The organism is Marinobacter subterrani (genome assembly GCF_001045555.1).
Lineage (GTDB): Bacteria > Pseudomonadota > Gammaproteobacteria > Pseudomonadales > Oleiphilaceae > Marinobacter > Marinobacter subterrani.
Genome location: NZ_LFBU01000001.1, coordinates 3,155,721 through 3,212,886 on the forward strand (window position 1 = coordinate 3,155,721; position 57,166 = coordinate 3,212,886).

57 protein-coding genes (2 of these 57 only partly in view) are annotated in these 57,166 nt (G+C 60.2%); 29 read left to right on the plus strand and 28 right to left on the minus strand.

The window, feature by feature from the left end; all coding sequences use genetic code 11:
- The 4 genes from tssF to tssB form a co-directional block, all read right to left on the minus strand.
- Positions 1-1,429, minus strand: partial view of a type VI secretion system baseplate subunit TssF gene (gene tssF / locus msub_RS14650; RefSeq protein WP_048496695.1) — the 5' portion only. Its footprint begins 344 nt before the window's first position; 1,429 of the gene's 1,773 nt are visible here — the first part of the coding sequence; it begins with the start codon at positions 1,427-1,429; its stop codon lies off the left edge, out of view.
- 371 nt (positions 1,430-1,800) lie between these two features.
- Positions 1,801-2,241, minus strand: a complete 441-nt coding sequence (gene tssE, locus msub_RS14655) for a type VI secretion system baseplate subunit TssE (RefSeq protein ID WP_048496696.1) — start codon at positions 2,239-2,241, stop codon at positions 1,801-1,803.
- A 3-nt stretch (positions 2,242-2,244) separates the two neighbouring features.
- Entirely contained in the window at positions 2,245-3,726 is a 1,482-nt protein-coding gene (gene tssC / locus msub_RS14660) for a type VI secretion system contractile sheath large subunit (RefSeq protein WP_048496697.1), read from the minus strand.
- Positions 3,727-3,782: 56 nt separating this feature from the next.
- Positions 3,783-4,280: a type VI secretion system contractile sheath small subunit gene (tssB, locus tag msub_RS14665; RefSeq protein ID WP_048496698.1), complete on the minus strand. Its 498-nt coding sequence runs from the start codon at positions 4,278-4,280 to the stop codon at positions 3,783-3,785.
- A gap of 266 nt (positions 4,281-4,546) precedes the next feature.
- Here tssB and msub_RS14670 point away from each other — a divergent pair, with 266 nt between their 5' ends.
- Together msub_RS14670 and msub_RS14675 are read left to right on the plus strand one after the other, a co-directional pair.
- A complete protein-coding gene (locus tag msub_RS14670) occupies positions 4,547-4,807 on the plus strand; it encodes an acyl-CoA-binding protein (protein ID WP_048496699.1) in 261 nt (86 codons plus the stop codon).
- Between the two features lie 133 nt (positions 4,808-4,940).
- A complete protein-coding gene (locus msub_RS14675) occupies positions 4,941-5,258 on the plus strand; it encodes a site-specific integrase (RefSeq protein ID WP_048496700.1) in 318 nt (105 codons plus the stop codon).
- 8 nt (positions 5,259-5,266) lie between these two features.
- Here the strand turns inward: msub_RS14675 and msub_RS14680 are convergent, their stop codons facing one another.
- Together msub_RS14680 and greB are read right to left on the minus strand one after the other, a co-directional pair.
- The gene (locus msub_RS14680) at positions 5,267-5,743 is read right to left on the minus strand and encodes a hypothetical protein (protein WP_227506742.1); all 477 of its coding nucleotides are present in this window, start codon (positions 5,741-5,743) and stop codon (positions 5,267-5,269) included.
- A 113-nt stretch (positions 5,744-5,856) separates the two neighbouring features.
- Positions 5,857-6,372 carry a transcription elongation factor GreB gene (gene greB, locus msub_RS14685; RefSeq protein WP_048496701.1) on the minus strand — a complete coding sequence of 172 codons (516 nt, stop codon included), beginning with the start codon at positions 6,370-6,372 and terminating at the stop codon, positions 5,857-5,859.
- Between the two features lie 295 nt (positions 6,373-6,667).
- On the opposite strand from greB, the gene msub_RS14690 reads away from it, so the two are divergent.
- Positions 6,668-6,949, plus strand: coding sequence for a hypothetical protein (locus msub_RS14690; protein ID WP_048496702.1), 282 nt, complete (start codon positions 6,668-6,670; stop codon positions 6,947-6,949).
- On the opposite strand, the gene msub_RS14695 is transcribed toward msub_RS14690, so the two are convergent.
- From msub_RS14695 to ftsY, 8 genes are all read right to left on the minus strand, one after another.
- Entirely contained in the window at positions 6,943-8,433 is a 1,491-nt protein-coding gene (locus tag msub_RS14695) for a HAMP domain-containing sensor histidine kinase (protein ID WP_048496703.1), read from the minus strand. The two genes, msub_RS14690 and msub_RS14695, sit on opposite strands and share 7 nt — an antisense overlap.
- Entirely contained in the window at positions 8,420-9,100 is a 681-nt protein-coding gene (locus tag msub_RS14700; protein ID WP_012137876.1) for a winged helix-turn-helix domain-containing protein, read from the minus strand. The genes msub_RS14695 and msub_RS14700 overlap by 14 nt, the downstream gene beginning before the upstream one ends.
- Positions 9,101-9,203: 103 nt before the next feature.
- Positions 9,204-9,983: a hydroxypyruvate isomerase gene (gene hyi, locus msub_RS14705; protein ID WP_048497143.1), complete on the minus strand. Its 780-nt coding sequence runs from the start codon at positions 9,981-9,983 to the stop codon at positions 9,204-9,206.
- A gap of 7 nt (positions 9,984-9,990) precedes the next feature.
- Positions 9,991-10,902 carry an NAD(P)-dependent oxidoreductase gene (locus tag msub_RS14710; protein WP_048496704.1) on the minus strand — a complete coding sequence of 304 codons (912 nt, stop codon included), beginning with the start codon at positions 10,900-10,902 and terminating at the stop codon, positions 9,991-9,993.
- Positions 10,903-11,132: 230 nt separating this feature from the next.
- Positions 11,133-11,993, minus strand: a complete 861-nt coding sequence (rpoH, locus tag msub_RS14715) for an RNA polymerase sigma factor RpoH (RefSeq protein ID WP_048496705.1) — start codon at positions 11,991-11,993, stop codon at positions 11,133-11,135.
- A 194-nt stretch (positions 11,994-12,187) separates the two neighbouring features.
- Complete coding sequence (gene ftsX / locus msub_RS14720) at positions 12,188-13,192, minus strand: permease-like cell division protein FtsX (RefSeq protein WP_048496706.1); 1,005 nt, start codon at positions 13,190-13,192, stop codon at positions 12,188-12,190.
- Positions 13,182-13,871, minus strand: coding sequence for a cell division ATP-binding protein FtsE (ftsE, locus tag msub_RS14725; protein ID WP_048496707.1), 690 nt, complete (start codon positions 13,869-13,871; stop codon positions 13,182-13,184). The genes ftsX and ftsE overlap by 11 nt, the downstream gene beginning before the upstream one ends.
- 29 nt (positions 13,872-13,900) lie before the next feature.
- Complete coding sequence (gene ftsY, locus msub_RS14730) at positions 13,901-15,046, minus strand: signal recognition particle-docking protein FtsY (RefSeq protein WP_048496708.1); 1,146 nt, start codon at positions 15,044-15,046, stop codon at positions 13,901-13,903.
- A 160-nt stretch (positions 15,047-15,206) separates the two neighbouring features.
- Between ftsY and rsmD the strand changes: the two genes are divergently transcribed.
- Positions 15,207-15,842 (plus strand): 16S rRNA (guanine(966)-N(2))-methyltransferase RsmD, encoded by a 636-nt coding sequence (gene rsmD, locus msub_RS14735; protein ID WP_048496709.1) that lies wholly within the window; start codon positions 15,207-15,209, stop codon positions 15,840-15,842.
- Positions 15,843-15,904: 62 nt separating this feature from the next.
- Here the strand turns inward: rsmD and msub_RS14740 are convergent, their stop codons facing one another.
- Positions 15,905-17,083 carry a DesA family fatty acid desaturase gene (locus msub_RS14740; protein WP_048496710.1) on the minus strand — a complete coding sequence of 393 codons (1,179 nt, stop codon included), beginning with the start codon at positions 17,081-17,083 and terminating at the stop codon, positions 15,905-15,907.
- A gap of 139 nt (positions 17,084-17,222) precedes the next feature.
- Between msub_RS14740 and mutM the strand changes: the two genes are divergently transcribed.
- From mutM to msub_RS14770, 6 genes are all read left to right on the plus strand, one after another.
- The gene (gene mutM / locus msub_RS14745; protein ID WP_048496711.1) at positions 17,223-18,035 is read left to right on the plus strand and encodes a bifunctional DNA-formamidopyrimidine glycosylase/DNA-(apurinic or apyrimidinic site) lyase; all 813 of its coding nucleotides are present in this window, start codon (positions 17,223-17,225) and stop codon (positions 18,033-18,035) included.
- 184 nt (positions 18,036-18,219) lie between these two features.
- Complete coding sequence (locus msub_RS14750) at positions 18,220-18,552, plus strand: hypothetical protein (RefSeq protein WP_048496712.1); 333 nt, start codon at positions 18,220-18,222, stop codon at positions 18,550-18,552.
- Between the two features lie 109 nt (positions 18,553-18,661).
- Positions 18,662-19,351 carry a GMP/IMP nucleotidase gene (gene yrfG, locus msub_RS14755; RefSeq protein WP_048496713.1) on the plus strand — a complete coding sequence of 230 codons (690 nt, stop codon included), beginning with the start codon at positions 18,662-18,664 and terminating at the stop codon, positions 19,349-19,351.
- A 41-nt stretch (positions 19,352-19,392) separates the two neighbouring features.
- Positions 19,393-19,800, plus strand: coding sequence for a ribosome-associated heat shock protein Hsp15 (gene hslR / locus msub_RS14760; RefSeq protein ID WP_048496714.1), 408 nt, complete (start codon positions 19,393-19,395; stop codon positions 19,798-19,800).
- A 76-nt stretch (positions 19,801-19,876) separates the two neighbouring features.
- Positions 19,877-20,731 (plus strand): Hsp33 family molecular chaperone HslO, encoded by an 855-nt coding sequence (gene hslO, locus msub_RS14765; protein WP_048496715.1) that lies wholly within the window; start codon positions 19,877-19,879, stop codon positions 20,729-20,731.
- Positions 20,732-20,903: 172 nt separating this feature from the next.
- Entirely contained in the window at positions 20,904-22,439 is a 1,536-nt protein-coding gene (locus tag msub_RS14770) for a phosphoenolpyruvate carboxykinase (protein WP_048496716.1), read from the plus strand.
- Between the two features lie 131 nt (positions 22,440-22,570).
- Here the strand turns inward: msub_RS14770 and msub_RS14775 are convergent, their stop codons facing one another.
- Both msub_RS14775 and msub_RS14780 read right to left on the minus strand, forming a co-directional pair.
- Positions 22,571-24,631: a TRAP transporter large permease subunit gene (locus tag msub_RS14775; protein WP_048496717.1), complete on the minus strand. Its 2,061-nt coding sequence runs from the start codon at positions 24,629-24,631 to the stop codon at positions 22,571-22,573.
- Between the two features lie 26 nt (positions 24,632-24,657).
- The gene (locus msub_RS14780) at positions 24,658-25,722 is read right to left on the minus strand and encodes a hypothetical protein (RefSeq protein ID WP_048496718.1); all 1,065 of its coding nucleotides are present in this window, start codon (positions 25,720-25,722) and stop codon (positions 24,658-24,660) included.
- Between the two features lie 302 nt (positions 25,723-26,024).
- Here msub_RS14780 and msub_RS14785 point away from each other — a divergent pair, with 302 nt between their 5' ends.
- Positions 26,025-26,297, plus strand: coding sequence for an HU family DNA-binding protein (locus msub_RS14785; RefSeq protein WP_048496719.1), 273 nt, complete (start codon positions 26,025-26,027; stop codon positions 26,295-26,297).
- 48 nt (positions 26,298-26,345) lie between these two features.
- Here msub_RS14785 and msub_RS14790 read toward each other — a convergent pair whose 3' ends face one another.
- The 8 genes from msub_RS14790 to gshB form a co-directional block, all read right to left on the minus strand.
- Positions 26,346-27,350: a putative solute-binding protein gene (locus tag msub_RS14790; protein ID WP_156182822.1), complete on the minus strand. Its 1,005-nt coding sequence runs from the start codon at positions 27,348-27,350 to the stop codon at positions 26,346-26,348.
- 246 nt (positions 27,351-27,596) lie between these two features.
- On the minus strand, positions 27,597-28,901 hold the full coding sequence (locus tag msub_RS14795; protein WP_048496721.1) for a dihydroorotase: 1,305 nt from the start codon (positions 28,899-28,901) through the stop codon (positions 27,597-27,599).
- Positions 28,898-29,911, minus strand: a complete 1,014-nt coding sequence (locus tag msub_RS14800) for an aspartate carbamoyltransferase catalytic subunit (protein ID WP_048496722.1) — start codon at positions 29,909-29,911, stop codon at positions 28,898-28,900. Before msub_RS14800 ends, msub_RS14795 begins: the two co-directional genes overlap by 4 nt.
- Before the next feature lie 27 nt (positions 29,912-29,938).
- Complete coding sequence (pyrR, locus tag msub_RS14805; protein ID WP_048496723.1) at positions 29,939-30,448, minus strand: bifunctional pyr operon transcriptional regulator/uracil phosphoribosyltransferase PyrR; 510 nt, start codon at positions 30,446-30,448, stop codon at positions 29,939-29,941.
- A gap of 33 nt (positions 30,449-30,481) precedes the next feature.
- Complete coding sequence (ruvX, locus tag msub_RS14810) at positions 30,482-30,925, minus strand: Holliday junction resolvase RuvX (RefSeq protein WP_048496724.1); 444 nt, start codon at positions 30,923-30,925, stop codon at positions 30,482-30,484.
- Entirely contained in the window at positions 30,918-31,484 is a 567-nt protein-coding gene (locus msub_RS14815) for a YqgE/AlgH family protein (RefSeq protein WP_048496725.1), read from the minus strand. The genes ruvX and msub_RS14815 overlap by 8 nt, the downstream gene beginning before the upstream one ends.
- Entirely contained in the window at positions 31,481-32,347 is an 867-nt protein-coding gene (locus msub_RS14820; RefSeq protein ID WP_048496726.1) for an energy transducer TonB, read from the minus strand. Before msub_RS14820 ends, msub_RS14815 begins: the two co-directional genes overlap by 4 nt.
- Before the next feature lie 47 nt (positions 32,348-32,394).
- Positions 32,395-33,348, minus strand: a complete 954-nt coding sequence (gene gshB, locus msub_RS14825) for a glutathione synthase (RefSeq protein WP_082146505.1) — start codon at positions 33,346-33,348, stop codon at positions 32,395-32,397.
- A gap of 295 nt (positions 33,349-33,643) precedes the next feature.
- Here gshB and pilG point away from each other — a divergent pair, with 295 nt between their 5' ends.
- From pilG to msub_RS14885, 12 genes are all read left to right on the plus strand, one after another.
- Complete coding sequence (gene pilG / locus msub_RS14830; RefSeq protein WP_008175635.1) at positions 33,644-34,036, plus strand: twitching motility response regulator PilG; 393 nt, start codon at positions 33,644-33,646, stop codon at positions 34,034-34,036.
- Between the two features lie 33 nt (positions 34,037-34,069).
- Positions 34,070-34,432, plus strand: coding sequence for a twitching motility response regulator PilH (gene pilH / locus msub_RS14835; RefSeq protein ID WP_008939836.1), 363 nt, complete (start codon positions 34,070-34,072; stop codon positions 34,430-34,432).
- Positions 34,433-34,452: 20 nt separating this feature from the next.
- Positions 34,453-34,998, plus strand: coding sequence for a chemotaxis protein CheW (locus msub_RS14840; RefSeq protein ID WP_048496727.1), 546 nt, complete (start codon positions 34,453-34,455; stop codon positions 34,996-34,998).
- Positions 34,999-35,089: 91 nt separating this feature from the next.
- The gene (locus tag msub_RS14845) at positions 35,090-37,165 is read left to right on the plus strand and encodes a methyl-accepting chemotaxis protein (protein WP_048496728.1); all 2,076 of its coding nucleotides are present in this window, start codon (positions 35,090-35,092) and stop codon (positions 37,163-37,165) included.
- Positions 37,166-37,192: 27 nt separating this feature from the next.
- Complete coding sequence (locus tag msub_RS14850) at positions 37,193-38,092, plus strand: CheR family methyltransferase (RefSeq protein WP_048496729.1); 900 nt, start codon at positions 37,193-37,195, stop codon at positions 38,090-38,092.
- An 11-nt stretch (positions 38,093-38,103) separates the two neighbouring features.
- Positions 38,104-45,552: an Hpt domain-containing protein gene (locus msub_RS14855; RefSeq protein ID WP_048496730.1), complete on the plus strand. Its 7,449-nt coding sequence runs from the start codon at positions 38,104-38,106 to the stop codon at positions 45,550-45,552.
- Positions 45,552-46,604, plus strand: a complete 1,053-nt coding sequence (locus tag msub_RS14860; RefSeq protein WP_048496731.1) for a chemotaxis protein CheB — start codon at positions 45,552-45,554, stop codon at positions 46,602-46,604. Before msub_RS14855 ends, msub_RS14860 begins: the two co-directional genes overlap by 1 nt.
- Positions 46,605-46,615: 11 nt before the next feature.
- Positions 46,616-47,077: a chemotaxis protein CheW gene (locus msub_RS14865; RefSeq protein ID WP_048496732.1), complete on the plus strand. Its 462-nt coding sequence runs from the start codon at positions 46,616-46,618 to the stop codon at positions 47,075-47,077.
- A gap of 83 nt (positions 47,078-47,160) precedes the next feature.
- A complete protein-coding gene (locus tag msub_RS14870; RefSeq protein ID WP_048496733.1) occupies positions 47,161-47,652 on the plus strand; it encodes a Fur family transcriptional regulator in 492 nt (163 codons plus the stop codon).
- The gene (gene znuC / locus msub_RS14875; protein WP_048496734.1) at positions 47,645-48,433 is read left to right on the plus strand and encodes a zinc ABC transporter ATP-binding protein ZnuC; all 789 of its coding nucleotides are present in this window, start codon (positions 47,645-47,647) and stop codon (positions 48,431-48,433) included. Before msub_RS14870 ends, znuC begins: the two co-directional genes overlap by 8 nt.
- Positions 48,420-49,232 (plus strand): iron chelate uptake ABC transporter family permease subunit, encoded by an 813-nt coding sequence (locus msub_RS14880; protein ID WP_048497145.1) that lies wholly within the window; start codon positions 48,420-48,422, stop codon positions 49,230-49,232. The genes znuC and msub_RS14880 overlap by 14 nt, the downstream gene beginning before the upstream one ends.
- A 93-nt stretch (positions 49,233-49,325) precedes the next feature.
- Positions 49,326-50,315 (plus strand): PAS domain-containing protein, encoded by a 990-nt coding sequence (locus tag msub_RS14885; protein WP_048496735.1) that lies wholly within the window; start codon positions 49,326-49,328, stop codon positions 50,313-50,315.
- Between the two features lie 16 nt (positions 50,316-50,331).
- On the opposite strand, the gene msub_RS14890 is transcribed toward msub_RS14885, so the two are convergent.
- Together msub_RS14890 and msub_RS14895 are read right to left on the minus strand one after the other, a co-directional pair.
- Positions 50,332-50,583: a CDGSH iron-sulfur domain-containing protein gene (locus tag msub_RS14890; protein WP_048496736.1), complete on the minus strand. Its 252-nt coding sequence runs from the start codon at positions 50,581-50,583 to the stop codon at positions 50,332-50,334.
- A gap of 68 nt (positions 50,584-50,651) precedes the next feature.
- On the minus strand, positions 50,652-51,734 hold the full coding sequence (locus tag msub_RS14895) for a patatin-like phospholipase family protein (RefSeq protein WP_048496737.1): 1,083 nt from the start codon (positions 51,732-51,734) through the stop codon (positions 50,652-50,654).
- A gap of 194 nt (positions 51,735-51,928) precedes the next feature.
- On the opposite strand from msub_RS14895, the gene msub_RS14900 reads away from it, so the two are divergent.
- The gene (locus tag msub_RS14900; protein WP_048496738.1) at positions 51,929-52,996 is read left to right on the plus strand and encodes a GGDEF domain-containing protein; all 1,068 of its coding nucleotides are present in this window, start codon (positions 51,929-51,931) and stop codon (positions 52,994-52,996) included.
- Between the two features lie 31 nt (positions 52,997-53,027).
- On the opposite strand, the gene msub_RS14905 is transcribed toward msub_RS14900, so the two are convergent.
- Positions 53,028-53,948: an alpha/beta fold hydrolase gene (locus msub_RS14905; protein ID WP_048496739.1), complete on the minus strand. Its 921-nt coding sequence runs from the start codon at positions 53,946-53,948 to the stop codon at positions 53,028-53,030.
- Between the two features lie 196 nt (positions 53,949-54,144).
- Here msub_RS14905 and folE point away from each other — a divergent pair, with 196 nt between their 5' ends.
- The 5 genes from folE to msub_RS14930 all read left to right on the plus strand — a co-directional run.
- A complete protein-coding gene (folE, locus tag msub_RS14910; protein WP_048496740.1) occupies positions 54,145-54,714 on the plus strand; it encodes a GTP cyclohydrolase I FolE in 570 nt (189 codons plus the stop codon).
- A 25-nt stretch (positions 54,715-54,739) separates the two neighbouring features.
- Positions 54,740-55,114, plus strand: a complete 375-nt coding sequence (folX, locus tag msub_RS14915) for a dihydroneopterin triphosphate 2'-epimerase (RefSeq protein WP_048496741.1) — start codon at positions 54,740-54,742, stop codon at positions 55,112-55,114.
- A gap of 23 nt (positions 55,115-55,137) precedes the next feature.
- Entirely contained in the window at positions 55,138-55,575 is a 438-nt protein-coding gene (locus tag msub_RS14920) for a CoA-binding protein (protein ID WP_048496742.1), read from the plus strand.
- 106 nt (positions 55,576-55,681) lie between these two features.
- Positions 55,682-56,998: an HD-GYP domain-containing protein gene (locus msub_RS14925; protein ID WP_048496743.1), complete on the plus strand. Its 1,317-nt coding sequence runs from the start codon at positions 55,682-55,684 to the stop codon at positions 56,996-56,998.
- A gap of 118 nt (positions 56,999-57,116) precedes the next feature.
- Positions 57,117-57,166, plus strand: partial view of a putative bifunctional diguanylate cyclase/phosphodiesterase gene (locus msub_RS14930; RefSeq protein ID WP_227506744.1) — the beginning only. 2,155 nt of this gene lie beyond the right edge of the window; the window shows 50 of its 2,205 coding nt (coding positions 1-50); the start codon lies at positions 57,117-57,119; its stop codon lies beyond the right edge, outside the window.

A 57,166-nucleotide genomic window follows, 5' to 3' on the forward strand; every position in this document is an offset into this window, starting at 1 on the left:
CCACGTCCAGCATCGACAGGTAGTTGAGGGACAGATTCGAGATCAGTGTCCACAGCAGGCTGCCGTCCAGTGTCGGCCGCAGGGTCGCGGTCGGCCGGGTAATATTGCTGAAGGTAGCGAAGGCTGGTGTGCTCTCGGTGGCCATGCAGATTTCGCCCACCGCCAGTTGGCTTGGCAACTGCCGGTTAGTGCAGGTCAGTGTCAGGGAAATCGCTTCCTGCCGGCTCAGGCACTCGGATTCGTCACCCCGGACAAACGACATGTAATGATCAAATCCGTCACCGCGCACGCTGTCCCGCGCCCGAACCCGGTAGTACAGGGCGGTGCGCCCGCGGTCCCGTTCCACCTCATGCTGAAAACTCTCGAAGGCGGTGTAGATGCGGGGCTCTCCGCGGCCGGACCGACCCTCCAGCCAACCTTCCACCTGCTCGATGCTGAATACCTCGTAGTGGTCCGGCGAGCGGCTGGATGGTGAAATCCGGTACTCGGTCTGGCGGCCGTTCAGGTCCACCGGCTCGCCTTCGTGGGTAAACAGGTTCACCGCCGGGGTGCAGTAGAGTTGGAAATTGTCTTCCCGCACTTTCGCATCCGGCGGCAATATCCGGCTGAAATGAAAACGCAGGCTGATTTCGTCCGCCTGCACCGCCGGCAGTCGCCGCGCCAGGCCGTGGATGTCCACGAAACGAAAGGCCTCGGGGAAGCTGAGATACTCCTGCAGGATGCGATACCCCGGATAAGCATTCTTGGGGTACGGCAGCAGCGCTTCGTCATTGCCGAAGCCTACCGGCTGCAACAGTGAGGCTGGCAGGCGGTATACGGATTCGCCAACCACTAGTTCAACCCGTTCCAGGTAATGGTTTAACCACAGGAACAGGGTTTCGGAAACATGACTCTCGCCTCCGAGGTAAAACCGCAGACTATCCATACCCAAAGTCGACAAGGGCTGATCGGTATGCAGCGCAAGGTCCACGGTGACAGACGATACTTCGCGTGAGTGTTCGGCATGGGCCGCCGCAACGCTGACCGGAAACACGTCGACCGCCCGACAGGTCCGGAACCGGCATTGGGTCTGGCGCGTGGCGTCACCCAATGGCCGGCTTTTGATTTCAGTGTGCCGCTCTACCCGCTGGCCTTCACTGATGGCGTGCACCTGCGGATCAAAGCGCATGATGGTGCAACTGGGCACCGGGCGCAGGTAATTGGGCCACAGCATGTTCAGCAGCGAGTGGGTAATCTCCGGAAACTCGTCTTCGACCTTTTCGCGGAGCTTGCCGGTCAGGAAGGCAAAGCCTTCCAGTAGCCGCTCCACGTCCGGATCGGTGCTCTGCTCGGAGAGGAACCGGGTCAACTGTGGATGGGCATCGGCGAATTCCCGGCCCTGGAGCCTGAGAAAGCTAAGCTCGTCCCTGTAAAATCGATTTAACTTCATCGTTACTGCACCTTGTCTGGCTCCGAGCAGGGGCGTGGTTGGTCTTTCCAAAAGACGCTTCGAGCCCCCGCAAGCGGGTCCGGCCAGCAATCGCAGATTGCTGTCGTTCGGCTGTCGCATGAAGCGTTGCTTCATACCGCTCGGCCTCACCCATGGGACGCTTGGGCTCTGCCATCCATGGCTCCGCCCACTTTTGGAAAGACCAACCACACCCCCGCTCTCATCCTTGCCTTCAAAACAATCCGGAGCAAATACCACTCAGGTTTGCCGGAGGGGGTGGGGATGCTTTTCTGGCGGGAAAAAGATGTCTGAGCGAAGCGAGCTGTTTTTCCCAGAAGAAAAGTGTCGCCACCCCCTCCTATCCCTGCTGTCTAAATCACGCGGTAATACCGCTTGTCATCCAGTACCAAATCTATGGTTGTTTTATCGTCTTTGTCACTGACGTTCAGATAGACCGTCACCTGAAACCGCAACTGCAGCGGGTCGGGTCCCTGGGGCAGATTAACCACATCCACCCGCTTCACCCTGGGCTCGAACTTCTCGATGCACTGCCGTATCGCGCCGCGGATCTGAACACTCAGGTCGTGGGTGCCGAGCGTGGCGTCGTTGAAATCCAGCAGGCCCAAGTCCGGTACGCTGGCACTGTTGCCCGGATGGGCATTCAGCAGGCGGACCAGGTGGCGCTTGATGGATTCAACAACGTGGCTAACCTCTCCCATGCTGTCGCCAGCCGGCGCGGCTGCCTGTTCCAGGCGTTCGAACAGGCTGCCGGTGCCGGCCTGCAATCCGTCGCTGGCCGGGTGATGGAACACGGATTAATCCTTGTCCAGCCGGCCAACCAGTGACAGTTCGAAGTTGGCGCCCATGTACTTGAAGTGCGGACGCACGGCCAGGGAGACCTGGTACCAGCCCGGATCGCCTTCCACGTCGGACACGGTCACCTGCGCGGCACGCAGGGGGCGACGGCTGCGGACATCGGCGGGCGGGTTTTCCTGGTCGGCCACGTACTGGCGAATCCAGGTGTTGAGTTCCCGCTCCAGGTCCTGACGTTCCTTCCAGGAGCCGATCTGTTCCCGCTGCAGTACCTTGATGTAGTGAGCCAGACGGTTGACGATCATCATATAGGGCAGTTGCGTACCCAGCTTGTAGTTGGTTTCCGCTTCCTTGCCTTCCTTGGTGTTCGGGAACTGCCTGGGTTTCTGCACCGAGTTGGCGGAGAAGAACGCGGCATTGTCACTGCCCTTGCGCATGGTCAGGGCGATGAAGCCTTCGTCGGCCATTTCGTATTCACGACGGTCGGTGATCAGTACTTCGGTCGGGATCTTGGCTTCAAGCTGGCCAAAGGATTCGAACATGTGCACCGGCAGGTCTTCGACCGCACCGCCGCTTTGCGGACCGATGATGTTCGGGCACCAGCGGTACTTGGCGAAACTCTCGGTCAGCCGGGTAGCCAGCAGGTAGGCGGTGTTGCCCCACAGGTAATGCTCGTGGTCGGCAGACACCTCTTCCTTGTAGTTGAAACTGCGCACCGGATTTTCGGTGGGGTCGTAAGGCACCCGCAGCAGGAAGCGTGGCGACGTCAGGCCAAGATAGCGGGCGTCTTCGGACTCTCGCAGGGACCGCCACTTGGCGTATTTCGGGCCTTCGAAAACGGCTTTCAGCTCCTTGATGGCCGGCAGTTCCTGGTAGCTGTCGACGCCGAAGAACGACGGCGCCACAGAGGACAGGAAGGGAGCGTGGGCCATGGCGCCGACGGAAGTGACATACTGGAGCAGCTTCATGTCTGGCGTGGACGGGGTAAACGCGTAGTTACCAACCACCGCACCCACCGGCTCGCCGCCGAACTGGCCGTATTCAGTGGAGTAAATGTGCTTGTAGAAGCCGGCCTGGGTAACGTCCGGGGCAAACTCGAAATCTTCCAACAGCTCGGTCTTGGTGGCGTGGAGGATATTGACCTTGATGTTCTCGCGGAAGTCCGTCCGGTCGACCATCAGTTTCAGACCGCGCCAGGAGGATTCCAGCTCCTGCAGCTTGGGCGCGTGCAGGATTTCGTCCATCTGGGCGCTGATCTTGCGGTCCAGCTCAACCACCATCTGGTCCACCAGCGCCTTGTTGACCGGCTGGCCTTTCTCATCACTCTTCAGCAGGTTGGCTATAAACGTTGCCACGCCCCTGCGGGCGACATCGTAACCCTCATCCGCCGGCGCCATGCGGCTGTTGGCCATAACCTGGTCCAGGAGCGAACCTTCGGCAACGGATTCGGAGGCAGCAGATTGCTGCACAGCAGTATCAGACATACCACATCCCTTCAGTACGTTTTGAATTAAGTCGGAGATTGTCAGCGAGTGTTCGCTTACTCGGCGCTGTCGGTGGCCAGTTCCAGTTCGGCCAGGAGCCTGTCCCGGGCGTCATCGTTGTCCAGCAGTTCCTGCAGCTTGGACCGGAACGACGGCACGTTACCCAGTGGGCCTTTCAGGGCCACCAGGGCTTCCCGCAGCTCAATCAGCTTGTTCAGTTCCGGGACCTGACGGGCAACGCTGTCCGGGGAGAAATCATCCAGAGTCTGGAATTCAAGGTTTACCGGCAGTTCGTCGGCGCCCTCATCCAGTTTGTTGCTCACCGTCGTGGAAAGGGTCAGGCCGGCTTCCTTCATGACCGAACGAAAGTTGTTCTTGTCGACGGAAATGGCCTTACGGTCTTCGATGGGGGTTTCTTCGGCGTGTCCCTTGAAATCGCCAACCACGAACATTTTCAGCGGCAGCTCGGTTTCAGCCTGCTGATCTCCGGTAGCGGGGACGTACTTGATATTGATGCGCTCTTTCGGCGCGACGGAACCGTCTTTAGAAGACATGCGCTTGCTCCCTGTGCAAATCATTTGCAATTGTTCAATCCCTTGTACGCACCGTCCTGGCGCGTAACGGTCGAAACTCTACACATGTCAGTCGCCTTCCTCAAGCAAAAACTGGCCAGAATTGTTCCGGAATGTGCGCTCGGGCAAGCTTTTGCCAGAACCCTCGGGCTTTCCGTTTCGCCGCGGATGCACGGAAATTCAGCCAATGACGGCGTGCAACCGTGCGACTATACTCGCCCAATTGCCCTGCCCATAAGGAGATTGACATGAGTGACCTGAAAACCCGCTTTGACGAGGCCGTAAACTACATCCAGACCGCTGAAGGTGACTTCAAGCCATCGAACGAGGTCAAGCTGGAGTTCTACGCCCTCTATAAGCAGGCCACCGAAGGCGATGTGTCCGGCAAGCGCCCGGGCATGATGGATTTTGTCGGCCGGGCCAAGTTTGATGCCTGGGAGAAGCTCAAAGGTATGTCCAGCGACGACGCCATGCAGAAGTACGTCGACAAGCTCGAGGCCCTCAAGTAAGTGGCATCCCGCATTGGCTGCCGGTCAGGCCGCTGGCCGGCAGCCCTTCCCGGGTAAAACTTTTGCGACGGTCAAACGATTGTCATAAGATGCGCCCAATATAACAACAACAATCCATCGGGAAGAGTTATTCATGGACATCACCGAGGCGCTGGAACATTCCCAGCCTGGCCTTGTGGGTCGGGTCAGGGACGCCATCCGCAAACATCAGCTTAATCAACGTTCCGAACAGACCTACCTGCACTGGATCACGCGATTCGTCCTGTTCCATGATCTGAAGGACCCGGAGACCCTGGCCAATGAAGACCGCCAGCTGTTTCTGGATTACCTGAGCGCGCGCATGCGGGTGTCCCGGGCAAGGTTCAACCAGGCCAGTCAGGCTCTGGCATTCTTTTACGAGGATGTGCTTGGCAAGACTTCGGTAACCAATACCGGCTGCGCCGCTGCCTGAGGCATGGCTCAGCGCTCACTCATATTGATGTTCAGGGTGTCGTAAGTCCGATTCTGGGGCGGCCGGATCACATAATTGTTGCTGTGGGTCTGCCCGGGAATGGACTTGGGGTTGCTGAACCGGAACTCCACAGGGATTTCAGACCGGCCAAGGTCGGTTCGGCTATCGCCGGGCTGGAGTGCCAGCGGATCCAGGTAATAGTCGTCTCCCGTGCGCGGCCTAACTGGCACCCCCGCGGCCGGCGCGGCAAGACCGCCTTCAATCACGGTATTTGCCAGGGCTTCCTCCTCAATGGAGCGAAGCGGAATGGTGTCAATGGTTGACCGCTCTTCAAACTGAAACACACTGTCAGCATCATCCGGGAGCGATGCGTCCTCTGCCAGGGCGAAAACCGGGAAAATGAGCCCAGCCGCCAACCCGGCAAAAACCCGTGACTTCCGGGCCTTCCTCCCTGGTGTTTTCTGGCATTCCGAACGCATACCCATGATGACCATCCTGGCTGACAGACCCTTGCCTGCAGAAGCGAGTGACACTATTTGATCAGTCTATCGCCAAACTACACGGAACGCCCGGTCAGTCGACGATTCTGTGACGCTTTTCACTTGTCATCGGCGGGCGCCTGATAGCGGATGCCTGCCACAAACAGGGTTTTCCAGCCTTCGGGCGTCCGGACATTCACTTCATCGTCCAGCCGTTTACCGATCAGCGCGCGGGCCAGCGGTGAATTGATGCTCAGATAGCCTTTGGTCAGATCAAACTCATCCGCCCCCACCAGGCGATAGGTCTGCTCCGCGCCCTCCTCATCTTCAACCGTCACCCAGGCCCCGAAGAACACCTTGTTACGATCATCCGGTAACCGGTCCACCACCGTCAGCTCGTCCAGTCGCTTGCTCAGAAAACGAACCCGACGGTCGATTTCCCGCAACTGCTTCTTGCCATAGATATATTCCGCATTCTCGGAACGGTCCCCCAGGGCAGCGGCCTCCCGCACCGCCTGGGTGACTTCCGGTCGTTTCACCTTCCACAGATACTGCAATTCGTCACGCAGTGCCCGCTCCCCGTCCGGGGTAATATATCGGGGGCGCACGCCAGCATTACCGGGAGCCTTGCTCATTGGTTCACAACATCCTCTGCCACTGGAAATACAGAATCGGGAGATATAAAAAAACCCCGTAAAAACGGGGTAAGGCTAGCGCTGTGCTGGAGGGAGAAGCAAGCAACTTGTGCCGGCTTCCAAAGCTACAGTTTCCATTATGCAGATCGGGCATTACACCGGCGTGGCCGCGGAATTACCTTTTGGTCAGGCAGATTGCCGGCCCGGTCGCGCCGGAATTAGGTTGCACACTCTAGGGGCAGGGCATAGATTCGCAGCACCATGTCTTACAGCTTCCCGTTACGGAGAAATCAACATGAACACTCAAGCACTGCTGAACATCGCGCTGAACGGGGTCGACACCCTGGGTTACCGGCTTGATCAGTTCGGCATCACCGGCAAGGTGAACCGGCATAATATCGCGGCTTTTCTGATGGCCGAGCAGAAGCATCTGGAGGGTGAGTGGGACAGTATTCAGGTACGGGTGAATCGTCGCCGGGCGCAGGTCGAAAAGATCACCCACCAGATTGAGTCCCGCACGGAGGCGCTGGTGAGCCCGCTGCTGTCCCGGCTTAATCGCTTCCGCGCCAGTCAGTGAGTTTCTGCTCCGGTGGTTTCGCTCGGGGCCCGGGTTTCGCCGGCCGCTGAGCCAGCTTGCTGCTCAGCCTGCGCTGCCCGGATCCGTTTCCGGGCCTCGGTGTAGGCAGGCATACGTACGGTGACGGTCAGCCCCGGAGGAGTGTCACCGGGCCTGGTATCGCTCAGAACAATCCGGCCCTGGTGGATTTCGGCAACGGCACTCACCAGGCTCAGTCCAAGCCCGTTACCGGGCAATGAGCGGCTTTTGCCAACCCGATAGAAACGCTGGAAAACCTGATCCTTCTCGGTGTCGGGAATACCGATGCCACTGTCGCGCACTTCAAAGACCGATTCGGCCCCCTCCTTGCGGACGGCAACACCGATCACACCATGTTCCGGCGTGTATTTGATGGCGTTATCAATCAGGTTACTCACCATCTGGAACAGCAGGTCCCGGTCCCCCTCAATCATCACCCCAGCTTGCAGCGACTGCTCAAAGCGCTGGTCCTTGTCTTCTGCCAATGCCTCATAGAGTTCGCAGGCATCGGTTACCAGCGCATCCAGCGATACCGGCTTCATATCCGCGGCATTACCGCGGGTCTCGAGCCGCGCAATCCGCAACAGAGCATTGAATGTCGCCAGCAACTGGTCGGCCTCGGCCACGGCACGGCCGGCCTGCTCCCGTGCCTCGTCGTTATCGACAGACATCAGCGTGGTCTCAAGCTGGTTCCGGAGGCGGGTCAGGGGGGTGCGAAGATCATGGGCGATGCTGTCGGAGACGTGCCGGATCCCCTCCATGAGATAGACAATTCGGTCGAGCATCTGGTTGAGGTTTTCAGCCAGTTGGTCAAAATCGTCTTCGGTTCCCCGGGTCGGAATTCTCAGGGACAAATGGCCATTCATGATTCGCCGGGAGGTGTTGTTGATAACCTCAATCCGCCGCGTCGTGCTCCGGCTCATCAAAAAACCACCGAGCAGCGCAAGCGCGAGGGTGATCCCCATTCCCCAGTTAATGGCGGTTTCGATCACTCGCTTCAGGTTGGTGAGCTCATCCACATCCCGACCCACCAGCAAACGAAGCCCGCCCTGCACTTCAAAGATACGGGCACGGGCCAGGCGCTCGGGGCCGGTCCAGCCGACAGATTCATCCAGCGTGAAATTGATCCAGCCGCTCTCAGACCGACTGCCTTCAGGCCAGGTCTCGATGTTGCCGGCCAGCTTTACGAAGTCGTCGGTTGTCAGCAGGTAAATGGATTTGGCGTTGGGGTCGCGGGCGACGCGCTCACGAATAATGGTAATCAGGCCGTTAATGCCACGGCTTCGATACTGTTCCGCCAGACCGGCGATTTCCGCCTCAATGGTTTCGTCGGTCTGGGCGGTCATGAAGCCCGCTGTTCGCCAGTAGATGAAGGCAAGCAGCAAGAACACCGAGGTGGCAAACACCACCATATACAACAGGGCTAGCTGAAAAGACGAAGTCCGGAGCTGACTAAGCAGTTTCACGTAACATGTACCCTGCTCCCCGGATGGTTTGCAGCAAGGGAGTCTCGAATTCCTTATCGATCTTGGCACGCAGACGACTGATGTGCACGTCGATGACGTTGGTCTGGGGGTCGAAATGGTAGTCCCAGACTTTCTCCAGCAACATGGTCCGGGTAACCACCTGGCCCGCGTTACGCATCAGGTACTCCAGTAGCCGGAATTCACGGGGCTGCACATCAATGTTCTGACCCGCCCGCTTGACAGTCCGGGCCAGCAGATCCATTTCCAGATCCGCTACCCGCAACACCGTTTCGGTTTCCGCCGACTGCCGGTTACGCCGGACCAGTGATTCGATCCGGGCCAGCAACTCGGTAAAGGAAAACGGCTTGGTGAGGTAATCGTCACCACCACCCCGCAAGCCTTCAACCCGGTCGTCCACATCGCCCAGGGCGCTCAGGATCAGAACAGGCACCTGGTTTCCGGTGGCGCGGACAGTCTTGATGATGGACAGCCCGTCCATTCCCGGCAGCATGCGGTCGACAATCATGATGTCGTAGTCTTCACTGGCCGCCATCATCATGCCTTCCTTGCCGTCGGCCGCATGGTCTACTACGAAGTCGGATTCCTTCAGCCCTTTGACAAGATAATTTGCTACATCCTGATCGTCTTCGATTACCAGCGCTTTCACCGACTCTCCTCCCGATAGCGGATTACATTAACGACAAGGGTACGAAGAACTTGGTAAGCCGGCCAGTTACGATCTTGTAAGAGGGTGTCGCCTATGGCGACGGTCACCCCTGCCCAGAAAACCAGCCCAGGCTTGCCCCCGTGGCGCCTGTGGGCCGGTACTCGGCACCAACCCAGCCTTCATACCCCATCCGATCAATGGCTGCAAAAACATTCGAAAAGTTAATCTCCCCGGTGCCCGGCTCATGGCGCCCGGGATTATCCGCGAACTGAATATGGCCAATCCAAGGCAACAGGCACTCCATTGAGCGCACGAGATCCCCTTCCATGATCTGCATGTGGTAAAGATCATACTGCAGCCGAACGTTGTCTGCGTCCACTGCTTCAATCAGGGCAAGCACCTTGCCAGACGTATCCAGCAAGAAACCTGGCATGTCCACCCGTGAATTAATCGCCTCCAGACACAGGGTTATGTCCTGTTCTGCCAGCTTACCGGCTGCCCAGGTAACGTTGTCCTCCAGCGTCTGCCACGCAATGTCCTCGGAAAGAGTCGCCGGCTTCAGCCCGGCCAGACAGTTCACCGTCCGGCAGCCCAGCGCGCCGGCATAATCAATCGCCTGATCGACTCCGGCCCGGAACTCCTCAACCCGGTCCGGCAGGCAGGCTATGCCCCGCTCACCGGCACCCCAGTCGCCCGGCGGCAGGTTGAACAGCACCTGGGTCAACTGATTGTCGCTCAGCATCTGGCCAAGCAGGTCTTTCGGATAGGCATAGGGAAACAGGTACTCCACCCCCACAAACCCAGCGGCCCGAGCCATGGCAAAGCGCTCGGTAAAATCGACCTCGGTGAACAGCATGGACAGATTGGCAGCAAAACGGGGCATGGTGTCGTTACTCTTTCGGGCCGCGGCCAAGCGAACCAAGCAAGGCACCATTCAGATGCTCCAGCTCCAGCAGCAGGCCGCTGTGGTCAACATCGCTGTGGCCATTGGCCACCAGCGACAGATATTCATTGTGGGTCTGCTGGGCCAGCGGCAGAGTCAAACCTTCAGCGCGGGCCTCATCCAGAATCATCCGCATGTCCTTGAGCTGAATCCGGGCCGGCGCACCGGGCGCAAAGTCCCGGTCAATCATCCGCTGGCCGTGCAGTTCCAGAATCCGGCTACCGGCAAAACCGCCCATCAAAGCTTTCCGAACCGCCGCCGGATCGGCCCCACCCCTGGCCGCCAGCAACAGCGCCTCGGACACAGCCCCGATGGTAATCCCGACAATCGCCTGGTTGGCCAGCTTGGCCAGCTGGCCGGACCCAACCGGCCCGATCCTCGTGCATTTGCCCAGCACCTCAAACACCGGCCTGGCCCGATCAACATCCGCCTCTGTCCCCCCGGCCATGATGCTCAAACGCGCCTCAGACGCACCCACAGTGCCTCCGGAGACCGGCGCGTCGACATACCCGGCACCCTGCTCCACCGCCAGTGACGCATGGCGACGAGCCACGGAGGGCTGAACCGAGCTCATGTCAATTACCAGTGCACCCGGCTTCAGAGCCTCAATCGCACCCTGGGCCACCAGCACCTGCTCCACCACATCGCTGCTTTCCAGCATGGTGATCACCATGTCGGCATTGGCAACCGCTGCTGCCGGCGATTTTGCGATGGTTGCCTCGGAGGAAAACGGTTCACACTTGCTGGTGGTCCGGTTCCACAAAATCATCGGGAAACCTGCATCGAGAAGATTGCGGGTCATCGGCGCGCCCATAAGGCCAATACCAAGAAAGGCGATGTGTGGATAATTCGAGGTCATTTTTATTCGGCCCTTGCATCAAATGTTCAGGACGGGATGGGGTGGGGCCTTCCAAAACTGTGCGGAGCCCAAGCGCCACATGGATGTGCCGCAAGGAGCGTGTTTTGGAAGGCCCCACCCCATCCCGTCTTCCACGGAGTCCAACTAACGATTATACAAACAAAAACGCCACCAACCGGAACCGGTGGTGGCGTTTTGAACAACGTGGCCATCTAAGGCCAGCCGATAAGTCAGGCCGCCTCAGACATCTGCACACGAATCTTCTTCATCGCATTTTTCTCAAGCTGACGAATCCGCTCCGCAGATACGCCATACTTGTCAGCCAACTCATGCAGGGTCGACTTGCTCTCGGACAACCAGCGCTCGCGCAGAATATCCTGGCTGCGCTCATCCAGCTGCTCGAGAGCCTGCATCAGGCGACCATTGGAATCCTCCGACCAGTCGGAATTCTCCAACTGGGTGGCCGGATTGCTGCGAGCATCTTCAAGGTAATACGCCGGCGCCTGATAGGCACTGTCCTCGTCATCGTCCATCGGGCCATCAAACGCGGTGTCATGGGAGGCCAGCCGGCCTTCCATTTCCCGGACCACCTTGGGCGCGACACCCAGATCTTCCGCCACCGCATTCAGCTCATCGTGGCTGAGCCAGGCCAGCTTCTTCTTCTGGCTGCGCAGATTGAAGAACAGCTTGCGCTGGGCCTTGGTGGTGGCCACTTTCACAATCCGCCAGTTGCGCAGAATGAACTCATGAATCTCGGCCTTGATCCAGTGCACGGCAAACGACACCAGCCGAACCCCGTACTCCGGATTGAAGCGCTTGACCGCTTTCATCAGGCCGACATTGCCTTCCTGAATCAGGTCTGCCTGGGCCAGACCATAACCCGAGTAGCTGCGGGCAATATGGATCACGAAGCGCAGGTGTGACATAACCAGATAGCGGGCTGCGTCCACGTCGCCCTCATAGTGAAGCCGTTCGGCCAGCTCCCGCTCTTCGTCCGCTGTGAGCACCGGAATGCGACTCGCAGCCTGAATATACGACTCGAGATTTGCCCCCGGAACCAGTCTGTCAACCAGCTGTAAACTCGTACCCATGTTTAACCTCCGAACCCGACGGGCCTTGAATGTACCAACAATTCTTTAGACCGCCAAGAACTTTGAAAGTTCCCGAATTTCCCAGTAAACCTTTGTTAATCAAATACCTGGGAAATCCACCTTCCCTTTAGCAACTTTCACCCTAGCTCAGTTGAAGTTGCTTTAACAATACGCTTTTCCCGCAATCCGGATCATTACCCTCCGGCAATGTCGCCGGGCTCAATGTCATCCAGATGGCGTTTGACCGCGACCCAGGCGCCCAGCCAGCCTAGCAGCATTGCGACAATAATCAACGCCAGGGCACCATCAAAACTCAACCCGTTGAGCGAGAAGTCACTCCGGTACAGCCCGGCCAGCCGCTCTATGGGCCCACTGAGCCACCAAAGCGACAGTTGCAGCAGTATCAGCGCAACGACCCCGCCCCCCAGACCAAACCAGGCACCGGTATAGAGAAAGGGCCTGCGCACGAAGCCATCGGTGCCGCCCACCAGCTTGGCAACGAGAATCTCATCCCGCCGGCTCTCGATCGACAGCCGCACGGTATTCCCGATGACCAGTACCACGGCAGCCGAGAGCAGGAAAGCCAGGGCCCAGACAGCTCTGGCCAGCAGCTCAGTCATGGCATTGAGGCGCTGCAACCAGCCCAGATCCACCTGAACCTGCTCAAATTCCTCCATGCCCTCCAGAAAGCGAACCAGCGCTTCCACACCGCTGGCCGAACGGGCGCTTTCCTCGGGTGTCACCAGCAGCGTGTGCGGCAAGGGGTTTTCCCCCAGGTAATCCAGGGCATCTTCAAGACCGGAAGACGCCCGGAACTCTTTCAGGGCCTGTTCGCGGTCGACCAGCTCGACACTGGCGATCCGGCCATCTCTGGCAATTTCATCACGCAGCTGCCGGGCCTGTTCCAGGGGTACGCCCAGGTCGAAATAGGCCGTCACCCGTGCACTGCTCTCCCAGCCTGCACTGACACCCTGCAGGCTGGTCAGCAGCAACAGCAGTGCGACCGGCAGCGCCAGCGCCACCCCCATCACCGTCCAGGTCATCAGGCTGGCAACCGGGGTATGCCACAGGCGCTGCCCACTGTCCCGGGCAACCTTGCGGTGGTGGTTCAGGTAACTTTCCGCCTGCTCGCGCCATGCCGAGCGGGCGCGGTTGGCCCCGCGGGCCTGCTCCGGCTTCCGGCGTGGGTCAGTGGCCACTGATACCTCCCGCCACCGGCGCACCATCCGCGGTCAGGCGCCCGTGGTCAAGGGCCAGTGTCCGCCGCCCCATCTCATTGATCAGGACAATGTCGTGGCTGGCAATCAACACGGTAACGCCCACCTGGCTGAACTGGCCAAACAGATTCATGATGTCGGCAGACAGCTCCGGATCAAGGTTACCGGTGGGCTCATCCGCCAGCAGGACCGGGGGCTTGTTGACCACCGCCCGGGCAATACCCACCCGCTGCTGCTCCCCCCCCGAGAGCTGCATCGGGTTCATCTTTTCCTTGCTCAGCAACCCCACTTTATCGAGCGCGGCACGAACCCGGCGCCCGGTATCCCGGGGGGAAGCTCCCATGACCTCCAGCGGCATGGCCACGTTGTCAAAAACCGTACGGTCAAACAGCAACTGGTGGTTCTGGAACACCACGCCGATATGGCGGCGGACGTAGGGAATCTGGCGGCGCGGCAACCGGTTCAGCACCTGGCCCCCAACGATCACTTCGCCAGCAGTGGGGCGCTCCATCACCATGATCAGTTTCAGCAGGGTACTTTTACCGGCACCCGAATGACCGGTGAGAAACACCATCTCACCTCGCCCCAGCTCAAAATTCACCTGGCGCAGGGCGGTGTGATCACTGTCGTATCGCTTGGTGACCTGACGAAACTCAATCATGGGTGGCTACCGCTGGGCTCGATTCCGGGCTATTCGTCAAACAGTGCATCCACGAAGGTTTCAGCATCAAAACTGCGCAGGTCATCCACCTGCTCACCAACACCAATAAAACGGATGGGCAACTGCAACTGACGGGCAATGGCAAACACGATACCGCCTTTGGCGGTGCCGTCCAGTTTCGTCAGGGTAATGCCGCTGACACCCACGGCCTGCTGGAACACCTGGGCCTGGCTCAGGGCATTTTGGCCGGTACCGGCATCCAGAACCAGCATCACTTCATGGGGCGCAGTGTCATCCAGTTTTTTCATCACCCGGACCACCTTCTCCAGCTCGCTCATCAGGTTGTCCTTGTTCTGCAGGCGACCGGCGGTATCGGCGATCACCACGTCCACGCCCCGGGACTTGGCGGACTGAATGGCATCGAAGATCACCGAGGCGCTGTCAGCGCCGGTATGTTGCGCCACCACCGGTACGTTATTGCGCTCACCCCATACCTGAAGCTGCTCGACGGCGGCCGCCCGGAAGGTGTCCCCTGCCGCCAGCATCACCGACTTGCCCTCACCCAGGAATTTTTTGGTGAGCTTGCCAATCGTTGTGGTTTTGCCCACACCGTTCACACCGACCATCAGGATGACATAGGGGGCCTTGGCGGGGTCGATCTCAAGCGGCTTCGTGACATCCCGGAGCAGACCGTGCAGTTCATCCCTCAAAGCCTTGCGCAGCGCTTCACCGTCCTTGAGCTGATTGCGCTCAAGCTTGTCCGTCAGCGAGTCGATAATCTCGGACGTGGCGGTAACGCCAACGTCGGCCATCAGAAGCGTGGTTTCGATTTCCTCCAGCAGGTCCTCGTCAATTTTCTTGCTCAGCGAGAAGAGATCGGACAAGCCGCCGCTCAGGTTCGCCCGCGTTTTTCCCAGACCCTGCCGGATACGCTCAAACACGCTGACTTGCGGCTCAGGTTCCAGCGTTTTCTCCGGTTCGGGAGCCGGCGCGACGGCAGCCGGCGCCTCGTTCCCGGATGCCTCTGGCTCGGGGGCCGGTCCTTTCGCGACCTCCGGCTTGCGTTGCGGAACCGGCCGGGGCCGTGGTACGCGGCTTCGGTTACCGGCAATATCCAGAACAAATACGAGCACAAGAAGGGCCAGGAGGCCGATTGAAATCCACTCTGCCGTCATAAAGTCATACCATCAATCTGAATGGGCGGGACGAAGAAAGCCGACATTCTAGCAGACTGTCCCGGGGAAGTGAGGACTGGCCGGATTATCACGCCAGTGCCGGTTTCCGTTAAGATGCCGGCAGACATTCCGAATCAGACCCGCCTCTGGAGCTGCAAACATGGCGCGCCGAAGACCCGCACGGAGCCCGTCACCAACTTCAAAACCACCAACGGGACGGATCGCAACAGGCAGTGTTGAGCTGCGCATTATCGGTGGCGACTGGCGCAGCCGGAAACTGCGTTTCCCGGATGCCGGCGGCGTTCGCCCGACACCGGCCCGCACCCGGGAAACCCTCTTCAACTGGCTCAGCTTCCATCTTGCCGGCAGCGACTGCCTGGATCTCTTCTCCGGCTCCGGAGCCCTGGGCCTGGAAGCTCTCTCCCGGGGCGCCGGTAAGGCAACCCTGGTGGACCACACACCGGCGCTGGCCAGCGCCCTTCGGGACAATCTCAGGCTGCTGAAATCCAACCGGGGCGAGGTTGTCTGCGCCGGTGTTGAACGCTACCTGGAACACCGGAACCGGCCACCGTTTGACATTGTGTTCATGGACCCACCCTTTCGCCAGGGCTGGCTGGAAAAGCTGTTTCCACTGCTGGAGAAGCAGGCCTGGATAAAACCCGGCGGTTGGGTCTACGTGGAACACGAAAGTGAGATACCGACCCCCGCGGTACCGCCCACCTGGCAACTGCATCGCCAGAAAACTGCCGGGCAGGTGACTTATTCACTGTTTCGGGTCATCAGTCGGGAGCAATGACCCATAAAAAAGGGGTCAGATGAAAGCGTTCATCTGACCCCTCCTTCAGCTTCACCGGAGGCTCAGGCCGAGGGCCGCAACGAATACGCCCGCAGATGCTCGGCGAACTCCTCAAGATACCGGATACCACTGGCTTCTGCTTCCCGGCACCAGTCCATCAAGGCATTGAGTTTGTCCTGGGGCTTGAGCCCGCGCTGACGCCAGAGCGCCTGCAGCTCATGACTCTTCTCGTAGATCTGGCGCAGCACCGGATTGCGCTCAAGCACGGATTCCAGGGTTTCCTTTTCCTTTGGCTGAATCAGAGTAATTTCACGGGACAACAATTGCCTGAGCTTGCGGTAACGGGGACGGATCTCGTCGTCCATCAGCGCCTTCTGCTGGCGCAACACCGGCTCCATCACCCGCTTGCGGTATTGGCGCATGATATCGAACCGGTTATTGGCGATGGCCTGCACGGTCTCCACATCCACATCGAGCTTGCCGGGCACATGGTGGGCAATCGGCCGGTAGCCCTTCGGCTTCGCCAACCCGAACAACTGGAACAGGCGGATATAACCCCAGCCAACATCCACCTCAAACCAGCGCCGTGACAGCTTGGAGGAATTCGGGTAGGTGTGATGGTTGTTGTGCAGCTCCTCGCCACCGATCAGCAGACCAAGGGGCGAGATGTTGCGTGCGTTATCGGCACACTCGTAATTGCGATACCCCATCCAGTGGCCAATACCGTTCACCACACCAGCAGCCCATACCGGGATCCACATCATCTGAACCGCCCAGATCCAGATACCGTGAACGCCAAACAGCGCCAGGTTGATCACCGCCAACAAGCTGATGCCCAGCATCTTGTAACGGCTGTAGAGATGACGTTCGACCCAGTCTTCCGGAGTACGCTGGCCGTAGCGTTCAAGGGTCTCCGGCGTTGCCGACTCGGCGTAGAGTTCGGCCCCCTGGAACAGCACCTTGCGAATCCCCAATACCACGGGGCTGTGAGGATCCTCCTCGGTTTCACATTTGGCGTGGTGCTTCCGGTGGATAGCGGTCCACTCCTTGGTATTCTGGGCCGTTGTCAGCCACAGCCAAAAGCGGAAAAAGTGTTTCAGAACCGGATGCAGATCCAGCGAGTTGTGCGCCGAATGGCGATGCAGGTAGAGCGTTACACTGACGATCGTGACATGAGTCATCCCAAGTGTAACCAGAATGAGCTGCATCACAGACAGGTCAAGAAGACCATTAAACCACATAGTAAATCCTCAAAATCATTATCTTTGGCGCGAGGCCAACGTGTTCACTTTAGCGTACAGCTGTAAGCCACAACAACCGTATTTGGATGCAGAATTGTTACTGATTACACTTGTTCCTTTTCCATCGGAGATACCGCCTGTGCCCGAACTTCCTGAAGTGGAAACCACCCGCCGCGGTATAGCGCCTCACTGTGAAGGCCAGACCATTACTGGCGTCACTGTCCGCAATGGCAGCCTGCGCTGGCCCGTTCCGGCTGATCTGGGCGACAGGCTAAGGGGGCAGATTATAAGAAGTATAGACCGGCGCGCGAAATACCTGTTCCTGAATGTAGAGCACGGCACCGTGATTGTTCACCTGGGTATGTCCGGCAGCCTCCGGATCATTGCCGACGAAACTCCACCCATGCCCCATGATCATATTGACCTGACCCTGGGTTCCGGAACCATCCTGCGCTTTAACGATCCCAGGCGCTTCGGTTGCTGGCTCTGGGCCGACTCCGTCGACGACCATCCACTTATCCGCCAACTTGGCCCGGAACCCCTGATGCCGGAATTCAATGGCGCACTGCTGTTCCAGCTGTCACGGGGCAAAAACACCCCGGTAAAGTCCTTCATCATGGACAATCACGTGGTGGTGGGGGTTGGCAACATCTACGCCAATGAAGCCCTGTTCAAGGCTGGCATCCACCCCCGGCGCAAGGCAGCCCGCATCAGTCGAGACCGATATCACCGACTGGCCGGGGCCATTCGGGAAACCCTCAGCGCCGCCATTCTGATGGGAGGCACCACTCTGAGGGATTTCGTCAACAGCGACGGCAAGCCCGGCTACTTCGCCCAGTCCCTGCTGGTCTATGGCCGCGGCGGAGCCCCCTGCAAGGAATGCGGAACGCCGCTGAAGGAAATCCGCATGAACAACCGCGCCACGGTTTACTGCCCCCGCTGCCAGCGGTAAATACGCACGGAAATGCACATTCTGCAACGAAAAATCGTTTGAAAATGCGCAAATATGATTCATAGTTAACAGAGGATTAATGCCCACTGTTTACAATAGGTTCGTATCAAGGTGATGCGACCCGGATGCTGGCTTCCCCTGAAAACAGCATCGACAAGGGCCAAAAAGCTCAGGAGACAGTACGATGACCCGCAAGATTTCCCGCACCCTGGTGGCCACAGTGGCCGCCTGCCTGCTGGCCTTTTCGTCCATTGGCCACGCCCGTGCCGTTGATGAAAAGCCGTCGGCACTGGCGATGACCGGCGACGCCCTCTTTGTACGCCCGGCCCTGCTGGCAACTACCATCGTGGGCAGTGCCGTTTATCTGGTGTCACTGCCCTTTTCACTGCTCGGTGGCAACGCCGATGAAGCCGGTGAAGTGCTGGTGATGGGTCCGGCCAGAGCCACGTTTGTACGCTGCCTTGGCTGCACCCGCACCGGCCGGAAAACCGAGACGGTTGAACAGACCGGCAACTGATCGGCCTGCATCCGGACAGTTTCCCTGCTCTCGCCTCCGTACTATCACGGCTTGCCCTGGCAAACGATCTCCGGCAGCCTGAAGAAAATTCTTCAGGCTGTTTTTGTATATGGTTGACTGGTCATCCCTGGACACGGTGTTCCTCGATATGGACGGAACACTGCTGGATTTGCATTTCGACAATCACTTCTGGCTGGAACACCTGCCGGTACGCTATGCCGAGCATCACAATCTCCGACCACAGGACGCCAGGGACCGGCTGATCCCGATGATCATGGCCGAACGCGGCTCCCTGAAATGGTACTGCACCGACTACTGGAGTGAACGTCTCGCCCTGGATATCACCGCCCTGAAAGCGGAAGTCGGCGACCGGATTGGCTATCGGCCCCACGTCACTGAATTTCTCGACGCCCTGCGCGCTTCCGGCCTTCGGTCGGTGATCGTCACCAACTGCCACCCGGATCCTCTGGCCCTGAAACTCCGACATACCGGCCTTGAGGCCCGCGTCGACGCCATCGTCTCCAGTCACCAGCTGGGCAAGCCCAAGGAAGACCCGGCATTCTGGCGGGACCTGCAGCGCCTGGCGCCCTATCAGGCCGGATCCACCCTGATGGTGGACGACAGCTTCCCGGTGCTGGAGAGTGCCCGGAGTGCCGGCATCGCCCAGTGTCTTGCGGTACTGGCGCCGGACAGCCAACAGCAGGCCCGCGCCCGGCACCCGGAAATACCCGGTATCCACCACTTTGACGAGATCCTCCCGGCCCTCCGCCAGCGGTCGCCCCTGCCATCCAGCCGATGACAGGGTTATAATAAGCCGATAAGCCCATCAGGTGAGGAGATATGACGGCATCAGCCCCTGACGACCAACGTATAAGGCTCGACAAATGGCTCTGGGCCGCACGCTTCTATAAAACCCGTTCGCTGGCCAAGGAGGCCATTGAAGGCGGCAAGGTTCACTACAATGGCCAGCGCTGCAAACCCGGAAGGCTGGTGGAGACCGGCGCCAGATTGACCCTGCGCCTGGGCTGGCAGGAAAAAATCATCATTGTTGATGAGCTCAGTGACCGGCGCCGGGGCGCGCCGGAGGCCCAGACGCTTTACCACGAAACCGAAGACAGCGTTAAGAAACGCGAGGAAATGGCCTGGCAACGAAAAACCATGCAGGCCGCGCAACTTCCTCCCGCGAGGCGGCCCTCCAAGAAGGATCGTCGCGATATCCAGCGCTTCCGCGAGCAAAACGGCATCTGAACCCTTTCATGCATTCCCGCATCGGTTGCGGAATCATCACTGCCAAGACCGGCATTCAGTTTTCAGGAGACACAAAATGGCATCCCGCGACCAGTTCCAGCGTTTTATCTTCGAGCACAGCCAGGTGCGGGGAGTGTGGGTTCAATTGGGCGAAAGTTTTCGCGAAATCGGCAGCCAGGCGCCCTACCCGGACAGCGTCCGAAGTTTGCTGGGCGAAGCCCTGGTGGCCAGCATTCTGATGAGCAGCACCCTGAAATTCGAGGGCACCCTGTCGATTCAGGCCCAGGGCGAAGGGCCACTGCGTACACTGATGGCCGAATGCAGCCACGACCGTTACATCCGTGGGCTTGCGCGTTTTGATGAACACGCCGTCAGCGAAGACAGCTTCCACGACCTGCTGGGCGAGGGCCGCATGGCCATCACGATCACACCGAACAAGGGCACGCGGTATCAAGGGGTGGTACCACGAGAGCAGGACACCCTGGGTGGCTGCCTGGAAGAGTATTTCGACCGCTCGGAACAGATCCCCACCAGCCTGCTCCTGTTTGCCAATGAAGAGACCGCCGCCGGCCTGATGCTCCAGCGCCTGCCCGGCGCCACCGAAGAGGATGACGACCTGTGGAACCGGGTCAACCATCTCGCCCGGACGGTCGAAGCCTCCGAGCTGCTGGAACTGGACAGCGAAGCGCTCCTGCACCGCCTGTTCCACGAGGAAACCGTGCGCCTGTTCGATGCCGAACCGGTCGCCTTCCGTTGCAGTTGCTCCAGGGAGCGCACCCTCGGCGCGCTGGAAGCCATCGGCAGTGATGAGTGCTACAGCATTCTGGACGAGCAGGGCTCCATTGAGATGGACTGCCAGTTCTGCCATGCGCACTATCGCTTCGATAGAAATGATATTGATCATCTTTTCACCGGTCATACGTTACACTAGAACCGCTTCTGAATCGCCGGGAAGCCACTGATGGCATGGCTTCCCGGGCAGTCGTTTTTTCCCGGCGCGTCTGGCATAATAGCGCGCCTGAATTGACCCGATTGTTCAGATTTCCGTCAATTTTGGGGGGCGGCCTGGACAATCACTAAGACATCCCGAGGGCGAGGTCGAAGTGAGCAACACTTATAATGATCTGAGTACAGCACGGCTGGTTGAAGTAGCACTGGCGCGTGGCGAGGGCCAACTGGCCTCCAATGGTTCACTGGTGGTAAGAACCGGTGATCGAACAGGCCGATCGCCCATGGACCGCTACATTGTCGAGGAACCAGGCACCTCTGGCGACATCCACTGGGGTCCGATCAACCGCCCTTTTGACGCCGATAAATTCGATGCGCTCTGGGACCGGGTTGAAGCCTACATTGCCGAAAAAGACCGTTTCGTGTCTCACGTTCACGTCGGCTCCGACCCCGAGCATTACCTGCCGGTGAAAATGACCACCGAAACCGCCTGGCAGAACCTGTTCGGCCGTAACCTGTTTATCTGCCCGGACAGCTACAACACCGCCGACAAGCCGGAATGGCAGATTCTGAACGCCGCCAACTTCGAATGTGTGCCCGAGCGTGATGGCACCAACAGCGACGGCTGCGTCATGATCAACTTTGCCAAGCGCAAGGTTCTGCTGGCCGGCATGCACTACGCCGGTGAGATGAAGAAAGCCATGTTCTCCGTGCAGAACTTCCTGCTGCCGGCAAAAGACGTGCTGCCGATGCACTGCTCCGCCAACGTTGGCGAAGATGGCGAAACCTGCCTGTTCTTCGGCCTGTCAGGTACCGGTAAGACCACGCTCTCCGCAGATCCGCATCGCTTCCTGATCGGTGACGACGAACATGGCTGGGGCCCGGGCACCGTATTCAATATTGAAGGCGGCTGCTACGCCAAGTGCATCGACCTGTCCCGGAAGAACGAGCCAATCATCTGGGATGCCATCCGTTTCGGCGCCATAGTCGAGAACGTGATGATTGATCCGCAGACCCGTGAGCCCGACTACACCGACGTTTCCCTCACCGAAAACTCCCGCTGCGCCTACCCGCTGGAGCATGTCGAGAAACGGGTGATCGAGAACCGTGCGGGTGAGCCCTCGCACATCGTGTTCCTGACCTGTGACATGACTGGCGTACTGCCGCCCGTGTCCATCCTGAGCCGCGAAGGCGCCGCCTATCACTTCCTGAGTGGCTACACCGCGCTGGTCGGTTCCACCGAGATGGGCTCTTCCTCCAAGCTGAAGTCCACCTTCTCTACCTGCTTTGGCGCACCCTTCTTCCCGCGCCCGGCCGGCGTCTACGCCGAGCTGCTGATGAAGCGCATGGACGAGTTCGGCAGCAAAGTGTTCCTGGTCAATACCGGCTGGACCGGCGGTCCTTACGGCGAAGGCAAGCGCTTCAGCATACCGACGACCCGCGCCATCATCGCCGCAATCCAGAACGGTGATCTGGACGACGTCGAAACCGAGCACCTGCCGACCCTGAACCTGGACGTTCCAAAGCACGTCCCGGGCGTAGACACCGAGCTGCTGAACCCGCGCAATACCTGGGTGAGCCCGGACTACTATGATGGCAAGGCCCAGGAGCTGATTACCCAGTTCGTGGAGAACTTCAATAAGTTCGATGTCGCCGACGCGATTGTCGAGGCTGGCCCGAAGCTGGACTGAAGACTGAAAAAGGGGTCAGATGAAGGCGTTCATCTGACCCCGGGTTCACAGGCCGGCCCGGAGCTGAGCTGAAAACCAGAAAAGGCAGAAAAGGGGTCAGATGAAGTTCTCATCTGACCCCTTTTTCATGTTCAGGAATAAAACAACAGCGGCAGGAAGGCCACCAGCAGCAACGAGCTCCCCATGGCAATCAGCGGCATGATAATGCGCTCGTGGCGCTGGTAGAAGGTGCCGCCTTCGGCATCGGCGGCAGCAATCTCTGCCTCGCCGACCACCTGCCGGGCCAGAAGGTGGTTCAGGGCCACCGGAGGGCTCAGGTAACCCAGCTCAAAGGCCACCAGGGTAACCATCCAGAAGTGCACCGGGTGAATACCGCTGGCATAGGCAATGTTGGCAACGGTGGCGGTCACGAGGATTACCGCCCCGAAGGCATCCATGATCATGCCCAGGATCACCAGAATCACCACCATCAGCAGCATGGCCGTCCAGGCGCTGTCGAAGGCCTGCGGGAAAGTCGCCATGATGTGGGAGCGCTCGATAACCCCGCCAATGCTGACTGACAGCCCCAGCAACAGCAACAATGCGCCGATCTCCGCGGTTGTGTCATTGGTGGCGCCACGCAGGCTTCGTTCCAGCCCCTGATGATTGACCTCCCCGGATGCCCGGCCCCGGCGGCTTTTCAGGCTGACATGCTCATACACCAGGATGGCCAGCATGATTACCGGCAGCAACCGCGGCGCGGAGAACTCGTCCATGCGTACATCAAGTGCCAGCCGGTAGAACAGCACCACCAACGCAATCACCAGCACATAGGGAACCAGTGGTCGGAGCGCCTGGATCGTGGCCGGAAAAGCCTCGGACGATGGCGCCAGATTGAACTGGCTCTGGCGATTGACAGTCAGGACCACCAGCGCGAACAGAGTTGCGGTCAGCACAAATACCCAGATGCCCCAACCGAACAACTGGTCGGTGGTCACTTCCCGGTTCAGATAGGCGATCACAACGACCAGCAGGCAGGGCCGTAGCACCACACCCAGGGAACCGGACATGGCCGTTGCCGCCAGGGCCAGCTGGCGACGGGCACCGGCCGCGCGCAACTCGCCGTAGATCACCGCGCCGGCGGCAATGACAAAGATGCCCGAAGCGCCGGTGTAGGCCGTTGGTACCGCAGCCACCAGAACCGCCACCACCGCCAGCATCTCCGGCGGCATGCGCCAGGGCCGGAAGACATTGAACACCAGTGTGGCAAGGCGGGTCTGCTTGAGCATCATGCCCACCCACACATACAGGCCGACATTCAGGAACATGTCGGACAGCTCCATCATCTTGCCCAGATAGATGCCGATGCCCGAGGCGTGCCCAATCAGGGCAAAATAGGTTCCGGAAATCAGGCACATCACGGTGTAAAGCGGGACCGCCAGAAACGCCTTGTTCAGGCTGCCACCCTCCTGTAGGTCACCCGGCACCCGGAACAGCCGGTACAGGCTGGCCAGGGTCAGACAGGTAAAACCGCCAATCCAGAAGTTGTGCAGCAGTAGCTCTTCCGATGAGAGCGCGGTGTCCGACGCCAGGCTGGATTGCCGGAAGATAGCACTGGAGCCCAGCAACATGGCGTTGGCAATGGTCTGCAGGGTATGCGACACCGTGTAGTCGAGCCGGGTTTCCATGGCACGCATGGCGATATGGTGGCGGGTCAGCGTGGCGGTCACGGCACACAGCATCACCAGAATCACGAGGATGAAGCGCTGGGACTCCAGGCCAAAGGCGATCAGGTCTGCGATAAAGAGCTCCACTGCCTGGTAGACCTTGACCCCCGGCGTCATCTGGTCCTGCAGGTTCTTGAAGCTCTGATGCGCCTGAACGCAGTCGGCCACGGAACGCTCGATGGCGAGACGGATGTCCGCCGGGTCCTTTTCCCGGGCGCCCAGCAAGGCGGCCATTGGATCATCGGCCGGGGCCTCAGCGAGCTCGGCGGCCACCGCCGCATCAATGTCGACATCGGGGTTGCAGGTTGGTCGGACCGGGTCCATGCGCAACTTGTAATAGCCGCTCCAGATCTGCTCTCCACCGCGCAGCATCTGGTTATGAATATCGCTGCTGGTGGAAAAGATGACCACGGCCAGCAACAGAAGACACGCGGGCAGTGAGGAAAACCACTCCAGCCCGCTACGATGAGTACCGCCCTTGGACATAACTGATTACTCTGGGTTTTGAAGGGTTACAGGAGGGCATCCAGATCCATGGTTTCAATGTCTTCCCGGGGATCATCCCAGAAGGTGCCAAGCTGGCCGAGCGGCGTCCGGTGGCCGGTATTCTCAACCCAGAGACGATCAGACACGGCAAGGATCATGTCGGTAGCCATGGCATCAACAAACCGCCAGTCCTCGTTCGGCGGGGTGGTTTCCAGGGACTTCGCATGATCCCGGATCACCTCCCGGACCATTGCCTCGTCACCCTTGTTCAGGGCAGCGATAGCATGAAACACATGAGCCAGCCGCACACCCGCGGCTGTACCCTGGGCGTCGGCCTGCTCCAGTCGCTCGAAGGCATCTTCGCCCTGTGGCTCGGCGCCCGGGATCATGGCCCATACGGTTGCCCGCAGGGCCATGGGTGCGCCCCACCACTTGTCATTTTCAAGACAGCTGGTCGCCCGGGCCACAATCGAACCGATATTTGCCGGCACCCCAATGGACGAGGTGGACTGGATCTGGGAATTCAGGGCCTGCAGACCGGAGAGCAGGCCGGCCATGTAGATGAACTCGTCCATGTCATCGTCAAATTCGGGGCATTCACCGGCCGCCGGGTCACCATAATGCGCCTTGAAATGCTGCCAGCCCTTGAAATAGCGCTCCGCAGCCAGCGTGTTCGCCCGCTTCTGGCGAATCATGGCATCCTGGGCGGCATTACCGTTCATGGCGTGCATCGCGGCCAGGGCCGCCAGCTCATGTTCACGGGCCTGTTCATCGGCACAGCCACCGGCAGACAGGTACAGCATAACGGCAAGTTGATCCGGCTCGCTGGTCACCCGACCGAACGACATCAGGAGCGGCGCGGTCGCCTCACTCATCGCGCAGCCCATGGCCAGATCATCACTCGCCATCAGAAAGGGAACCGTGTGATCCCGGGAGAAGCCCTGCATGACATCGCCGGTGGTCTTGTAGATCATGTGATTGACCACACCGCAGCCGCTCAGGATCACACTGGCGGCACATGCGGCCACCAGGTTACGGAACCGGCGCACCGTGAAAAGCGCCTTGCGGGAGGGATTCCGGAAATGGCTCATACCTTTTTCACCTTTTGCGTTTTGTTCTGATGCACTCTTTTGCAACCTTGTACCGCACTCAGAGGACTGGCGCCGGCTGACAATCAGGTTTGTTACAGACTGTAACCAGCCACGCATTATGTCGCACAAGATCCTGTTTTTATGCGACAGATGCCGCAAATGACGCCAATTTACACACACCCATGCCGCCCGCTGGTTTGCACAATGGGCCGCAAGCCACTATAGAATTGATCAACCGTGAGTCGTTGTGATTCCGGCCGGAACCCGACTGAAAAGCAGAACTACAAAAACAGGAGTACCCGATGCGCAAACCTGAACTCGCCGCAGCCATTGCCGACCGCACCGGCCTGACCCGTGAAAAGGCCAGCGAAGTGATCACCGCGTTCACCGATCAGGTCTCAGCCGCCGCCTCCCGGGGCGAAGACACCACCCTGATCGGCTTTGGCACGTTCAATATCCGCAGCCGTGAGGCCCGGGAAGGGCGAAACCCGCAAACCGGCCAGAGCATTCGCATCCCTGCCAGCAAAACGGTCGGCTTCAAGGCCGGTAAGGCACTGAAAGACGAGATCCGTTAGCCAGGTACAGGCCCGCGAAAGCGGGCCTGCTTAGCGTTTACCCCGAGTTCAGTTGCCGGCGATGGACGCACACTCGGAACGGGTGGCATCAACCCGGCAGCGGATGGCTTTCATAAGCTTGAGGGCGCGCTCATCGTAAACGCCGTCCTCAAGCAGCGACAGGCGAACCTTGCGCAGCATCTTGTCGTACTTTGCGGTGTCTTGCTGGGGCAGATGCAGCCAGACATCGTCCGGAATTTCCGCCTCCGCCTTGGCTATGATTTCATAGGCCTCATCAATGCGCTTGATCACCTGGTCGCGCACCATCTGGCCCGCGGAATCGGGAAACCGGTCGCGGTGAATGATCACCTGGAAATTCATGTAACCGAGGGCGTATTTCACCACCGCACCGTTGGGCTCCACCCCTTTGTAGAGCTCCAGCGGGGTGTAGGCGACCGCGGGTGCGTACGCCAGATCAACGCTGCCGTTGTTGAACTTGCCGGCAAAGTTGGCGGAATTGGAGCCCACCACCGACGCGCCCACGTAGCGAACCATGCGAACCGCCGCCTGATCGTAATCCAGGGTGGCGATCTGCTTGCCCTGCAGCTTCTCGACCGAGTCAATACTGCGGTCACGGGTGAACAGGTAAATCGCCCCGCCCGGGAAGACACCCGCAACCTCGTAAGGGCCATCGATCAGGAACGGGCGTGCCTTGGGCTGGCTAAGGGTGTTGTACAGCAGCCGCATTTCCTCTTCACCGGGCACCGCGCCCATGGCTTCCAGGCTGCCGGTAAACTTGTTGAACTCCCGGGCACGGGTGCCGGTCAGCAAAACGGCATCACACTGCCCCGCCTTGAAATCCTCGGCGGCAATTTTCTCATCGGTGTAGGCGCGAAGATCCAGCTTGATGCCATTTTCCAGGGCAGCCGGCTGGAACGTCTTGGTGATGGCGAACAACGGGCCGTTGGCGCCCACCGGATCGAAGACGCAGAAGCTGCGCTCCAGAATATCACTCTTGGCCTGGGCCATGCCCAGGGACGGGAATGCCAGACTGGCACAGAGCGCAGCCGCCATAGCCACACGCTGGGGGAGGTTTGCTGATTTCACGGGATAACTCCTGGTTGTTATTGTCGGGTGCCGGCCTGTGGATATATACCGGCCAGACCACGCTTTCCTTGATCGGCTCCGGGCCGACGGCTACAAGAATACGTTGGCAGGGGTGCCTGCCATCAAGGGTTTTTCAGCAAGAGGGGGAGATTCTGTGATGGTGTCGACAGAGGTATCACTACCTCTGCCGCACTTTATGCCGGCAAGCCCGGATCAGGCGGCCGGTTGTTCCCAGGCTTTGCGACCCCCGGCGAGGGTCAGCCGGACAACGCCCGGCAATTCCCGGTCGGTCACCGGCGCATGCCGGCCCGCCGAGACCAGCGTACCCTTCCCCGGGGCCCAGAAGGCTTCCGGGTCAAACAGGCAAAGATCGGCCGGCTCGCCCTGCGCAACCCGGGCAGTCCGGCCAAGTACCGAGGCGGGGCCCGCCGTCAGTGCCCGGATCAGGTCGGACAGTGCCAGTTCGTTCATTTCCACCAGCTCCAGCCCCAGCGAGAGCACACTCTCAATGCTCGACAGCCCGGGCTCGGTGGCCGCCAGGGGTGCCTGCTTGGCGGCGGTATCATGGGGCTGGTGCTGGCTGACAATGGCATCGATAATGCCGTCACGGACACCGGCGATCAGGGCCTTGCGGTCGCCCTCGCTGCGCAGCGGCGGCCGAACGTGAAACCGGCTGTCGAATCCGGCCAGGGCGTCCTCAGTGAACACCAACTGATGCATCGCCACGTCGGCGGTGACAGCAATGCCGCGACGGCGGGCGTCTGCGAGCATGTCGACACTGCGGGCACAGGACAACTGGCTCAGGTGCAACCGCACGCCGGTTTCCTCTGCCAGCAGCAGCATCTCCATCACCGCGGCGGTCTCTGCCACCTCCGGAATCCCGAGCAGGCCCAGGCGGGAGGTTATCAACCCGTCGTGGGCGTAGCCATCGGCCGCCAGGGCCTGATTCTCGGGGCTGAACATGACCGTCAAACCGAAGGTCTGGGCGTACGCCATGCAGCGGCGCAATATCCGGGCATCACGTACGCCCCGGGAGCCATTCCCAACCGCCACACAACCGGCCGCCACCAGCCCCGCCATGTCGCTGAGCAGATCGCCTTCAAGCCCACGGGTAATCGCGCCTACCGGCAATACCCGGATCGGCGAGCGGCTGGCTGCGCCGTCACGGATCAGGTGGGTGACGGCACTGGAATCGTTCACGGGGGAGGTATCCGGTGACGCACAGACCGTCGTGAAACCACCATGGGCGGCCGCGAGGGTTTCCGAGGCAATGTTGCCTTTCTGGCCATTACCCGGCTCCCGAAGGTTGCAACACAGGTCAACAAACCCCGGTGCTATCACCCAGTTTTCGGCATTGATGGTTTCGTCGGCTGGTTCACGGGCGGCCGCCTCCCCGATTGCGGCGATCCGGCCATCGCGAATCAGCAGGGCCGTGTTTTCACTCTTATCTCCCGCGCCATCAAACAGGCGTCCGCCAGTGATCTTCAGGCTGATTCCGGATGTCGTCACGCTGCTCATGCCTGGCCCCTTTCACTCAGTTTCTGCTGACGCTCTGCCACCTGTCCGCCCATAGCCATGGACATCACCGCCATCCGGATGGCGATGCCGTTGGTCACCTGGTTCAGGATCACGGATTGCGGGCCATCCGCTACCGCGGATTCAATTTCAACGCCCCGGTTGATCGGCCCCGGATGCATCACGATGCATTGCGGGTGGGCCAGCGCCAGTTTCTGCCGGTTCAGACCATAAAGCCGATAAAACTCACGTTCGCTCGGCAGCAGCGCGCCTTCCATGCGCTCTTTCTGGAGCCGCAGCATGATCACCACATCCAGATCCTTCATGCCGCGAGTCATGTCGTATTCGACCCGGCAGCCCAGGCTTTCCACGTCTTTGGGCAACAGTGTACCCGGGGCAATCACCCGGACCTCTTCGGCCCCGAGCACATTCAGCGCGCGAATCTGGGATCGGGCCACGCGCGAATGCAGCACATCACCCACGATGGCCACCTTCAACCCCTCAAAGCCGCCCTTGTGCTGGCGAATGGTCAGCATGTCGAGCATGGCCTGGGTCGGGTGGGCGTGACGGCCATCGCCGGCATTGATAATGGCCACGCCGGGGGTGACACTCTCAGCGATGAAGTGCGGCGCGCCGCTTTGTGAATGGCGCACCACGAACATGTCGCTGGCCATGGCTTCCAGGTTCAGCAGCGTATCGGACAGGGATTCGCCCTTGGAGGTGGCCGAGGTGCTGATATCAAGGTTCAGCACATCCGCCGACAGGCGCTTGGCTGCCAGCTCAAAGGTACTGCGGGTGCGGGTGCTGGATTCGAAGAACAGGTTGACCACGGTGCGGCCGCGAAGCAGCGGCACTTTTTTAATGGTGCGCTCGCCCACCTCGATAAAGGAATCGGCGGTATCGAGAATGTCGGTCATCAGGGCGCGATCAAGGCCATCAAGCGTCAGAAAGTGCCGCAACTGACCATCCCGGGTCAGCTGCAAGTGGTGCGGGGAAGCGTCGTTTGCGGTCATGGGTCGCCTGTTATCTGATTCGGAGGTTTACTGTCCGGTTTCCTGAAGCTCGATGCGGAGCGGGTCGGGGCCACGAAGCTTGACACGCTGATGGGACTCCAGGGTCAGCGCCCGGCCGGTCACGTCCGGCTGAATCGGCAGTTCCCGTGCCCCAAGGTCGATCAGCGTGGCCAATATGATACTGGCTGGGCGGCCATAATCGAAAATTTCATTCATCGCTGCCCGGATGGTACGTCCACTCATGATGACATCGTCAATCAGGATGATATCCCGGTCTTCGGTATCGAAGGGCAAACTGGACGGTTTTACCCTGGGATTCAGCCCGATGCGGCTGAAATCGTCCCGGTAGAAGGAAATGTCCAGTTCCCCGAACGGCTCAGCGATTCCAAGACGTTTGCTGAGCACATCCGCCAGCCAGACACCCCCGGTACGGATGCCGATCAGAACCGGGGATTCAACGCCCCGCTGCTCCAGAATCTGCCGCAATCCGGTTTCCATTTGATCCAGTAACTGGTCGATATCAAGCAATGCGGTCATTACTTCCTCGCTGTTTTCAGAAGCCGGGATCGGTCATTCACCGGCACGATTGCCCTGCAGGCCAAACCAGGTTTCCAGAATCAGAACCGCCGCCCGGTCATCAACGCCATGGCGGCCAAAGTCGCGACTGCCACCGGCCGCGAGAACGTCGCCCTTGGCCTGAAAACTGGTCAGGCGTTCATCCACCATTTCAACCGGCACATGGTAACGACCGTGGAGACGCTTGCCGAACTTGCGTGCCCGGGCACACATATCGTTTTCAGTGTCGTCCATATTCAGCGGCAGGCCAACCACCACCAGATCGGGGCGCCACTCCTGCAGCAGCGCCTCGATTTTCTGCCAGTCCGGGATTCCGTCGCGAGCCGCAATGAGCGCCACCGGCTGGCCACTGCCCAGCATCTCCTGGCCGGTGGCGACGCCAATCCGGCGGGTGCCGAAATCAAACGCCATCACCCGGCGGTTTCCAGCCTCAGGCATGGCCCACCGATTCGCTGAGCTGATTGAGATCAATACCAATGACCTTGAGCACGGCCTTGTAACGATCTTCCGAGGGTGTGTGGAACAGGATATCCGTGGTCGCCGGACAGGTAAGCCAGGCGTTACTGCCCAGCTCGTCCTCCAACTGGCCTTCGCCCCAGCCGGAATACCCGAGCGCCACCAGGTAGTCGTCCGGTCCTTCGCCACGGCCAATGCCCGCCAGAATATCCCGGGAGGTGGTCAGCAGCACCTCTTCGGTCACTTTTGCGGTGTTCTGCCAGTTGGTCCCCGGGGGGTGCAGGACAAAGCCCCTTTCGGGCTGGACCGGGCCGCCACTGAACACCGGCAGATCCAGCTCGCCTCCCGGCAGATCCAGTTGTTCCAGAATCTCGCCCAGATGGATATCCAGCGGGTGATTGATCATCAGCCCGAGCGCGCCATCGTCGGAGTGTTCACAGATATAGACGACACCACCATGGAACCGCGGATCGGCCAGGTAGGGTGACGCCACCAGGAAGTGGTGCCGAAGGCTGTGGGGAGAATGTTTTGATGCGGTCATCCGGAAGTCAGCCCCCGCCGCTGGAAGGACCAGGTACGTATGATTTCAAGTTCGTCCACCTCCTGGCGCATTTCCTCGGGGAAGGGCGCGAAAGGAGCGGCCATCCTGACAATCCGGATCGCGGCATCGTCCAGAACGGTACTGCCGGAGGACTGCAGAATCGCCACCTCCTTGATGGTGCCGTCCTTCTTCAGCGACACCAGCAGCCTCAGTGTGCCATAGATTCCGGCCCGGCGCGCCTCGGTCGGGTAGTTGATGTTGCCGACCCGGGTCACCTTGGTGACCCAGTTCTGAACATACCAGGCGTTGGTAGACTTGAGCGTGGACGCTGCGGTTACCCGCATTACTCTGGGTTTTCGGGCGTAGGCCCGCTGCTGGGCATCGAAGCGCGCCTCCAGGCTGGCAATCTCAAGGCTTCGTTCCATCAGGCTTTTTTTCTCGCGAACCGGCAGGGGCTCTTCTACCGGTTTCGCCTGCTCCACCGGCTGCTGTACCTTCTGCCTTGACGGGCTTTGGGTCTGCACCACGGTTTTTTGCTGGCGCGGCTGCGGCTCGGTCCGTGCCGGCGGCTCCGGCTGGACCTGCGCCACTTCCGGCTGGCTGACTTCCGCCGGCTGGGGCGTGGTCATTTCCTGGACCTCTTCCTTGGTGCCGCTGCCCTGCTGATTGGTCTGGGCCAGAAAGTCCGCTTTCTCCGGTGCTTTCTCGTCGTCAAACTGCGACAGGGTGATCTCCATGGTCTGAGCAGACGACCGCGGAGGCTCAGGCGCAAAGCTGATCCCCAGCACAACAATGGCGTGTACCGCCAAGGCCATAAAGAGGGTGAAGGAAAACCGGTCGAAGTCGCTTACCTGAACTGCCATTCCTGCTCTTGGTCCTGTGGTTTAACCTGTGCGCCGGTGTTGCCCGGTTACCCCTGGCCCAGACGCTTTGCAATGGCGTCCATCAGCATGCCACCGATATCGATCCCGAACGCCGTATCAAGTTCCCGGATGCAGGTCGGACTGGTGACATTGATCTCGGTAAGATAATCGCCGATCACGTCCAGGCCGACAAAGATGAGCCCCTTCTCCTTGATCACCGGCGCCACCCGGGCACAGATTTCCCGATCCCGCGCGGTCAGCTCCCGACCCTCACCACGCCCGCCGGCCGCAAGATTGCCACGGTTCTCGCCATGGGAGGGGATTCTGGCCAGCGCGTAAGGCACCGGTTCGCCGTCGATCAGCAGGATGCGCTTGTCACCGTCACTGATTTCCGGGATGTACTTCTGGGCCATGGCCTGATGGCGACCATAGTTGGTCAGGGTCTCAATGATCACGCCAAGGTTAAAGTCATTTTCCCGGATGCGGAAGATGGAGTGACCACCCATGCCATCCACCGGTTTAACGATCACATCACCGTGCCGGGCGTAGAATTCCCGGAAACGGCTCGCCGAACGGCTCACCAGCAATGGCGGGGTCAGATCTTCAAACTGGGTGGCAAAGAGCTTTTCATTGCAGTCACGCAGGGTCGCCGCGGGGTTGACCACCAGCGCCCCCTGCTGTTCCGCCGCCTCCAGAATATAGGTGGCCATCAGGAACTCCCGGTCCACCGGCGGATCCTTGCGCATCAGGATGACATCCAGATCCCCCAGTGCCCGGTCCTGGCCCGGACCGAAGCTGTACCAGTTCTCAGGGTCCATATGGACGGTCAGGTGCCGGGTGTGAGCCATGGCCTTGCCGCCGTCCAGATACATGTCCGGCAACTCCATGTACTCAACCTGCCAGCCCCGTTTCTGGGCCGCCAGCAACATGGCCAGGGAACTGTCTTTCTTGAAGTGGATGTCTTCAATCGGATCCATCACGATCCCGAGTCTGACGGTCATAGGCTCACTTGCGCTCCTGAGGGTTAAAAACACGAACCGGTCTGCAGAGTGCACCGGGCAATAAATGCTATGCTATGAAATCTGATGGTATTGTACCCGAGCTGCGAATGCATCCGGAGAAATCCTCAGTCAGTTACGTGACGTTGCGGGCAGAAGTACATTTGGTCACAAACTAATACTTTTTATCCGGCCATTGATAATCTATAAATGAGCGGGGTTTATAGAAGAACCTTAAGGTTTGTGTTAAAAACCCCGTTTTAATAATGACAGTCGCTGAGCGCAAGGCAGTTGGACAATGGATGACAACTTCGAGAACTTGAAGATCATGGTGATCGACGACAGCAAGACCATACGTCGCACCGCAGAAACCCTTCTGAAAAAAGTCGGCTGTGAGGTCATCACCGCGACTGACGGCTTTGACGCTCTTGCCAAGATTGCCGATTCCCAGCCGGACATCATTTTTGTTGATATCATGATGCCCCGCCTGGACGGCTACCAGACCTGCGCACTCATCAAGAACAACTCCTCCTTCAAGAAGACGCCGGTTATCATGCTCTCCAGCAAGGACGGGCTGTTCGACAAGGCCAAAGGCCGGATCGTCGGCTCGGACCAGTACCTGACGAAACCTTTCAGCAAGGATGAGCTGCTCAATACCATCCGCCAGTATGTTCCGCAGGCGGAACAGTAAATCCTGCTGACACCAAGAACCATCGAGGAAACCATGGCCCGCATTCTGATTGTTGACGATTCCCCCACCGAGGTTAAGAAAATTTCCACCATTCTGGAAAAGCACCAGCACGAAGTCCTGACCGCCGACAATGGCGCAGACGGCGTGGCCAAGGCCCGTGCGGAAACCCCGGATCTGGTGCTTATGGATGTGGTTATGCCTGGCCTGAACGGCTTCCAGGCAACCCGTCAACTGACCCGCGCCCCGGAGACCGCCTCCATTCCGGTGGTTATCGTAACCACCAAGGATCAGGAAACTGATCGCGTGTGGGGTACCCGCCAGGGCGCCAAGGGTTATCTGGTGAAGCCAGTTAACGAAGACGACCTGATCAAAACAATCAACAGTCTGATTGCCTGATCCCCAACCGTGGAGTAAGCATGTCCGCCCAGGCCGCCCCTTTTGCCGTTCTGACGGATATCGCCCAGCGCAGCCGGTCCATGGCCGCCGGCCTGCCGGAACAACAGGAAGCCGTTGAACTCTGGAACGGCATCGGCTTCGTTCTGGCAGGTGAGCGCTACGTTGCCCCCATGGGTGAAGTCACTGAAATCCTCCACGTCCCCCGATTTACCCACATTCCGGGGGTTCGCCCGTTTCTGCTCGGCGCCGCGAATGTTCGTGGCCGCCTCCTCCCGCTCATTGATCTCGCCGGTTTTTTCGAGATACCCCGCTCGTCCCGGAGCCAGCGGGAGCGACGGGTCCTGGTGGTTGAGCAGGGCGATATTTTCAGCGGGCTCGTGGTCGACAGCGTACTGGGCATGCAGTACTTCGCCACAGACAGTTTCAAGGATGCGCCGGAAGGCGTACCTGAAAACGTTCGGCCGTTTGTCTCAGGCGGTTACGAGCGCAACGAAGAAGTCTGGAAAGTGTTTTCGGCCGTCGACCTGCTCGAGGACGAACGCTTCCTGGACGTCGCACAGTGGTAAGGGTGGTGACAATGGCAGGAACATCACCCTGACCGCCTGAAACCCGTTAAAACAAACTTGCCAATTTCTTGAAGAGGCCGGGAGCCAGAAAATGAAGAACAGAGCCGGAAGACTCAGTAAGGGACAGGGAGGCAACAAGCTGGTTGCCGGCCTGATCGCCGCACTGATCGCACTCACCGTCCTGCTCGTTGTGGTGCTGTTCATTATCAACAAAAACAGCCAGAACGATCAGCAATATATCGCCAACACCGCCGAGCTCAGAGTGCTCTCGCAGCAGATTGCGAAGAACGCGACCGAGGCGGCCGGTGGCACCGCCGAAGCATTCAACCAGCTGCGACGCTCCCGTGACGAATTCCAGCAGCTGTGGACGAACGTGACCGAGGGCAACCCGGAAACCGGCCTGCCACCAAGCGAACTGGCTCAGCAGAGCGGTGTACAGGAGAACTGGAACACCGTTCGTGAAAATGCCGATAGCATCCTGTCCACCCAGGAAGCCGTACTTGGCCTCCACGAAGTCGCCCAGACTCTGAACGAAACTATCCCGCAGTTGCAGGTGGAGTACGATGACATCGTGCAGATCCTGCTGGACAACAACGCGCCGGCCGAGCAGATCGCGCTGGCACAGCGTCAGTCCCTGCTGGCTGAGCGGATTGTACGATCGGTTAACAACGTACTGTCTGGTGACGAAGACGCGGTTATTGCCGCTGACCGATTCGGCCGGGACGCCAGCCTGTTCGGGCGCGTTCTGGATGGCCAGCTTAACGGCAACGAAGCCATGGGCATCTCGAAGGTAACCGATGAAGATGCCATCTACGGCCTGGAAGCCGTCGCTGAGCTGTTCGAGTTCGTGTCCCAGAACGTCGATGCCATCCTTGAAGCCTCTCCCGACCTCTTCAAGGTACGTACCGCCGCCAGTGACATCTTCCAGAACTCAGAAGTCCTGCTTTCCGAGCTGTCCGTGCTCGCCGAGAATTTCCGCAGTCAGTCCGGCTCGCGACTGATCAGCCCGACCCTGGCCTTTGCGATCCTGGCCGCCATGGTCGCGATTGTTGTGTTCATCGGTCTGGCCCTGTACCGGGAAGCCCAGGCCCGACTGGCAACCACCCAGGAACAGAACGAACAGAACCAGAATGCGATCCTGCGCCTGCTGGACGAACTGGCCGACCTGGCCGACGGTGACCTGACCACTGAGGCCACGGTCACCGAGGACTTTACCGGTGCCATCGCCGACTCCATCAACTACGCGATCGACCAGATGCGTGGTCTGGTACAGGCGATTCGTGGCACCGCGGTACGGGTGGCGTCAGCCGCCCAGGAAACCCAGGCCACAGCCATGCACCTGGCGGATGCGTCCGAGCACCAGGCTCAGGAAATTGCCGGCGCCTCTGCGGCGGTGAACGAGATGGCGGTGTCCATCGACCAGGTATCCTCGAACGCCGCCGAATCCTCTGCGGTTGCGGAACGGTCGGTAGCAATCGCGAAGAAAGGCGCGGAAGTGGTACAGAACACCATCCGCGGCATGGACAACATCCGTGAGCAGATCCAGGAAACCTCCAAGCGGATCAAGCGTCTGGGTGAATCCTCCCAGGAAATCGGTGACATCGTATCGCTGATCAACGACATCGCCGACCAGACCAACATCCTGTCTCTGAACGCGGCAATCCAGGCCTCCATGGCCGGTGACGCAGGCCGGGGCTTCGCGGTGGTTGCGGACGAAGTTCAGCGCCTCGCGGAACGTTCTTCTGCGGCCACCAAGCAGATTGAAGCACTGGTCAAGACGATCCAGTCGGATACCAACGAAGCGGTTATCTCCATGGAACACACCACCGCCGAGGTGGTCCGTGGTGCCCGTCTGGCCCAGGACGCGGGTATCGCCCTCGAGGAAATCGAGAACGTATCCATGTCTCTGGCGGAACTGATCCAGAACATCTCCAACGCCGCACGACAGCAGTCGTCCTCTGCAGCGCACATTTCCAACACCATGAACGTTATCCAGGAAATCACCTCGCAGACTTCCTCCGGTACCAACGCCACCGCGAAGTCTATCGGTAACCTGGCTGAGATGGCATCCGAGCTGCGGTCCTCCGTTGCTGGCTTCACCCTGCCGGAAGAAGACGAGGCCGATCAGGAAGAAGAGGAAGACAGCGACGTTCCGGTGGTGGGCTGATTTCCGTTCCAGGGCTGTTGACGGTTTATGGCGCAGATGCATAACAACCTGTCACCCGCCGCGGGCATCTGGTCGCTGCGCCGACTTCCGGATATGGACGAGGCGCAGTTCAGCCAGTGGCAGACCCTGCTGGAGCATCGCACCGGCATAACCCTGTCGGCCGAGCGCCGGTCCTTTCTGGAGACCAATCTGGGCATCCGGATGCGGGAAATCGGCTGCAGCAGTTATCAGGCCTATTACGAACAGATCGTTTCCGGGCCTGACGCGGTCCGGGAATGGTCAACGCTGGTAGACAGGCTGACGGTTCAGGAAACCCGGTTCTTCCGGGATGCTGATGCCTTCCGGCTGGTTTCCGACTATGTCCTGACCAGGCCAAGGGAGCCGTTGAAAAAACGACCGCTCGAAGCCTGGAGTGTCGGATGCTCCACCGGAGAAGAGCCCTACACGCTGGCCATGGTACTGAACGAATGCATGGGCCAGCTGGCGTTGCCGCCACTGTTCGGTGTGACCGGATCAGACATCAGCAAGCCTGCGATCGACAAGGCCCGGAACGGCCGGTTCAATCCCCGCAAATTGCTGGGAATGGACGAGGACATGAAATCCCGGTACTTCCGCCCGGCCGAGCGGAATACTGTCGAAATAGTGAACAGCATCCGTGACCGGGTGTGCTTTACCAGACTGAACGTTCTGGATCTCGACAAGGCACCCATGCACGGGATGAACATTATCTTCTGCCAGAATCTGCTGATCTATTTTCGCCGCTGGCGCCGGCGCGAAATTGTCAAGCGGCTTGCAGAGCGGCTGGCGCCCGGGGGGTTGCTGGTTCTGGGCCAGGGAGAGCTGACCGACTGGCAGCCTCCAGGGTTACAGAGAGTTCCCTCGGAACATGTGCTGGCGTGGATCAAACGCCAGACTGACGAAGAATAACCGGAGTGGTTATGGGCAATCACCATGACAGCATCGCCCTCGACTGGGTTCGGGGCGAAATACAGGACACGCTGACCCAGGGTCAGCATGCACTGGAAGCGTATGTCGAAAATCGTGACGACACTGCGCGCCTGCGCTTCTGCCTGAATTATCTCCATCAGGTACATGGCACCCTGCAAATGGTTGAGCTGTACGGTGCAGCCCTGCTCACCGAGGAAATGGAAAAGCTCACCCAGGCGGTACTGAACGAGACTGTCGCCAGCGTGGATGAAGCGGTCGAAGTACTGATGCAGGCGATTCTTCAACTGCCCCAGTACCTCGAACACCTGGCCAGCAGCCAGGACGATTTCCCGATGGTGCTGCTGCCGCTGCTGAATGACCTCCGGGCCGCCCGCGGCGAGCCCCTGCTGTCCGACACCTCCCTGTTCAAGCCCGACCTGAGCCCGGCCCGTATCCGGGTCTCCGGCAAGGTATCACAGCGCCTGCAGGACCCGACGGTACTCGGCCATATCCGCAAGCTGCGGCAGATGTATCAGTTTGCCCTGGCCGGGGTTATCCGGGAAGCGGACCTCGCCGCCCATTTTGATTACATGCAGAAGGTTATCCAGCGGCTAGTCCGGTTATGCCAGAAAACCCCCAGGGGCGAACTCTGGAAAGCCGCCAGCGCCTTCATCGAGACCCTGCAGGCAAACGTCAACCCGGTGAATGCCGCGGCCAAATCCCTGCTGCGGGAACTGGACAACGAAGTACGCCGGCTGACCGACGAACATGCGGATGTTCTCCAGCAGCCCGTCCCGGAAGCCCTCTTCAAGCACCTGTTGTATTACGTGGCCCGGGCCCGGGATCTGGAGTCCCCGCAGATCAGTGCGCTGCGGGATGCCTACCAGCTTAACCAGGCCCTGCCCTCGGAAGACGACGTGGTGGCCGCCCGATCCCGGGTTTCCGGCCCGGGCCGCGATGCCATTCATTCGGTGGTCGGAGCACTGAATGAAGAACTGGCCAAGCTCAAAGATCAGCTCGACCTGTACGTACGCTCAGAGCTGCGCCAGAACAGCGAGCTGGAAGAGCTGCTGCCGGGATTGCGCCAGGTGGCCAACACCCTGGCGGTGCTCGGCCTTGGCATACCCCGCAAAGTGGTCACCGAACAGGTTGAACTGGTCGAGAAACTCAGCACCCAGACAGAGCCGGTCGATGACGGCACCCTGATGGACATTGCCGGCGCCCTGCTCTATGTCGAGGCCAGCCTGGCCGGTCTGGACGCCGAAGGCCATAACCAAACAGCCGGTGATGAAGCTGCCGATGCCCCGGTCAACCTGGGCTCTCGCGAGTTGGGAGAAGCCAGCGGCGCCCTGCTGAGAGAATCCCGGAATACCCTGGAACAGGTCAAATCCGCTATTGTGAATTTCATTGCCTCACAATGGGACACCCGGGAAATAGAGCATGTGCCCGGCCTGCTGCACAGTATTCGCGGCGGTCTCAGCCTGATCCCGCTGGAGCGCGTTGCCGACATGCTGGCCTCGGCCGAGCGCTACATAACCGATGTACTCCTGGACAGCAAACAAGTGCCGGACTGGAAACAGCTCGACATCCTGGCCGATGCGGTAACCAGCATCGAATACTACCTTGAGCGTCTTGCCGAGGGGATCGGCGAAAACGATTCCATCCTCAGGGTGGCCGAGAACAGCCTGACGTCTCTTGGCTTCCCGGTTGGCGCCGAGCCCACCTGGTCGGCATCCGCCGCCGAAGACATTCCACTGGTTGAGCCGGTTGAAGAGCTTCCACAAGCCAGCCCGGAAGAATCCGAACCGCGCAGTAGCTCGGATTCAGAGCTTCTGGACGATGAAATCCTCGGTATTTTTGTTGAGGAAGCCGAGGAGGTGCTGGAAACCATTCATGAATTCTATCCGCGCCTGCGGCAGAATCATGACGACCGTGAGGCCCTGACCGAAGTTCGCCGCTCGTTCCACACCCTCAAGGGCAGTGGTCGCCTCGTCGGCGCAACCAGCATCGGGGAACTGGCCTGGTCGGTGGAAAACCTTCTTAACCGGGTCATCGACCAGACCATCCGCCCGACGGACGACATGTTTAACCTGGTGGATGAGGTCAACGCCCGTATTCCCTCACTGATTCGGGAATTCAAGGCCGGCCAGACCGCCGGTGACGTTGCTGAGCTTATTCAACGCGCCGAGGCCATGGCAACCACCCGCCGGACAGACGGCGAACCGGGTCCGGAGCAAGACGTGCCGGTCGTTGCGGAAGAGCAGGCCAATGTGCCAACGGTTGACGAACAACCCGACCTTGCGTCAGCGGACACCAGTGCAGTTGAGGAAACCGGCGATGACGACGATCTGATCGACGATGAGATCCTGGAGATTTTTGTCGAGGAAGCCGGCGAGGTATTGGACACCATCCGCGAATACCTGCCCATGCTCCTTCGCCAACACGATGACCGCAGTGCGCTGTCGGAAGTCCGCCGGGCCTTCCATACCCTGAAGGGCAGCGGCCGGATGGTCGGTGCACTGGCAGTCGGGGAGCTGGCCTGGTCGGTCGAAAACATGCTGAACCGGGTCATCGACGGCAGCATCTTCATGAACGACGACATCGCCGGCCTGCTGGAGGACGTCACCGCTAATCTTCCGGCCCTGGTCGACGATTTCGAAAAGCGCCGGGCACCCTCCCTGGATACCTCGAACCTTGAGGCCCGGGCCAACGCATTGGCCAACGGTGAAATTCCGGATGCCAGCACAATGCCTGATGCCGAATCCGAGGCCATAGGGGCGGAGGTCGACGACGGTGCGGTTGATCCCGTTCTGCTCGATATCTTCGAGAGCGAAACCGAGACCCACCTGCAAACGCTGAAGGACTTCCTGGCCACAGCCGGTGACAAAACCACCGTCACCTATACCGACGACCTTTCCCGGGCCCTGCACACGCTCAAGGGCAGCGCCCATACCGCCGGCATTGCACCCATCGCGGCAGTCATCACGCCGCTGGAGCGGTTCGTCAAGGAATCCCGGGCCCAGAACAAACGGGCCAACCGCGAGGTGCTGTCACTGGTCGAGGCGGCCTGCGATTTCCTGACCCGGGGCCTGGCGCAGATTCGCGAAAACCCGCAGACCTCCCTGCCGGGTACCGAAGCGTTCCTTGAAAAGCTGGAGCGCCTCACGGATGAGACCCTGCGCGTTCACAACGAAGACCGAACCGAGCAGCACCAGCCGGAAGCACCTTCGCAGCTGATTCAGCTGTTCCTGAATGAAGGCCTGGATATTGTTCTCGATGCCGACCGGATTCTTCTGCACTGGGCGGCTAACCCCGAGGACACCGGTGCCCTGGATCAGCTTCGGTCAGAACTGGAGCAGCTCACCCGCGCTTCTTCCGATGCCGGTCTTACCGACGTGGCGGCCCTCTCGGGGGCGCTGAAAGAGACTTATGATTCGGTCGCCGAGCACAAGGAAGCGCCGGATCACGGTTTCTTTGAGACACTCCGCGCTGGTCACGAACAACTGATTAACATGATGGACCAGGTCGCCGCCGGGCTCGCCACCGAGTCCGGTGACGAGCTGGTTGCCAGCCTTGAGGCCTTGCGGCAGTCGCCGGCCGAGGAAGGCGCCGAACCGGATGCCTTCGAGCAGGAGTTCACTGACGACCTGGAAGAAATCGACCTCAGTTTCGATATGGAAGAACTCGAGGCGCCTGCGGAGGAAGCGCGCCCCGCGGAGGAGCAACCGCCCCTGCCGGAAATGTCAGAATCCGACGACGAGATGGACGAGGAACTGGCGGAAATCTTCCTGGAGGAAGCCCGGGATCTCATAGACAGTACTGCCGAGGCGCTCCAGAGCTGGAGCGAGAATACCGGCAACCTCGATATCCTCCGTTTGCTGCAACGGGACCTGCATACCCTCAAGGGCGGAGCCCGGCTGGCAGATATTCCGGCGGTTGGCGACCTCTCCCACGAACTGGAAAATCTGTTTGAAGGGCTGACCGAACAGCGGCTGTCAGTGAACAGTGATCTGTCAGACCTGCTTTTCCGGTGCCACGACCGCCTGGCTGGCATGGTAGAGAACATGGAAGCCCGGGAAACACCGCGCCCGGCCCCGGACCTGATCGGCGAGATTCAGGCCTACATGGACAGCGCCACCGGAACACGACCGGTGACAAACGTCAGTACCGGCGAGGATCAGAGCAACCCGGAGGACAGCTCCGGGGAGCAGCCGCCGCTGGCAGAACTTGACGAGCCGGAAGAACCTGAAGCGGCAGAAGCGGCCGCCGAACCGGAGCCGGACGAGGAGGAAGGCGCAACCGACCTTTCCCACCTGGATCCGGAACTGCTGGGCATTTTCCTGGAAGAAGCCTACGACCTGATCAACTCGACGGGCAGTGCCCTGCACACCTGGACCGAAAACCCCTCGGACCGGGCAGTGGCGGCTGAACTCCAGCGCGATGTGCATACCCTCAAGGGTGGCGCCAGAATGGCTGGTGTCGACGCCATCGGCGACCTGACGCACGTACTTGAGGACCTCTTCGAGAAGGTTGCCGAAGGCCAGCTTGACGCCAACGAAAGCATGAACGACCTGCTGTTTGCCTGCCATGACCGGCTGGCCCAGATGGTCGAACAGGTCGCTACCCAGAAGCCGTGCCCGCCCGCGCAGGAACTGGTGGCGCGGGTTCAATCCCTGCTGCGGGGCGAGCCCATGCCGCCCCTGGCCCGGGCCAGCGACGACGACCTGATCGGCATCTTCCTGGACGAGGGCCTGGAGATCCAGGACGCCATCAGTGAGTGTCTCGACCAGTGGCGGGACGAGCCGGAAGAATTGACCGGCCTAACCCAGCTTCAGCAGGAATTGCATTCTCTGAAAGGCGGGGCGCGCCTGTCAGACGTGGACCCGATTGCCGATCTGGCCGAAGCCTGGTCCGATGCCCTCGACCCGCTGATTTCCGGGGCCAACAACCAGAAAGTCCTGCTCAGTCTCAGCGACCGGGCACTGGCCAGCCTGAAGGCCATGCTTCGCAGCCTGGAAGAAGGCAGCAAGCCGGGGCCTGATGCCGGCCTTCTTGCCGAATTCCGGGCGGCCCACGACATCGCCGCCGAGGACTCTCCTACGCAGCGGCACGCACCCGACGAAGCCGGCCAGGAGGCCATTGATCCGGAAGTTCTGGAAATCTTCCTGGAGGAAGCTGGTGAGATCATGGATCAGTTGGAACAGCTGCTCGATGACTGGCGCAAGGAGCCTTCAAACCACAACTTCAATCAGGAAGCCCAGAGAGCGTTGCACACCCTCAAGGGTGGTGCCCGCCTGTCCCAGCTCACCCGGCTTGGTGACCAGGCCCACGCCTTTGAAACCCGCCTGATTGATCTGGGCGGCAATGCGCCCGATGAGCAACAATGGCAGGCCATTACCAAAGACCACGATGCGATTATTGCCCTGGTCTCTGATATCCGGAAACGGTTTGAATCCGGTGCCCCCGCGCCGGAGCCGGTTCAGGCCGAAACGCCCAGGCCAGCCGCCGTCGAACCGGAACAGCCCCGGGAGCCGGCCAAGGCCGAACAGCCGGCTCCGCCGGCGCCCAAGCCGGGCAAATCGCCGGCCAAGGTTCGCAAGCAGGTCGCAGACGCCCAGCGTGCTGCCCAGGAAACCATCCGGGTCTCCGCGCCACTGCTCGACGAGCTGGTCAACCTGGCAGGTGAGACCAGTATCACCCGGGGCCGGCTGGAGCAGCAGACCAGTGACTTCGGCCACACCCTGGACGAAATGGCGGCCACCATTGAGCGTCTGCGCGAACAGCTGCGCCGGATGGAAATCGAGACCGAGGCCCAGATTCTGTTCAGTGCGGAAAAGGAACACGGCCCGGATTATGGCGACGATTTTGACCCCCTGGAAATGGACCGCTATTCCTCCATCCAGCAGTTGTCCCGGGCCCTGACAGAGTCCTCCTCTGACCTGGCCGACCTTCGGGAAACCCTGTCTGACCGGGTACGGGATACCGAAACCCTGCTGGTCCAGCAGTCCCGGATCAATACGGAGCTTCAGGAAGGTCTGATGAAGACCCGGATGATTCCGTTTGCCTCCATGGTGCCCCGTCTGCGGCGGATCGTCCGCCAGATCAGCGGTGAGCTTGGCAAGAAAGTCGAGTTTGATGTCCGTAACGCCGAGGGCGAGATGGACCGCAACATCCTTGAGCGCATGATTGCGCCGCTGGAGCACATGCTACGGAACGCCCTCGACCATGGCATCGAGAGCCCGGCCGACCGCACACAGGCCGGCAAGCCGGAAACCGGCGAGGTCACCCTGTCACTGACCCGTGAAGGTGGTGATGTGGTGCTGCGCATGATGGACGACGGCGCCGGCATTCCCTCCTCGGTCATTAGGGACAAGGCCATTCGCCAGGGCATGTTGCGCAAGGATGAGGACCTGTCCGAACGGGAAATCCTGCAGTTCATCCTGCAGCCCGGGTTCTCGACCGCGCAGAAGGTGACCCAGATTTCCGGCCGCGGTGTGGGCATGGATGTGGTGGCCAGTGAGATCAAGCAGCTCGGTGGCAGTCTGGATATCGATTCCGCGGTAGGTCGCGGTACCACCTTCACCGTCCGCCTGCCGTTCACGGTATCGGTCAACCGGGCGCTAATGGTCTCCACTGGCGAGGATTTCTACGCCATTCCGCTGAACACCATCGAAGGTATTGTCCGGGTCAGCACTTACGAGCTCGAAGAGCACTACAAGCCGGACGCACCAATGTACGAGTATGCCGGCCAGGAATACCGGCTCCAGTACCTTGGCAGCCTGCTGAACAGTGATCACCACCCGAAGCTGCAGGGCCAGGCCCTGCCACTGCCGGTGATTCTGGTGCGCGGTGCCGAACAGCCCATGGCCCTGCAGGTTGATCACCTGATGGGCAGCCGGGAAATCGTTGTTAAATCCCTGGGACCGCAATTCAGTACTGTGCGGGGCGTATCCGGCGCCACCATCCTGGGTGATGGTAACGTGGTGGTGATTCTCGACCTGCCGGCGATGATCCGTTCGGACATCCTGTCCGAGCGTCAGCGCCTGGCCAATCTCGAGAAAGCCCGCGAGTCGGCAAGGTTTGAGGAACAGGCCACCGTGGTTATGGTGGTGGACGATTCGGTTACCGTACGGAAAGTTACCTCGCGACTGCTGGAGCGCAACGGCATGGAAGTCATCACCGCGAAAGACGGTCTGGATGCTGTGGCCCAGCTTCAGGACCACAAGCCCGACATCATTCTTCTGGATATAGAGATGCCACGCATGGACGGCTTCGAGGTTGCCAGTTTCGTGCGCCATGACGACAACCTGCGCGATACCCCGATCTGCATGATCACCTCCCGGACCGGCGAGAAGCACCGTGAGCGGGCGCTCGCCATCGGCGTTAACGAGTACCTCGGCAAGCCATTCCAGGAAACCGAGTTGCTTGAGACGATTGAGCGGCTGACCGGAAAGCAGTGATGGCCGGTCAGTCTTCCAGGCCGCGGGTCGGGATTGTCTCGGATGTGGTCCTGCAGCGCCATCGCCTGCAGGCGGCCACCGCCAAGTTCGGTCTCGAGGTCTGCTTTTCCGGCGACCCGGACCGGCTCCAGGGTTATCCGGCGTTTCCGGATGCCAGCCTCTGGCTGGTAACCCTGGAAGACGAGGCCGATCACCCGGTGCTGTTCGATCACCTTCTGGAGAACACCGAAGCGCCGGTGCTGTTCGGACTGGACGAAGCGCCCAAGCCCGGCTGCACCGAGTATTTTCGCTGGGAACGCCGGCTGCTGGGTAAGCTGGAGCAACAGCTTGGGCATCTGGAAGAGCTGGATTCCGAGGCGACGCTGGAGCAACTGGCGGAGGAGACTCTGACGCCGCTTGCCTCGCCGGATCTGCCCCACTGGATTAGCCCGGCGGTTCCCGGGTCCGTGGCGGAGGAGGTCTGGATTCTCGGCGCCTCGCTCGGTGGCCCGGCGGCGGTCAAGACCTTCCTTGATCACCTTCCGGCCGGTCTGCCCGTGGGTTTTATCTACGCCCAGCACATCGATGGCAATTTCACTGAGGTGCTCACCCGGGTGCTGGGCCGCCATGCCCATTACAAGCTCAAACGGCCGGATGAAGGCTACCGGGTAAAAAACGGCGATGTGGTACTCATGCCGGTGGAACACGAATGGAAGCTGAATGAACAGGGGGCGCTGACAGAAACCAGCAGCGACTGGCCCGGGCCCTATGGTCCCTCGATAGACCAGGTGCTACTGAATGTCGCGGACCATTATGGCCCACGCTGCCATGCCATTCTTTTTTCCGGCATGGGTAATGACGGCGCTATTGCCGCACCGCTTCTGAAAGCCTACGGCAGCCGGATCTGGGTTCAGGAAAGCGCCAGCTGCGGTAACAGCTCGATGCCCGACTCCGTGGCCGCGACCGGCTGCACCGGATTTTGCGGCACCCCCGAGCAACTGGCCCGGGAACTGGTAAAAACCATTGAAGAATCCTGCCTGCTCAAGGGCCGGCAGAAACGCGACTCCGCCTGAGGAAACACGCCATGAATGACACCAGCCAAACCCTTTCCTGCGTCATGATTCCCATGAGCGGTCGCCAATTATTGCTGCCCAACGTCTCGATTGCCGAAGTGGTCGATTACGCCAGTAGCGATGCCGCTACCAACACGCCGGAATGGCTGGTGGGTTACCTGGACTGGCGCGGGCTGCAGTTGCCGGTAATTTCCTACGATGCCGCCAACGGCGGCGCACTCACAGTCCCCGGAGACAACCGTGGGCGGATCGTGGTGCTCAACAGCATCGGCGACCATCACAAGGAAGTACCGTTCATGGCACTGGTGACCCAGGGCATCCCCAGCCAGGCCCGTCTGACCGAGGCACAGGTCAGAAAACTGGATGGCGAACCCGGCCCGGCCGACCTGATGCAGGTTGAAGTGGACGGCGACATCGCCTGGATTCCCAATCTGGCGTTCCTGGAGTCCCTCGTCCAGGCATCCCTCCACTGACCTTGCCGTGCCGGCCGGTCGCACCGCCATGGCAGGGATTTCTGCAAATGTTATAATGTTGCAAATTTTGCAGGATCTCCGCCATGTCTGCCCGAGCCATTCCCTACCGGCCCCATAACCACGATGCCTGTGTCAGCCAGGCGCTTGCCGACGCCAGGTTAATCTGCCAACAGCAGAGTGCCCGCCTGACGCCCATCCGGGAACGGGTTCTTGAGCTGGTCTGGCAATCCCACAAACCCCTGGGGGCCTACGATGTTCTGGCGGAGCTGTCCTCTGATGGCCACAATGCGGCGCCGCCCACGGTCTACCGGGCCCTCGATTTTCTGCAGCAACACGGCCTGGTGCACCGGATCGCCTCGCTGAATGCATTTGTCGGCTGCACCCGGCCTGCCGAAAGCCACACTGGCATGTTTCTGATCTGCCGCGCCTGCGGCAACGTTCTGGAGCTGACTGCGCCAGCACTCACCTCCGAGGTACGTAAAGCAGCGGCCGGCGAGGGTTTCAGGGCCGAGAGCACCACCCTGGAGATCGCCGGCCTGTGTCCCCGTTGCCAGGCGGAGCCCTGCCATGACTGAATCACTGGTAACCCTGGACAATCTCACGGTCCGGTTTGATGACCGGCCGGTGGTGGACCGGGTCAATCTGAACGTGCACCGCGGCGATATCATCACCATCATTGGCCCCAACGGAGCCGGCAAGACCACGCTGATCAAGGCGGTTCTCGGAATCCAGAAGGCCTCGGGTGGCCAGGTGTCACGACAGAAAAATCTGCTGATCGGCTACGTCCCGCAGCATCTGACCCTGGAAACAACGCTACCGCTGAGCGTCAAGCGGTTCATGCTGCTCAGCGGCAGGCCGTTACCGGACTGCGAGTCGGCGCTGGCCCGAACCGGGGTCGGGCACCTGCTGCATGCCTCCGTGCACCACCTGTCCGGGGGCGAAAAGCAGCGGCTGCTGCTGGCCCGCGCCCTGGCCCGCAAGCCGGATCTGCTGGTGCTCGATGAACCGGCCCAGGGAGTCGATATCAACGGCCAGGCAGCGCTGTACGATCTGATTCGCCAACTGCGGGACGACCTGAATTGCGGTGTGATCATGATTTCCCACGATCTACACCTGGTTATGGCGGCGACCGATAAAGTCATCTGCCTGAACCAGCATATATGCTGCAGCGGCTACCCTGCGGATATTTCCCGGGACCCGGCCTTTATCGAAACTTTTGGCCGGCCGGTGGCGGAATCCCTGGCGGTGTACCATCACCACCACAACCATTCCCATGATTTGCATGGCGATGTGGTTGCCCGGGGACAGCAGGGCAACCGGAGCGGGCATGAGGGATGTGACCATGCCCATCATTGACGCCCTGTTGGACGATTTTTTCTGGCGCGCCCTGATTGGCGGCCTGGGGGTGGCACTGGTCGCAGGCCCCCTGGGCTGTTTCGTGGTCTGGCGCCGCATGGCCTATTTCGGCGACACCCTGGCGCACTCCGCTCTGCTCGGTATCGCGCTAAGCTTTCTGATCACCGTGCCTCTGAACGTCGGGGTGATCATTACCTGTGTGGTTCTGGCGATCGCCCTGGTGCTGCTCTCCCGCACCCGGGCCCTGGCCACCGATACCCTGCTGGGCATTCTTGCGCACAGTGCCCTGGCCATCGGCCTGGTGACCCTGAGCTTCATGCCCGACGTCCGGGTGGATCTTACCGGCCTGCTGTTCGGCGACCTTCTGGCCATGCGACAGGACGATCTCCTGTGGATCTACGGCGGCGCGATTGTCATTCTGGGCCTTCTGACTGTGCTCTGGCGAGGGTTGCTGATGAGCACCATCCACGAGGAACTGGCGCGGGTGGAAGGCATTGCGGTGGAGCGCCTCCGGCTGGTGCTTATGCTGATGTTTTCCCTGGTGATTGCAGTGGCCATGAAAATAGTCGGTGTGCTGCTGATCACCGCCTTGCTCATTATTCCAGCAGCCACCGCCAGACGGCTCGCCCGGAACCCGGAGATCATGGTTGCTTTGGCCGTAGTGTTCGGCTTTGTTGCGGTGGCCGGCGGGCTGAGCCTGTCCTGGCACCTGGACACGCCGGCGGGGCCGTCGATTGTGGTCACCGCCTTTGCCACGTTCCTGCTGGTATATGGCGCAGCCGGCAAGAGCCGGATCTGAGGGTTTCCCTCTGGCCGGCCGCTGGACTAGAGTATAGAAACACCGGCAGTTGCTACCATCAGGGCGCACGCCCTGCCGCAAAGGATGCCAGGCATGGAAAGCTCAGATTCTGCACGGTTCCGAAAACCCATGTTATGGCCAGCGCTCTGGGTTCCCCTGGTTCTGGTCACGGCCGGGTTGCTGGCAACCTGGATTACCGCAAACATTGAAACGAAGCGGGCCATGGCGCGCGCCGAGACCCGCTATCACGTCCAGCATCAGGCGCTGGTCAATCGGCTGTTGGCCAATGTACCGGAAGACACCGAACAACCGTCTGCCCTCTGGCTCCAGGGCCTGTTTGACGATGCCCTGCCGGATTCCCTGGGTCTGCGAATCGACACCCTGGAACGTCATACCAAGATGCCACTTATGGAGATCCGCGCAAACGGGCCAGTGGATCCCACCCGGGCCCTGCGTACCATCGTCTCCCCGCAGGATCAGATCTGGATGCTGACGACACTGCCCACTCCGGACCTTCTCGAATCAGCCGGCCGGGCGGCCCGACAGACCATCTGGGTTTCCGGTCTGGCGTTGTGCACATTGGCCGGCCTGCTCTCCCTGGTGCTGAATCGTCGGTTATACCGGCAGGCGTTGCGAATCGGCGAACTGCAGCGTCGGGAAGCCGGGGCCGATCATCAGATCAGCAATCTTCAGATAGAGAAAACCATACTCCGGCATGCCCTGAATGACAGCGAGCAACGCAGCCGGGATCTGGTGGCGTTGTCCGGAGCGGTGATCTGGGAACTGGATGAGAATGGCAGGATCGGCTTCGCCTCGCCGCAGATAGCGGAGCTGCTCGACCGGGCGCCAGTCGATCTGGCTGGCGTCGCCTTTGAGGAACTGGTGCCGCCCGGCTTTCAGGATAATTTCAGGCGCACCCTGACCGCCGCCCGCAGTGACAGCGCCATCGAACGGATGGACCTTCCCCTGTTGCACCGGGATCAGGAGCATCAGGTTCCGGTGGTACTCCGGGTCCGGGCACTGAAAGACCCGATCCACGGACTTTCAGGTTTCCGGATCAGTACGCTGCACCATCTGGGCTAGTGGTACTCGGCCAGGGCTACTCGCCAAGGGTCTTATGGGTGCCATCACACAGCGGGGCGTTACCGGTCTGTTTACAACCACAAAACCAGACCCATTCTTTTTTCTCGGCCTCGAATTTTACCGGGGTGAAACCGGTTCCCTTGTGGGAGCCATCACAGAAGGGTTGGTTGTCACTTCGGCCACAGGCACACCAGAAGTAGTTCTTGCCGGCCTCCACCATGACCGAAAACGGAGTCTTGCTGGCCACTACCGGTTTGTCGTCTGACATATCGCCTTCCTCGGGTTATCCATTCGCTTCAGTATAGACACTCTGGGTGCCGACGCTGCGCTCCAGGGTCACAGAGGCCTGACAACCTCCGGCAGGCGCCCGGTTTCCACCAGTTCCATAAACTCATCGCCCAGCCGGTCACTCTCGCAAATGGCCGACCGCCAGGCATTCTCCCGACCCGCATCATTCCCGGCGTAGCGTTCAAAATCCTTGCGGTCGGGGAGCTTACGGTCCGGCAGGGAGGCCAGATAGGATTTTGACGGAGCAACGAGGAGGATATCCTGCAACCGGTTGGCATCACCGCGCCGCCAGGGCAGGGATTTGTCGAACCAGCCGGGAATTACCCTGTCAGTAAAGTGCGGGTAAAGCACCACGCCCGGCTGTTCGTAGGGCAGGTCCAGGTGATAATCCAGCAGGCCGCCATCCCGGTAGACTCCCTCCGGCGCCCCGGGGATATTGCGCACACCGGACATCACCAGCGGAATCGACGCCGAGGCCAGCAACGCAGGCATCAGATTTTCCCGGCTCAGGGCTACTTCGTGGCTGGGGAAGTCCACCAGTCTGGACACCGGCGTTCTCAGCCGGGCGTCGTGAATGATGCCCCGCTCCATGAACCGGCCCAGGCGTTGCCGGCTGACCATGTTGGCGCTGATGGCGCTCATTAGGCCAAGCCCAAGCCGGCCCCGTGCGTCTTCGGAGAGCCGGCCAAGGCTGCGAACGACCACCACGTTCAGCCGGTACCAGGGATGATTGAGAATGGCATCTTCCCGGCCACCGAGCAGCTCTTCCAGAAACAGCACACTCTTGCGGCTGACCTCTGCGGCACTGACGCCCCTGGCGAAACGCTGGCAGGTATAAAGCTCCGCCAACCGGGCAAGCTGGGCTTTTGGATCATTCGACGACGCCACGGCGGCAAACCGCCAGCTGCCGATGGACGAGCCAATCAGGGATCGCACTTGCTGGGCACGGGGCAGCCAGTCGCCGAAAATGGCCTTGTCCAGACCACTGATGCCGAGCGCCTTGGGACCGCCTGCCGCACCGGGAATGACATGGACATCCCCCGGCGACAGGGGCTTGTCCTTCAGGCGCTGCATGGCGCGCCGGCCGGCACGGATCGTCAGTGCCGGTTCGCGGGTGTGAATAGCGGTCATATCGGGCTCCCTGCACGTGCTCCCTGAATCAACCGCGAAGTTTAGCGAAGTGGACAGGGCCCGGCCAACTGAACAAAACTAATAGTGGCCATAAACAAGGTAATCTGCTTCATTAGGCCTATGATCGTGTCAGAATTCAGAACTGTCCCCGCGATGGACGCGGGCGGATAAGAACCAGACAGCAGGAGTAGGCTGTGAATTTGTCAGCACCACCCGATACGCTCGCCTCCAATCCGACTTTGGCAGTACTTGGCTTCAAGCGTCAGCTTGTCTATCACCTGCATTTCTGGGCATTCATCGCGGTTGCGCCGCTGGTCATGGTGCAGTGGCAGCAGTCGCACTACCTGCTCTCCGCCATGCTGATCCTGTTCTGCGCCAATGCGCTGCTGGTCATTGGCTTTCTCCGGCTGCGCGACACCTACTTCCTGAAAGGCCGGCTGTTCCCCCTGCTTGCCGTGGTATGTGCCGCCTATTCCACACACATCAACGGCCATGCCGGCCTCTACTGGGCCTATCCGGCAGCCGCTGCCCTGTTTTTCCTGTTGCCCCTGCGAGAAGCCATCGGTACCAACATTGTGTTCGTTGTGATCATGGCGGTGGTGTCGTTCCTGCGCTTTCCGGAAGCGGATTTCTGGCGAATTACCTTTTCCCTCGGTCTGACCTGTCTGTTTGCCATGATCTTTGCCTGGCTGGTGGGCAAGCTCCAGCAGGAACTGACCCGGCTGGCCACCACAGATCCGCTGACCGGCTGCCTGAACCGTTCGCAACTGGCTGATATTCTCAACAGCCAGATCCAGATGCGCGAAAGGTACGAACGGGTCTCCAGCCTGATCCTGCTCGACCTGGACTACTTCAAGACCATCAACGACCAATGGGGCCACCTGGCCGGTGACAAGGTGCTGACGGAGCTGGCACTGCGGCTGCGCAAACGGCTCCGGGAAAGCGACCAGCTGTTCCGGATCGGCGGCGAGGAATTCATGGTTGTACTGCCGGAAACCCGGCAGAAAGACGCCGACGCCCTGGCCCACCAGCTGCTTAGCAGTGTCAGTGCCCGGCCTTTCCTGGACGATATCAAGCTGACCGCCAGCGCCAGCGTGGCGGAAGTGAGCAAGGGGGAGACCTGGTCAGTATGGCTGAACCGGGCCGATCAGGCGCTCTACGAGGCGAAGGCGCAGGGCCGCAACCAGGTTGTTAACGCGGCCCGGCCGCTGCCGGCCATTGGCCAGGGGGGCCGGGCAATGCCCGATTCGGCGGCCAGTTGAGCCGGCGGCGCCCCTCCATGTTGATGACCGACTACGGGGCCAGGCGCTTGCGGAAATCCCGATAGGCACTGAAGACATCCCAGGGGCATTCGAAGTGGGGGTAATGGCCAATATTCCTCAGGCACACCACGTCGGCGTCGGGAATCAGTTCCCGGTAACGTCGGGCCATGGCCGCCCCCGACACCGGATCAGCGGTACCGGAGATCAACCGCATGGGCTGTTTCGCCTTCTGCAGGGCGCCGACCCAGCGGTTGCGGTGGCACCGGCGCTCCTCCATGAACTGGATCAGATGGTGCAGGATACCCCGACCATTGTTGTAGGTCAGCAGATGCCAGAAATCTTCCATATCCTGACTGTCCGGGGGATTCTGGCTGCCAAATAACCGGCGGAAGCTGCGTTCGAAACTGCGCCGGGTAAGCCCCCGGCTGATCAGCCCGCCAAACGGGCTTCGCAACAGTTTCTGGATCAGTAACGGGTTATGCACCTCCGGAAAGAGCGCGCCGTTCAGGAAGCAAACACTGGCAATGCGGAACGGCAATCCTTCCTCCTGCTCCCGGGCCAGCAGTTCCTGGGCGACGCTGCAGCCATAATCGTGGACAAACAGGTGTACCGACGGCAGCCCCAGCCCCTCGATCCAGCCCTGCAGCAGATCGGCCTGGTCTTCAATGCTGTAGTCGTAGTCTGATGGCTTGTCGGAAAAGCCGAAACCGAGCAGGTCCAGGGTCAATAGATTGTGCTGTTGCAACAGCATGGGCCAGAGGCGGCTCCAGTCCCAGCTGGCAGTGGGGAACCCGTGCACCAGAACCAGCGGCTCGCCCTGGCCCGCCATGCGACTGAAGATGGCATGGCCCTCATAGCTGAACCATTTGCCCGCCTGTTGCCACCCTTCCAGGGTGTCTGTCTCGCGCCCGGCAGCGATTGCGCCAGTGGCGTTGGTAATTACCTGTTCCATGCCCTGTCCCCGGCAACTGTTTACAGCCTGAAACTTTAGATCAATCCGGCGCCCTCTGCCATAGCGGAACCGCGCCAGCCACGGGGCATTGCGGCCAAAGTGGTCTTTTCCCGACGTGTGCCCGTAAATCGTAGAGATGACGGGCAAATTGCCTTAAGCTTTGGCCCTTGTATGACACAGCTAACCGGAAACGATTATGACCAAACTCCTTGACGACCTCGCGGGCCACTACCGGGCCATCATTGACGGCCTGGGCGAAGATCCCGACCGCGAAGGTCTGCAAGACACTCCCTTGCGCGCGGCCAAGGCCATGCAGTTCCTGACCAGGGGCTACCAGCAGGATCTCGGCGACCTGGTCAACAATGCCGTGTTCGAATCGGCCATGGACGAGATGGTGGTGGTTCAGGATATCGAGCTCTACAGCATGTGCGAGCACCACATGCTGCCGTTCATCGGCAAGTGCCACATCGCCTACCTGCCCCAGGGCAGGGTGCTGGGGCTGTCAAAATTTGCCCGCATTGTGGACATGTACGCCCGCCGCCTGCAGATCCAGGAGAACCTGACCCGGCAGATCGCCGAAGCCATCGAAAGCGTCACCAATGCCAAAGGGGTCGCCGTGGTGATTGAGGCACAGCATATGTGCATGATGATGCGCGGTGTGGAAAAACAGAACTCCCGCATGAAAACCTCGATGATGCTTGGCCAGTTCCGCAAATCCCAGGCCACACGAACCGAGTTTTTGAACCTGATCAGCAGCAATCGCTGAAACCCGGGAACCGGAGGGTGAGGGTATGACAGAGATTATCGGGAACCATCAGGCCAAGGTCCGTATCAAGGATCTTCTGCTCAGGGCCTACATCGGCATCAAGGAGGAGGAGATCAACAACCAGCAGGATGTGCTGATCAACGTTTGCCTCACTTATGATGCCACCGAGGCGGTCAACAGTAACGAAATCTCGGCGGCCCTGAACTACCGCACCATCACCAAGCAGATCATCCACCACGTGGATGGTAACCGCTTCGCGCTGCTGGAGCGGCTGACCCACGAGGTACTGACCATCGTCATGGAGCATGAAGCGGTTCAGTGGGCGCAGGTGGAAATCGACAAGCCCCACGCGCTACGCTATGCCGAATCCGTGTCTGTCTGCCTTGAGGCACACCGTTAATCCAGCAAGAGCGTTTTGAGGCTATGCCGAGCAACAACCCTGAACAGCTACGCCATATTCTGCAAACCGTGAAAACCATTGCTCTGGTAGGCGCCAGTGAAAAGACCAACCGGCCCTCCCATGACGTGATGGCCTACCTGCAAGCCCACGGCTACCGGGTTATCCCGGTGAATCCCCGCCTCGCGGGCCAGCAATTGCTTGGTGAAACCGTCTATGCCGACCTCAGTGCCCTGCCGGAACCGGTCGACATGGTTGACCTGTTCCTGGCACCCGAGCGCACCGATGCGGTGATTGACCAGGCCATTGGCCTGACGATTCCGGTGGTCTGGATGCAGATCGGGGTGATCAACGAGGACGGTGCGGCCCGGGCCGAAACCGCCGGCCTGACGGTGGTGATGGATCGCTGCCCGAAGCAGGAAATTCCCCGCCTTGGCATCCCTCCGGTCGCCGAACGCACCTGAAAGCTAATCTGGATCAGGGAACTGCGTCACACTTCTGGCACTCCGCTGTAACAGGCCTGTCAGGTCTGACATAATCGGCGCAAATGATCAGAAGTCTGGTAGAGCCATGTGGTTCCGACGTAAATCCAGCAAACCGGCCCGGACATCGGGCAGTTCGCCGCGCGTTCTTCCCGGAAGTGCCCAAACACCCGTTGCAACCCTTCAGCGGGTGAGGCTTCCTGTCGATCTGTTGAAGGCAGGGATGCGAATTGTCAGCCTGGACCGACCCTGGACCCAGGTGCCCGTGCTGTTTCAGGGGTTCACCCTCACCGATGGGGCGCAGGCGCAGATCCTTCGCCAGTACTGTGAATGGGTGCTGGTGGAAGATGAAGAAGATCGCCTGGACCCGGTGCTGGATGAGGCCTCGCTGCGGATGCGGCGCACCGCGGAACCACTGCCCGAAACGCGCACCCTCGCTCAGGAAATCCCCCGCGCCAAAGAGACCTGGAGCCGGACCCAGGCGTTTGTCGAGGAGGTTACCCGACAGATTGAATCGGGCAACGACCTCAATCTCCAGAGTGCCCGCCCGGTCATCCGGGAATGCGTCGAGAGCGTGAAGGCCAACGCCAGCGCCATGTTCTGGATGAGCCGGATCAAATCCCGGGACGCCTATACCGCGGAACACTGCCTCAGGGTGGCGATTTTCTGCGTCGCCTTCGCCCGCTTCCTGGGGTTGCCGGACGACGACCTGGAGACCGTGGGCATGTGCGGGCTTCTGCACGACCTCGGCAAGCTCAAGGTGCCTGACGAGATCCTGAACAAGCCGGGCGCGCTGACTCCGGATGAATACACCGTCATGCGCCAGCACACCACACTCGGGTATGAACTGCTCCGGGCCGATCCGGGCCTTGATCCGATCATCAGCGACGTAACCTGCCATCACCATGAACGGATGGACGGTCGCGGCTACCCGCAGCAATTGAAGGAGTGGCAGATCAGCCGGTTTGCCCGGCTGGTATCGATCGTCGATGCCTTCGATGCCATCACCAGTGACCGCTGCTACCGGGACGGGCTCCCGACATCCGACGCCATCCGCATTCTCTACCGAAACCGGGGCCAACAGTTCGACGCCAGTATGGTGGAGGCGTTTATACGAATGGTTGGCGTGTATCCGCCCGGCAGTCTGGTAGAACTGTCCACAGGGGAGGTTGCCATCGTGGTCGCCACCCACCCGGGGCGCAAGCTGAAGCCGAGGGTGGAAATTCTGCTGGATGCCGACAAGCACCCGGTAGAACCCAGGATGATTGATCTGGCTGCAGCCAGCACTGGCAGCAGCCACGCGGTGCCGGAAATTGCCCACCCTCTGTCCGATGGCGCATTCGGGGTCTCGTTGCACGAGCGGATTCAGCAACTGATAGCCGTACCCGGTCACAATGCCTCATAATCGATTCCCCGCTGCCAGCAGGCAGGCGGTACCGTTCACAATCACGGAGTAACCTGTGGAACAACCTGCATCACCTCCTCGAGCTGTAATATCGGGCCTTCTGAGCCCGGTGTTTCCGATGGTGATCTTTCTGGTTTTCCTGGGCCTGGCCACAGGCCTGCGCTTCGG

Excerpts from the sequence above, each read along its gene's own strand:
- msub_RS14775 (WP_048496717.1), bottom strand. The coding sequence starts at position 24,631 with ATGTCCAAGGGCGGTACTCATCGTAGCGGGCTGGAGTGGTTTTCCTCA.
- ftsY (WP_048496708.1), bottom strand. The coding sequence starts at position 15,046 with ATGACGGCAGAGTGGATTTCAATCGGCCTCCTGGCCCTTCTTGTGCTC.
- ftsE (WP_048496707.1), bottom strand. The coding sequence starts at position 13,871 with ATGATTGAGTTTCGTCAGGTCACCAAGCGATACGACAGTGATCACACC.
- rpoH (WP_048496705.1), bottom strand. The coding sequence starts at position 11,993 with ATGGGTACGAGTTTACAGCTGGTTGACAGACTGGTTCCGGGGGCAAAT.
- msub_RS14920 (WP_048496742.1), top strand. The coding sequence starts at position 55,138 with ATGCCGAGCAACAACCCTGAACAGCTACGCCATATTCTGCAAACCGTG.
- tssC (WP_048496697.1), bottom strand. The coding sequence starts at position 3,726 with ATGTCTGATACTGCTGTGCAGCAATCTGCTGCCTCCGAATCCGTTGCC.
- msub_RS14710 (WP_048496704.1), bottom strand. The coding sequence starts at position 10,902 with ATGACCTCGAATTATCCACACATCGCCTTTCTTGGTATTGGCCTTATG.
- hslO (WP_048496715.1), top strand. The coding sequence starts at position 19,877 with ATGGCATCCCGCGACCAGTTCCAGCGTTTTATCTTCGAGCACAGCCAG.
- pilH (WP_008939836.1), top strand. The coding sequence starts at position 34,070 with ATGGCCCGCATTCTGATTGTTGACGATTCCCCCACCGAGGTTAAGAAA.
- msub_RS14785 (WP_048496719.1), top strand. The coding sequence starts at position 26,025 with ATGCGCAAACCTGAACTCGCCGCAGCCATTGCCGACCGCACCGGCCTG.
- msub_RS14845 (WP_048496728.1), top strand. The coding sequence starts at position 35,090 with ATGAAGAACAGAGCCGGAAGACTCAGTAAGGGACAGGGAGGCAACAAG.
- folX (WP_048496741.1), top strand. The coding sequence starts at position 54,740 with ATGACAGAGATTATCGGGAACCATCAGGCCAAGGTCCGTATCAAGGAT.
- msub_RS14880 (WP_048497145.1), top strand. The coding sequence starts at position 48,420 with ATGCCCATCATTGACGCCCTGTTGGACGATTTTTTCTGGCGCGCCCTG.
- msub_RS14860 (WP_048496731.1), top strand. The coding sequence starts at position 45,552 with ATGGCCGGTCAGTCTTCCAGGCCGCGGGTCGGGATTGTCTCGGATGTG.
- hyi (WP_048497143.1), bottom strand. The coding sequence starts at position 9,983 with ATGCCCCGTTTTGCTGCCAATCTGTCCATGCTGTTCACCGAGGTCGAT.
- msub_RS14865 (WP_048496732.1), top strand. The coding sequence starts at position 46,616 with ATGAATGACACCAGCCAAACCCTTTCCTGCGTCATGATTCCCATGAGC.
- tssB (WP_048496698.1), bottom strand. The coding sequence starts at position 4,280 with ATGTCTTCTAAAGACGGTTCCGTCGCGCCGAAAGAGCGCATCAATATC.
- msub_RS14740 (WP_048496710.1), bottom strand. The coding sequence starts at position 17,083 with ATGTGGTTTAATGGTCTTCTTGACCTGTCTGTGATGCAGCTCATTCTG.
- yrfG (WP_048496713.1), top strand. The coding sequence starts at position 18,662 with ATGGTTGACTGGTCATCCCTGGACACGGTGTTCCTCGATATGGACGGA.
- msub_RS14850 (WP_048496729.1), top strand. The coding sequence starts at position 37,193 with ATGGCGCAGATGCATAACAACCTGTCACCCGCCGCGGGCATCTGGTCG.
- msub_RS14890 (WP_048496736.1), bottom strand. The coding sequence starts at position 50,583 with ATGTCAGACGACAAACCGGTAGTGGCCAGCAAGACTCCGTTTTCGGTC.
- msub_RS14690 (WP_048496702.1), top strand. The coding sequence starts at position 6,668 with ATGAACACTCAAGCACTGCTGAACATCGCGCTGAACGGGGTCGACACC.
- msub_RS14800 (WP_048496722.1), bottom strand. The coding sequence starts at position 29,911 with ATGACCGCAAACGACGCTTCCCCGCACCACTTGCAGCTGACCCGGGAT.
- msub_RS14750 (WP_048496712.1), top strand. The coding sequence starts at position 18,220 with ATGACCCGCAAGATTTCCCGCACCCTGGTGGCCACAGTGGCCGCCTGC.
- hslR (WP_048496714.1), top strand. The coding sequence starts at position 19,393 with ATGACGGCATCAGCCCCTGACGACCAACGTATAAGGCTCGACAAATGG.
- msub_RS14855 (WP_048496730.1), top strand. The coding sequence starts at position 38,104 with ATGGGCAATCACCATGACAGCATCGCCCTCGACTGGGTTCGGGGCGAA.
- msub_RS14905 (WP_048496739.1), bottom strand. The coding sequence starts at position 53,948 with ATGGAACAGGTAATTACCAACGCCACTGGCGCAATCGCTGCCGGGCGC.
- ruvX (WP_048496724.1), bottom strand. The coding sequence starts at position 30,925 with ATGCCTGAGGCTGGAAACCGCCGGGTGATGGCGTTTGATTTCGGCACC.
- pilG (WP_008175635.1), top strand. The coding sequence starts at position 33,644 with ATGGATGACAACTTCGAGAACTTGAAGATCATGGTGATCGACGACAGC.
- msub_RS14870 (WP_048496733.1), top strand. The coding sequence starts at position 47,161 with ATGTCTGCCCGAGCCATTCCCTACCGGCCCCATAACCACGATGCCTGT.
- msub_RS14790 (WP_156182822.1), bottom strand. The coding sequence starts at position 27,350 with ATGGCGGCTGCGCTCTGTGCCAGTCTGGCATTCCCGTCCCTGGGCATG.
- msub_RS14795 (WP_048496721.1), bottom strand. The coding sequence starts at position 28,901 with ATGAGCAGCGTGACGACATCCGGAATCAGCCTGAAGATCACTGGCGGA.
- msub_RS14820 (WP_048496726.1), bottom strand. The coding sequence starts at position 32,347 with ATGGCAGTTCAGGTAAGCGACTTCGACCGGTTTTCCTTCACCCTCTTT.
- folE (WP_048496740.1), top strand. The coding sequence starts at position 54,145 with ATGACCAAACTCCTTGACGACCTCGCGGGCCACTACCGGGCCATCATT.
- msub_RS14680 (WP_227506742.1), bottom strand. The coding sequence starts at position 5,743 with ATGGGTATGCGTTCGGAATGCCAGAAAACACCAGGGAGGAAGGCCCGG.
- msub_RS14670 (WP_048496699.1), top strand. The coding sequence starts at position 4,547 with ATGAGTGACCTGAAAACCCGCTTTGACGAGGCCGTAAACTACATCCAG.
- msub_RS14780 (WP_048496718.1), bottom strand. The coding sequence starts at position 25,722 with ATGAGCCATTTCCGGAATCCCTCCCGCAAGGCGCTTTTCACGGTGCGC.
- znuC (WP_048496734.1), top strand. The coding sequence starts at position 47,645 with ATGACTGAATCACTGGTAACCCTGGACAATCTCACGGTCCGGTTTGAT.
- msub_RS14675 (WP_048496700.1), top strand. The coding sequence starts at position 4,941 with ATGGACATCACCGAGGCGCTGGAACATTCCCAGCCTGGCCTTGTGGGT.
- pyrR (WP_048496723.1), bottom strand. The coding sequence starts at position 30,448 with ATGACCGCATTGCTTGATATCGACCAGTTACTGGATCAAATGGAAACC.
- gshB (WP_082146505.1), bottom strand. The coding sequence starts at position 33,348 with ATGACCGTCAGACTCGGGATCGTGATGGATCCGATTGAAGACATCCAC.
- msub_RS14840 (WP_048496727.1), top strand. The coding sequence starts at position 34,453 with ATGTCCGCCCAGGCCGCCCCTTTTGCCGTTCTGACGGATATCGCCCAG.
- msub_RS14895 (WP_048496737.1), bottom strand. The coding sequence starts at position 51,734 with ATGACCGCTATTCACACCCGCGAACCGGCACTGACGATCCGTGCCGGC.
- msub_RS14885 (WP_048496735.1), top strand. The coding sequence starts at position 49,326 with ATGGAAAGCTCAGATTCTGCACGGTTCCGAAAACCCATGTTATGGCCA.
- msub_RS14925 (WP_048496743.1), top strand. The coding sequence starts at position 55,682 with ATGTGGTTCCGACGTAAATCCAGCAAACCGGCCCGGACATCGGGCAGT.
- rsmD (WP_048496709.1), top strand. The coding sequence starts at position 15,207 with ATGGCGCGCCGAAGACCCGCACGGAGCCCGTCACCAACTTCAAAACCA.
- msub_RS14815 (WP_048496725.1), bottom strand. The coding sequence starts at position 31,484 with ATGACCGCATCAAAACATTCTCCCCACAGCCTTCGGCACCACTTCCTG.
- greB (WP_048496701.1), bottom strand. The coding sequence starts at position 6,372 with ATGAGCAAGGCTCCCGGTAATGCTGGCGTGCGCCCCCGATATATTACC.